Source organism: uncultured Dokdonia sp. (genome assembly GCF_947492535.1).
Lineage (GTDB): Bacteria > Bacteroidota > Bacteroidia > Flavobacteriales > Flavobacteriaceae > Dokdonia.
Window position 1 is genome coordinate 173,014 of record NZ_CANLNH010000007.1, and the last position, 57,671, is coordinate 230,684.

Here is a 57,671-nt window from a genome sequence, read left to right on the forward strand (position 1 = left end):
AGAACTCTGTTCACTTAATTGTAGATTGAAACCAATTTCGTCACATGGATCAGAAACTTGGCAAATTCTTAAATCTCGTAATGTAAACTCTACTACTGGAAAAGTAGGTGAAAAAGGATGAATCCATAAATTGTCAAAATTATCAGAAGCTGTAAATGTGTATGTGTATATACTTGTACTTGGCGGGGCAGTTCCGTTCCAGTTCTCATTAGCAATGACATCACTTGGAGATGGTAAAGCAGGTAATGCGGCTCCTCCATTTGGAACAAAAGTTCCTATAACATTCCCTTGAGTTGCTGCTACTCTAAAATAAGCATCAACATTTGCTGAGCCACCTCCTCTAACTACAGTTGTAGCTTCAAAGGAAATACAATACTCTTGCCCAGCTACAAAATTATAAGATTGGTAATTAATTCCTTCCCCTACACCACTTGCAGACCACATCCAAACACTACCTGTATTTACTGAAGGTGAACCGTGAGAAGTTTGCCAATCCGGATGTGCGTTGTTGTAATTTGTTTCAGGAGTAAAATTCATGTCTACATCGACACAATCTCCCTCACATTGTGAGTATCCAGACATGGATACTAGAAATGCGAATACTAAAAAAAAGATTGATTTTTTCATATGATAAGATATTTAGTTAGAATCCCTACTCTTTTAGTGTAGGCTTTTCGGGTATCGCCTTATACTTATAAGGGTCTCATAACAAGATTCATTACCCGAAAATTTCAAATAAAATCACATTAACATACAATATATCAATTAATTACGTGAATACCGTAATATATTAAGACTAGTAAACTTCAATAATAAATACTAGCGATTCACTTGATATATATACTGATTATTTAATGGTATATGACGTAGGAGAAGATCTAAAACAACGCTTAAAATCTATTATCGTCAACTCTAGTTTTTAAGAAAAATATTGTAATAAAAAAAGGCTACTCAAATTGAGTAGCCGTTCTTGTATTATGTTTGTTCGAACACAATCGAGAATTAATACGATATTTATTTTATGAAAGTTTATGAATCTTTCAATTATGTAATCTGAAACTACAGATACTGATGCAATACAGGAACATTCACGCCTCCATGGCTATCTGCATATACCGCCGTTCCATTTTTAATAACAATCATTTGCGGACTCTGATGAATCACTTGAAAACGTGCAGCAACTTCATTAGATACATCACGATATGCTTTTAAATCTAGGTAATAAATATCCATTTGATTTGCATCTATATCATAGGTAGACTCTATCTGTCTTAATACCATTCGGCTGATGCCACAGGTTGTAGAATGCTTATATATAGCAACAGGTTTTGTTTTAGAATCTTTTTCGATTTTATTAAGTTGACTTATATCTCTAAGATGTTGCCAAGGAATTTCTGGTTTTGGTTCTTGAGGTTCTTTAGAGCCAAATAGTCCATTAAATATGCCCATATCTGAATTTTTATACAAAAATAGTCGTTTATGGTTTAGTAAGCTTTCGCGAAAGCAAAAAAAACCACTATCCCATTAAAATATAACATCAAACTACTTTATACATCAATACATTAACACGTCAAAAAGTCACTAAAAACAAGGTGTAACACGCCATTTTGTCGCCCTAATCATCTTGGAATAACTATTGACTAGTATCAATCAAAAAACAACTATATCTAACATTAAGAAGCTATGAACTTCAATAATTTCACAATAAAATCACAAGAAGTCATACAGAAAGCACAACAAATTGTGCAAGAGCTGGGACATCAACAAATTGAGAACGAACATATTTTTAAGGCTATCCTAGAAGTAGATGAAAATGTAACACCTTTTTTATTACAAAAACTAGATGTAAACATTCCGTTACTTAAACAGATTTTAGAAAGTACACTTGCTAGTTTTTCTAAAGTATCTGGTGGAGATATGATACTTTCTAGAGAAGCGGGAAAAGCCATAAACGACACTGCAATTATTGCAAAAAACATGAATGATGAATATGTATCTATAGAACATATCATTCTTGCCATTTTCAAAACAAAAAGTAAAATAGCACAAATTCTAAAGGACCAAGGCGTTACTGAAAAGGCATTAACTGCTGCTATAGAAGAACTTCGCAAAGGAGATCGAGTAACTTCTCAAAATGCAGAAGAGACCTATAATGCACTTAATAAGTATGCGAAAAATTTAAATCAGCTTGCTAGAGATGGAAAGCTAGATCCAGTTATAGGACGAGATGAAGAAATACGTCGTATTCTTCAAATCTTATCGAGACGTACTAAAAACAACCCTATCCTTGTAGGAGAACCTGGCACTGGAAAAACAGCTATTGCAGAAGGATTAGCACACCGTATTATAGATGGTGATATCCCTGAAAACTTAACAAATAAGCAAATATTTGCTTTAGACATGGGAGCACTCATTGCTGGTGCAAAGTTTAAAGGAGAATTTGAAGAACGCCTTAAGGCTGTGATTAAAGAAGTAACCACAAGTGATGGAGATATTGTTCTTTTTATAGATGAGATTCACACACTAGTAGGTGCAGGAGGTGGTCAAGGCGCTATGGATGCTGCCAACATTTTAAAACCTGCTTTAGCGCGTGGAGAATTACGTGCTATAGGAGCTACAACATTAGATGAGTATCAAAAGTATTTTGAAAAGGATAAAGCACTTGAACGCCGTTTTCAAAAAGTATTGGTAGATGAACCCGATACAGAAAGTGCCATTTCTATCTTAAGAGGTATTAAAGATAAATATGAGACGCATCACAAAGTACGTATAAAAGATGATGCCATCATCGCTGCAGTAGAGTTATCACAACGCTATATAACGAGTCGTTTCCTTCCAGATAAAGCGATTGATCTTATGGATGAAGCGGCTGCAAAACTACGAATGGAAATCAATTCTAAACCAGAAGAATTGGATGTTTTAGATCGTAAGGTCATGCAACTAGAGATTGAAGTCGAAGCCATTAAACGTGAAAAAGATGAAGTTAAATTAAAAAGCTTATATCTAGAATTAGCTGAATTGAAAGAAGCTCGAAATTCGATAAGTGCGAAGTGGCTCTCTGAGAAAGAAGCTGTAGAAAAGGTACAAACAACAAAACAAGAAATAGAAAACTATAAACTAGAAGCAGAAAAAGCTGAAAGAGATGGTGATTATGGTTTGGTGGCAGAATTGCGCTATGGTAAAATTAAAGATTCACAAGAACGCTTAGAGACATTACAAAAAGAATTAGTCGCACACGAAGAAACAGCACTTATTAAAGAAGAAGTGACAAGTGAAGATATTGCAGAAGTAGTCGCAAAATGGACAGGAATTCCTGTGACAAAAATGTTGCAAAGCGAGCGTGAAAAGCTACTTCATTTAGAGCAAGAGTTACATAAACGTGTGGTAGGTCAAGAAGAGGCTATTATAGCAGTAAGTGATGCGGTAAGACGTAGTCGTGCTGGATTACAGGATCAACGCAAACCTATTGGCTCCTTTTTATTCCTAGGGACGACTGGGGTTGGGAAAACAGAACTTGCAAAAGCATTAGCTGATTATCTTTTTGATGACGAAAATGCAATGACACGTATAGATATGAGTGAGTATCAAGAAAGTCATAGTGTGAGCAGGCTTGTTGGAGCGCCTCCAGGATATGTGGGATATGATGAAGGAGGGCAGCTTACAGAGGCTGTAAGACGTAGACCTTACTCCGTCATATTATTAGACGAAATAGAAAAAGCACATCCCGACACTTTCAATGTACTCTTACAAGTATTGGATGAAGGTAGGTTAACAGATAACAAAGGACGTACTGCCGACTTTAGAAATGCTATTGTTATTATGACTTCAAATATGGGAAGCCATATTATTAAAGAACGTTTTGAAGCAATTCAAGATATGGATAGTGCAATAGAGGCTGCACGTGTAGACGTTCTTGGTTTATTGAAACAGTCTATACGACCTGAATTTTTAAATCGTATTGATGATATCGTCATGTTTACACCGCTTACCAAGAAAAATATTCGTGATATTGTAAAATTACAATTACGAAGTGTCAAAAAAATGCTTAATCAACAAGGCATTACTTTAGATTCAACACGACAAGCTATTGACTTCTTAGCTGAAAAAGGATTTCAGCCTGAGTATGGTGCTAGACCTGTAAAGAGAACTATACAAAGAGAAGTACTAAATCAATTATCAAAAGAAATATTGAGCGGTAAAATCTCTACAAATAGTATTATTCTTTTAGACGCATTTGACGATATACTTGTCTTTAGAAATCAAGATGAATTAACAGGCGAAGAAGAATAATTGCCTCAGTAACTAAATAAAAAAAGCACCATATCGGTGCTTTTTTTATTTAGTTTAAGTAGCTTAGACCCATAATCTGATGGGTAAATATGTTTAAAAAAATTGATACAGTATTAGCTGCTTTTGGGAATATAAAAGCGATGGAACGTCTTCATGTGGATGATTTCACAGAAAACATCATAACAACTATAACTGGAACTAAAATTGCAGCATCTCAATATGGACAAGTGATTATAGAAATTGAAGAACTCAATGGATATACCTTCTTAGAAGTTACTATTTTAAGTAATACTAATATTAAAACAATGAGAGGGGCAAAACTAGTGCTTATAGGTAATAACAATCCCTACACATTAACATCTGACACACAGGAAATTGAATCTGATTTTTCTAACGTATCAAATAGATACATGACAAAAATTAGTTTTAACATCAATTCACAAGAAATTACAAGAATCAATAAAAAAGATTTTGAATACGTACATTTAGAATATAAAAAGAAGGTTCTTCCTTTTAAAAAAGTGTTATAATAAAGAGAACTATGAAAAAAACAATCCTGACATTCACTTATATTTTTACATTATTTATCATAATTAGCTGTAAAAAAGAAAACACAGCAACTATTTCAGAAGTAAAAAGTACAGAAGATGTACAGACACATCTTGTTAAAGTTCCTGAAAATTGGATTACAGAACGAACAGCTAACGCAAAAAAAAGATTAGAATCTTCAGCAGCAGGAAGAGTAGTATGGAATGCTATGGAAGCTCATGGAGGACTTGCAAATTGGTATGCTAAAGGACCTATTGCTTTTCATTTTGATTACAAACCATTAGACGGAAGTACGCGACGCAATACCTACCAAACGGTAGATATGTGGAGTAATACGGCAAGACATCAACATTACGATGATCGCTCTCAAGAATTTGGATGGGATGGCTCTCAAGCTTGGGCAAAAACAACAGATAGTACTGCCTTTGCCTATAATCTTCGTTTTTGGGCATTAACACCTTATTACTTTCTAGCACAACCTTTCGTACTTGATGGAGAAGGTGTGATTCTGGAACAATTAGAAGACAAAGAATTTAAAGATAAAATGTATGATGTAATTAAAGTGAGTTTTGCAGAAGGTACTGGTGATGCTCCCGATGATTACTATGTCTTATATTTTGGAAAAGAAGATCATAACCTTGGAGTCATTCGTTATATCGTATCATATCCTGGTTATTTTGAAAAAGGGAAACACTTACCTGAAAAATTTATGGAATTACAAGGTACTACAAAAGTAGATGGAATTACACTAAGTACAGGATATCACACACACTGGTTATTGGAAGGCGAAATTCCTGGTGAACATATCACAACGATTACTGTAGATAACATATCTTTCCAACCAGAAACAAAAAAAGAATATCTCGAAGTGCCCGAAGGAGCAACAATTCTCAAAGGATTAAAATAATATTTTATTTTAAATACGCTTATGCTTTACATTCAATTTGAAATTAAAAATCCTGAAAAGTATTACGCTTTTAAGAAAGTGTATAAAGTACTTTTTGAAATTAAACCTAAAGGAGAAAGTAGACCTCTAGATTTTTGGGAGGAGATCATACCGACATATGTCAAAAAATTTCTAGATGGATTTTATAAAAAAGAAAATGCGCTATCAGACCTAGTGAAAGAAGACTTCACTTCTTTTGTAAATTACTTAGAATTTGGATTGGATGCAGATTTTATAGATTTAAGAATTCTTAATCCAACAACAGGTCATGTAGATTTTGCCCCATTAGGTTTTCCATATGGAGGTATGGACAAACTTCTCGTATTTCTGAAATCTTTTGATTGTATACCTAAAGAAATATATAATGGGTTTTCGGTCTGTAAACTCACTTGGACCGATAAGTACACTTATGAATCAATAGATTTACCTGACAAGACAGAAGCTTACCTCAACTAATTTGAGTTTCTATAAGATGTACATTAGCGTATCAAAATGACCTCTTACCCATAGTTATGTAACGAAGTATAGGTTTTGTACTCTAATAAGGTATAACACCTATACATTGAAGTACATATTACACATAACATACAGTTTATTTTATGCTAAGATTCCTACATTTATCTTACAGAAATGGATACTATCCCAACGTATAGAATGGTTAATCGTCGTTGCAAAAAAAGGACATTATAAAAACCGAATACAGATTGCTGAGCAAATACCCTCGTTACACATTAATGGGCAACATAAACTCATTACTATATTACTAGATGATCCTGTAGTAGCGATCTCTCAAAAAATAATCAACGTTTCTAAATCACTCAAATTATTAGACGATCTCAAAAAACGTATTATAGAAAAAGAAATATATTGGCAGGCTTTAGAAAAAGAGCAAGAAGATAATAGAAAGGCATATTCTAAAATCTATAAAGACATGCCACATTATAAACGTAAGTTTTCTAACGGAGAAAGTTATCAGCAAATGAAGCAAGCTGCTAAAAAATCAATGAATATCGGAAAGTGGATATAATTCAATAAAAATCTAGAATTAAATAATTGAATCACACCAAAAACTGAAACAAATCTGGTTTATCATTAAGGTAATCACCAAAGAATTTACGTGCATGCATACGATCTACCAGTGGTTCTAAATCTTTTACATGTTTTAATTGAATCCCTACGACAGCAGGTCCTTGTTCCCTACTCGTTCGTTTAGAATATTCAAAATGTGTAATATCATCATCTGGTCCTAAGACCTCAGCAACAAACTCTTTTAAAGCACCGGCACGCTGTGGAAAACGAACAATAAAATAATGCTTCAACCCTCTATGAAGTAAGGCTCGTTCTTTAATTTCTGCCGTACGGGTAATATCATTATTACTCCCGCTTACCACACAAGCAATATGCTTTCCTTTGATTTCATCTGCAAATTGGTCAAGCACTGCTAATGTCAATGCGCCTGCAGGTTCTACCACAATAGCATCACGATTATATAAATCTAAAATTGTTTGACATACTTCGCCTTCTGGTACCGTTACCACCCTATCTAAAAACTGTTTGCATATCTTGAAATTTCGCTCCCCTACGCGTTGTACTGCAGCTCCATCTACAAACTTGTCTATATCAGATAAGGTGGTATTTTTATCATATTCTATAGATTTTTTCATAGCTGGCGCTCCTTCAGGTTCGACGCCTATAACTTTTGTATCGGGAGACAACAAATGAAATACGGTACTTAAACCAGCAGAGAGTCCGCCGCCGCCTATAGGAACAAACACATAATCTAAGGGTGTTGTAGATTGTTCTATAATTTCTAGACCTACGGTGGCTTGTCCTTCGATGATCTTTTCGTCATCAAAAGGATGTACAAAGGTTTTTCCCTCTTCTAAACAACAGGTGTTCGCTTTCGCGAAAGCGTCATCAAATGTATCCCCTTCTAAAACGACTTTGATCCAATCCCCTCCAAATAACTTGACTTGTTCTACCTTTTGAGAAGGGGTAGGCATCGGCATATAAATGGTACCATGTATCTCCAATTTTGCACAAGCAAACGCTACGCCTTGTGCATGATTGCCTGCACTAGCACATACAATTCCTTTCGATTTTGCTTCTTGAGACAGCGAACTCATCTTGTTGTACGCACCTCTAATTTTATAAGATCGTACTTGCTGTAAGTCTTCTCGCTTTAAAAACACAGAAGCATCGTATTTTTTAGAATACGTAAAACTCTGCATCAATGGTGTTTGAGTTACGACTTCTCTTATAGCCCCTGAAGCTTTTTTTACCGCGTCTAACGTAGGGTAATATGTGGTTTCTATTTTCATTAACATCTGTGAGTTTCCCCTCTAGAAAGAGGGGATTAAGGGATGTGTTTTAATGTTCTTTTATAAAATATGCTAGTAACACCTCCCTCAATCCCTCCTTTCTAGGAGGGAAGTCTTCATTTTTATTCTCGCACTTCGGCTACGCTCAGCATAAACTCCAGTGGGAATCTCATTCTTATTAACTTTATCATTCTAAAATAGAGTATTGTTCTATTTTAGAGCACTACGCTATTTTTATTTTAATTCAACACAGCTTCTGGTGTTTCTTCTGTTTTTACTTTTTTCATGGCGGTCATGGCTTTACGTAATCGAGCACCCACTAGTTCTACTGGGTGATTACGGATTGCATCATTTACAGCAATGAGTTCTTGATTATCTACGCTATTTGTTTTCGCGAAAGCGGTACCCACCACATCTACATCAATAGTTGTCATAAAGTCTTCTAATAATGGCTTGCATGCGTGATCAAATAAGTAACATCCATACTCAGCCGTATCAGAAATAATACGATTCATTTCAAAAAGCTTTTTACGCGCAATGGTATTGGCAATAAGCGGTGTCTCATGTAACGACTCATAATACGCCGAATCTTCTATAATTCCAGCAGCTGTCATCGTTTCAAAAGCAAGCTCTACTCCTGCTTTTACAAAAGCGACTAATAACGTACCTTGATCAAAATAGGTTTGTTCTGAAATATGATCCCCTGTAATTTCTTGTTTTTCAAAAGCAGTTTCACCAGTAGCGGCACGCCATGTCAATAGATTTTTATCATCTGCTGCCCAATCTTCCATCATGGTTTTAGAAAAGTGTCCAGAGATAATATCATCCATATGTTTTTCAAAAAGCGGACGCATGATCGTTTTTAACTCAGATGCTAGTTGAAATGCTTTGATCTTAGCTGGATTACTCAAACGATCCATCATGGTTGTGATACCGCCATGTTTTAAGGCTTCAGTAATAGTCTCCCATCCGTACTGTATCAATTTTGCTGCATAGGAAGGCTCAATTCCTTTTTCAACCATTTTATCAAAACACAAAATAGATCCTGTTTGTAACACGCCACAAAGGATGGTTTGCTCTCCCATAAGATCACTTTTCACCTCAGCGACAAACGAAGATTCTAACACGCCTGCTCTGTGTCCTCCTGTGGCAACAGCATAAGCTTTTGCTTGTTCTAATCCTTTTCTTTGCGGATCATTATTTGGATGTACTGCTATTAAAGTAGGAACTCCAAAACCACGTAGATACTCTTCTCTCACTTCAGATCCTGGGCATTTTGGCGCGACCATGATCACGGTCAAATCTTCACGTACTTTCATTCCTTCTTCTACGATATTAAATCCGTGAGAATATGAAAGTGTAGCTCCTTGTTTCATAAAAGGCATTACTGCCGTTACAACAGCCGTGTGTTGTTTATCTGGCGTTAAATTCAATACCACATCTGCATCTGGTATCAATTCTTCATAGGTACCTACCGTAAAATCATGTTTGGTAGCATTTTGATATGAAGCACGTTTTTGGTCTATCGCACTTTGACGTAATGCATACGAAATATCAAGTCCGCTGTCTCGCATATTTAGCCCTTGGTTTAATCCTTGAGCACCACAACCTACAATGACAATCTTTTTACCTTCTAAGGCTTTTGTGCCCTTAGAAAACTCATCGGCTGTCATAAAACGGCACTTTCCTAATTGTGCTAATTGATCTCTTAATGATAATGTGTTGAAATAATTTTCCATGTGTTTATGATCTTATTTTTCCATCTCCGTGAAGACGGAGATCTAATCCCTCTCTGTCCTTCGGACATCTCTCCCAAAGGGAGAGAATTAATAATCTTTTTTACTTTATATTTTCTATTTACGCTTTCGTACTTCGACAAGTTCAGTATAAAATTCAGCTTAGCTGAAAGCGTATTCTTCTTCTTTAGTTAATGAACCTAAAAGTTGAGAAATAGGCATTTCTGATTTTGTAACTGCAATACGTCCTGATCTGACAAATTGCATAATTCCAAAAGGTTTTAACTCTCTATGCAGCAATTCAATTTCTGCGCGCATTCCTGATTTTTCCAGTACAAAAAACTGTTTATTTACTGTGACGATTCGGGCATGGCTTTCTTTAATAATATTTTGAATCTGACGTTCTTCAAAAAGCAAATCTGATTTGATTTTAAACAAAGCACTTTCTGTAAAGATGGTTTCTTCATCCGTATGATAATAGGCTTTAATGACTTCGATCTGGCGCTCAATTTGCCCTATGATTTTTTTGATTTGTGCTTCTGTTACTTGTACTACCAATGTCCATCTGAACACATCATCTATCTCACTTTCTGAAGCAGAAAGGCTTTCTACATTGATATGACGACGTTGAAAAATAGCCGAAATACGGTTTAATAACCCTATATTATTTTCGGTATAAATACTTACGGTGTATGTCTTTTTCTCCATAATTTTCTTTTCATTCCCGTGAAGACGGGAATCTTTTTAAATTTTCACTACTATATCTTTTTTAAAAGTAGAGTCACACTCTATTTATAATTCCCCTTTCGGGGGTTAGGGGACTTTTATTCCAGTCGTATATCAGATACTGATGCTCCCGAAGGAATCATCGGAAATACATTATCTTCTTTTTCTACACACACTTCTAGGAAGTATGAATCTGGACACGCGATCATTTCTTTAATAGCTCCAGCTAGTTCTTCTCTTTTAGTTACTTTTTGTGCTTGAATATGATATCCTTTTGCGATAGCTACAAAATCAGGATTGATCATTTCTGTAGAAGCATATCGTTTATCAAAAAACAATTGTTGCCACTGGCGCACCATTCCTAGAAACTCATTATTTAGAACTACAATCTTTACAGGTACTTTGGATTGGAAAATAGTCCCCAGTTCTTGAATTGTCATTTGATACCCACCATCTCCTATAATAGCGACTACTTCGCGCTCTGGTTTTCCCATTTTTGCTCCAATCGCTGCAGGAAGCGCAAATCCCATAGTTCCGAGTCCGCCAGAAGTAATATTGCTTTTTGTTGTATTGAATTTAGCATAACGACAGGCAATCATTTGATGTTGTCCTACGTCTGAAACAATAATTGCATCTCCTTTTGTCTCTTTATTAATCCCGTCAAGTACCTCCCCCATGGTAAGTCCTCCTTTTGTTGGAGTAAGATCATGTTGAATAATCTTATCATACTCTATCTTATAAAGATCTTTAAATCGTTGGTGCCATTCTGTATGTGCATTTGGCGTTACTTTAGAAAGTATCTTAGAAAGACTTTCTTTACAATCTCCTAGTACTGCTACATCTGCGTATACATTTTTATTTACTTCGGCTGGGTCTATTTCAAAATGGATGACCTTAGCTTGTGTTGCATAGGTATCTAACGATCCTGTAACACGATCATCAAAACGCATTCCTATAGCAATTAACAAATCACATTCATTGGTCAATATATTAGGTGCATAATTCCCATGCATTCCCACCATTCCGACATTAAGTGGATGGTCTGTTTCTAATGCTGATACCCCTAGAATAGTCCATGCAGCTGGAATGCCTGTTTTTTCTACAAAGGTTTTAAATGTTTCTTCTGCTTCTCCTAGAATAACCCCTTGTCCCCATACAATCATAGGTTTCTTAGCAGCATTTATAAGTACTGCTGCTGCATCGAGTGCTTCTTCTTGTACTTCTGGTGTAGGTGTATAACTACGTATATGTGTACATGGTTGATACTCATAATCTAATTCACCAAACTGTGCATCTTTTGTAATATCGATAAGTACGGGTCCTGGACGACCACTTCGCGCAATATAGAAAGCTTTAGCAAGTACCTCAGGAATTTCAGATGCTTTTGTTACTTGATAATTCCACTTGGTAACGGGTGTTGAAATACCAATAATATCAGTTTCTTGGAAAGCATCACTTCCTAACAAATGAGAAGCTACTTGGCCAGTAATACAAACCATAGGTGTACTGTCTATCTGTGCATCTGCTATTCCTGTAATTAGATTGGTAGCACCTGGTCCAGATGTTGCGACTGCGACTCCTACTTTACCTGTAGCTCTCGCATATCCCTGTGCTGCATGTGTTGCGCCTTGTTCATGTCTTGTCAATACATGTTGTAGTTTATCTTGAAACTTATAGAGTTCGTCATACATAGGCATAATAGCGCCTCCTGGATACCCATATATAAGATTGACCCCTTCTGCCAGTAAGCAATGAATAATAGCTTCGCTTCCTGTGATGGTTTGCTTTTTAGTGGTTGTCTGCGTTATTGTTTTTGTTTCCATAATTGTCCCTCACCCCAGCATCTCCCTCTTGAAGAGAAGCTTATGGGAATTTTTATTTAAAATTCATCTGTTACACAGCCTTCTGATGCTGATGCAACTGTTTTTGCGTATTTATATAAAGTGCCTCGTTGTACCTTCAATGGAGGTTGTTTCCAAGCCGCTTTTCTAGTTGTTAATTCTTCTTCGCTAATGTCTACTGAAATCGTGTTGGCTTCGGCATCAATCGTAATGATATCTCCATCCTTTACAAGAGCAATAGTCCCTCCTTCTTGTGCTTCTGGTGTGATATGCCCTACCACAAAGCCATGAGTTCCTCCAGAAAAACGACCATCCGTAATCAATGCAACTTCTTTTCCTAATCCAGCGCCCATAATAGCAGCGGTAGGTTTAAGCATTTCTGGCATACCTGGCCCTCCTTTTGGTCCTTCATAGCGTATGACGACGACATCTCCTGCGACGACTTTCCCTTGTCTGATACCGTCATTGGCTTCAAATTCTGAATTAAATACACGTGCGCTTCCGCGAAAGCGTACTCCTTCCTTCCCCGTAATTTTAGCAACAGATCCTTCTGTAGCAAGATTCCCATATAGAATGCGAATATGTCCTGTACTCTTTATAGGATTTTCTACAGGATGAATCACATCTTGATGTGCTTTCAAATGGTCTACATCAGCAAGGTTTTCTGCTAATGTTTTTCCTGTAACGGTAAGACAATCCCCATGCAGCATTCCTTGTGCTAGCATATATTTAAGTACCGCTGGAACACCTCCTACCTTATGTAAATCTTCCATTAGGTATTTTCCACTTGGTTTTAAATCTGCCAAAAAAGGTGTCGTATCACTTATTTTTTGGATATCATCTAATGTAAAAGGGATTTGAGCAGCTTTTGCAATCGCTAAGAAATGCAAAACAGCATTTGTAGACCCACCTAACACGGTCACTAGCCGAATTGCATTCTCAAGCGATTTAATCGTTACAATATCTGACGGTTTAATATCTTGTTCTATAAGATGTCTTAATGCATTTCCTACTCTGGCACATTCGGCTGTTTTATGTGAGCTGATAGCTGGATTTGATGATGTGTATGGTAAGCTCATCCCTAATGCTTCTATAGCAGATGCCATTGTATTTGCAGTATACATACCCCCACAAGCGCCAGCGCCAGGGCATGCCTTTTTTACAACCGTCTTAAATTCTTTTTCTGTAATAGTCCCTGCCACTTTTTCTCCCCAAGCTTCAAAAGCAGAAACCACATCTAGTTTTTTATCTTCATGACATCCAGGAGCAATGGTTCCTCCATATACTAATATAGATGGGCGATCTAATCGTAATTGTGCCATTAATGCACCAGGCATATTCTTGTCACATCCTACTACAGTTACCAGCGCATCATAACTCATCGCTTGTACTACCGTTTCTATAGAGTCTGCAATTAAATCTCGACTTGGTAATGAAAAACGCATTCCAGGTGTTCCCATAGAAATGCCATCACTAACACCAATAGTGTTATAGATCAATCCAACTAAATCTGCCTGTTGAACGCCTTCTTTAATATCTTTGGCTAGTGCATTAAGGTGCATATTACATGGATTTCCTTCGTACCCTGTACTTGCAATTCCTACAAAGGGTTTTTGAAAATCATCTTCTGTTAATCCTATGGCATGTAACATTGCTTGTGCAGCAGGTTGCGTTGGATCTTGTGTAACGGCTTTACTATATGGATTGAGTTCTTTCAATGTATTCCTATTTTAATGTTAAAACTAGTTGCTATCTATTATTTAAAAATTCTAATTTACTTTCACTTACGTTATTCAAGTTTACTCAAAACCAATTAAAACTATGATTATCAAATATTTACATTGTTTTTAACTATGTAAATCACACCATAAAAAAAGCCTGTATCAATATGTCGATACAGGCTTTATATATGAGTATAGCAGTCCGTATCATTCCCGTAGAGGAATAATAATAATGACGCTATTAATTATCTGGTTTCTCATAAACTTGGGATAAATGTATAAAAAGTTTTTTGAAATAAACACGACATATTCAAAATGGCGCATGCTTTTTCCAGTCTCTTCATTAAAAATGTACTTATTTTTGTAAAAAATATATGTTGAATATCCCCCATCTTATTAATTCGCAACGTGCCTATTTTACTACTGGCAAGACAAAACCTATACAGCTACGTTTACAGGCTTTAAAACAATTATATAAAAGTGTAAAAAAACATGAAGAAAAAATTCATGAAGCTTTGTTTTCTGATTTTAAGAAACCTCTTTATGAAAGTATGTCTAGTGAAACTGGTATTGTAGTACGAGAATTACAACTTACCATTAAACAGCTTGAATTTTGGGCACGTCCTAAAAAAGTAAAAGGGTCTTTACTTAATTTTCCTGCTAGGGATTATATCTATTATGAACCTTATGGGACGACACTTATTATTGCGCCTTGGAATTATCCATATCAATTAGCATTAACGCCACTTATTGGCGCTATTGCGGCTGGAAACACAGTCGTCCTTAAACCTAGTGAGCTTACGCCTGCAACGAGTCATATATTAGATACTATTATTCAAGAAGTATTTCCTTCTGACCATGTTGCTGTCGTACAAGGTGCTATTCCTGAAACTACAGAATTACTTGCACAACGATGGGATTATATTTTTTTTACAGGGAGTGTTTTGGTAGGTAAAATTGTGGCGAAAGCCGCTGCTAAGCATTTAACACCTACAACACTTGAATTAGGAGGTAAAAATCCTTGTGTAATTGATGACTCTGTCAATGTTTCATTAGTTGCAAAACGTATTGTATGGGGAAAGTTTTTAAATGCAGGGCAAACGTGTATTGCTCCTGATTATATATTGATTGAATCTTCTATTAAAACTTCTTTTTTAGAAGCTTTAAAAAAGGAAATAAAAAGTGCTTATAGTACTGATGTAAAGACATCACCTGATTTTGCTCGAATTATTAATGAAAAGAATTTTGATAGGCTTGCTAAGATGCTCGAAGGAGTGTCTATTGTGATGGGAGGGCAAACAGATCGTGATGCATTGTTTATAGCACCTACTGTTATTGACAATCCTTCTTTGGATAGTTTTGTGATGGAGGATGAGATTTTCGGTCCTATTCTACCCGTAATACCATATCAAACAAAGGCAGATATTGAGCGCATCATTTCCCGTTATGAGAAGCCATTATCTGGGTATATTTTTTCGCGAAAGCGGTCTTTTTCAAATTGGTTTTTAACACGTTTTTCTTTTGGAGGTGGAGCTGTAAATGATACTGTGATCCAATTTGTTAATGAAGCTTTACCATTTGGTGGTGTAGGACATAGTGGTATAGGTGGGTATCATGGAAAGCATACCTTTCTTACATTTAGCCATGCAAAAGCCATTGTCAAAAAAGGAAACTGGCTAGATATCCCTATTAGATATGCCCCTTATAAAGGGAAAAACAACATATTAAGGTTTTTGTTACGTTGGTTATGATTGTACAATGAGATTATGTTTCATGACATAAATCACAGCGCCTACTCTAGAAGAAACACCTAATTTTCGAAACAACTCTGCGCGTCTATTTTCTATAGTCTTAGGACTTAAGTGCATTTTTGCTGCAATTTCTTTATAGCCTAAATCTGTGCCACATAGATAGTTTAAAAACTCTTGATCTGTTTCTTTTAGTTGAAACTTTCTGTGGTTACTCACTTCTGCTTCTTTTTCTTCTGAAATACCATTTAATGCTTTTTTATGAAGGTCTCTATCTACAATTTCATTGTATATAAATTCTCCTTTACTAGCTCTCACAATAGAAGCATTGAGTTGTGCTGGTTCTACATCTTTAAGGAGGTATCCTTTACACCCGAAGAAAATCATATTAGAAATGGTTTCTTCATCATCTTCCATGGTGATCGCAATGACATTGATATCTGGACAATTGTCTTTAATCCATGCCATAGTGCTCAACCCATTCATAATAGGCATACGTACATCTAATAAGACAACATCTGGTTGCTCATTATCACTTTTCAAATACTCTATAAACTCTCTTCCGTTTTTAGCTACAAAAACAACATAGGTATCTTCAAAACCTGAAACTAATGTTTTTAAAGCTTTCGCGAAAAGGATGTGATCATCAACGATGGCTACTTTGAGCGGTTTCATGCAGGGGTGGTTGGTAGGTTAATGTTATTTCTGTTCCATGTCCTTGTTTACTATGTGCTACGAGTTGTGCATGAATCATCTCTGCTCTACGTTGCATATTAATAAGCCCAGAACCTAATTTATTATTTTGAGTGTTATATCCTATGCCATCGTCTTTTATAAAAATATGAAGATGCTCCTCCTTATACGATATATCAATCACAAGGTGTTCTGCATCTGCATGTTTAATGACATTACTACAGCACTCTTGCACTATTCTAAATATAATAATTTTTTCTCGTTCTCCTACAAAAATAGGGTCACCGCTAACGGTAAGTGTAGAATTGGTATGTGAAAAACGATTGATGCGATCTATTTCTACTTGTATGGCATCTTGTAAATCCATGTTTGCAAGCACCTCACCATTAACGGTTTTAGAGAGTTGACGAACTTCTATCAGGCTTAAATCTACCGTTTCTAATGCTTCTGTAAATGTTTCTTTTTTATCTTCAGGAAGTAGCATGAGTCCTGATCGCAATTGCATTTTAGCCACCGAGAGGAGTTGACCCACATTGTCATGCAATTCCATACCTACGTTTTTAAGCGTGGCTTCTTGGATTTCATTTTCTACTTGTACAAGCGCACTTTCATATTCTTTTTGAGCCACTACTTTTTCGATAAGTAGTTTGTTTTTACGACGTTGGAAGGTGTAAAAGAAGAGAATAAATAGAAAAACAAGAACTACGACTACTATGATAAAGTAGACGACAAGGAGAACTTCGTGTTTTGAGATTTGTTGAACCAATAACATTTTACAATACCAAATATAAACATTCCGTATAGGAAGTAATTAGCATAGGTACTAATTATTCTATAATATTCAGTAAAAACAGTTTCGCTTAATTTAATAAACTCACTACTTATAAAGAGTGGTGTCATTGTTAAAAAAAAAAGAAGGGTGGATATAGATATAAAAAAAGGGAATGATGTACCAATAAATAAAACCTGATTAGAAGTAAGTAATTTATAGTAATAATATCCAATACTTATAGAAAAGAGAACTAAACCTAATAATTCTATAAATTTAGAGTAGCCCTCAATAAAAATACCAGTCCATAACATATAGAACATACTGAAAATTAAAAAAAATAATAAAGTTAACTTTACTTTTTTCATTAATTGAATGCTCCCAAATTGTTTAAAAAAAAATATTACAAAAAAAGAATATGTAAGAATACTGTATATATTATACAACCAATAGTTATGAGTTAAATCAGGGTTATTCATAAAAAAACCATACTCATCATAACCGTTATCACAAATGTATGTAGAGTAAAGTCCTGTATTTTCAACTAACACTACAAACCATAGGTATACAGTTAGATATAATAAATTCTTATGTAAGTTTTGATTTTTTTTGAATATTATAAGAGTAATTGTGGCAACCAAGGCTGCCACAATTTCTATAACTAATGGTAAATAATTACTAAAGTAATTTGTTATCATTCATTAATATTTATGGATTATAAATATTTGGTGGCCACCCTCCTTGATGTCTATTCCAAGCATCAATATCGTAATTATTATCGTCATCATCATCTCCTCCTCTACTAAGTGTTTTTTCTTTGGTAGGTGCTAAGAAAAAAGTAGTTTTATTCGATTTTGATGCATCATAAGCTCCAAAGTACAAACGTAGTCCTGGGTTTGTGATTCCTTGTTTTTTAGATTCTTCTTCTACGTAATCTAAATATTCTCGTAATTCTGAAATGTCGAGCTTAAATTCACACGTATCGTGTTCCCCCAAACTCTCTCTAAGCGTTTCTCCCCGTGTTTTACTCCAATGCGTAAATAATTTTTCAGCATCTTGGGGCGTGATGCATTTTTCTGGCTTTGCCATAATGTAAATAGTTTAAGTTAAGTTATGAAAGTAGGAAAATATAACTCGTTCTGCAAGAAGATTTATATAAAAACGGGTAAAAATACGTATTTCTATTACGGTCTTCCTGTATAATTTAGCCATAAAATTCTTACGAATTTATACTAAAATTCTTACGAAGATCAATAAACAAGCGATATTAAAAGATTTTAATTATGGGAAAAGCCTCACACTCAGAAAGATTACTTACACCTAGACCTATTGTTATGCCATCTACTCTTACATTTTGCAAACTTAACATCAGAAAACTATATGCCAAAGGAAAACGTCTAGGAATTGCAGAATGGAATCACGAAGCAGATTATGCAGACTATATCCATAACTTATGGGATGCTATCTCATCTCATCGTGAACTTAAAGAAGAAGCAACACGCACCGAAGAACTTCTAGGAAAAGGAGATGTTATCCAATTACTCAGTGACACCGTCATGGAACACACTTCTATACGGACCACTAAGTAAGAAAGAGATGTTATCATCTTGTTTTTTCTGAGCCAAAATAGAGATAGCATTTTCAGAAAGTTGTAATATACGTGGGTATCCGCCTGTAGTTTGACAATCTTTCATCAAGATCATCATGCGCCCAGAAGGTGTTAGTTGTATCGTTCCCGGTATAACTGGTCCAGTTGTAATAGATGGAATTGAATGTGTTATGGTTTCTTTTAATTGTACTGCCATTCGATTCCAAAGATTCGAAACTGTAAATGATGATGTTGCTATATAATTGCGAAATTCTATATCTAAAAGCTCATATTCAGGGCCTCTGTATACGTTGAGTGTATTTTCTTGTATATAGGAAGTGATTTGTGATTTATTTTCAATCTTCAGGCGAGCCCCTTTTAGGGTTCCATAGGTAGATATGCCTATAGAGATGTGCATTTCTTTTTCTACGGTTGCTATATCAGTAATAGGTATATACATACTTTTACTTTCTAATACATCTGGTAATTGTAATCCGCCAGCAATCGCAATATATCCTCGGCAGCCTTCTGTTATTTTATTGATTTCTAAGACATCACCTGCACGTGCTCTATAAATAACATTGTTTTTAATGATCTTTGAACCTAATCGAGCTACTGTAGTCCCGCCAGTAATCACAAAATGTCTTTCACAATGAAACTGAATAGAAGGTCCAACTAATGTATATTCTAGCACAGTAGCATCTAGGGAATTATTGACAAGTCTATTTGCGAGTTGCATGGCTTTTTTATCCATGGCGCCACTCTCAGGAATTCCTAAATGTGCATATCCAAAGCGTCCTTCGTCCTGAATGCTTGTGTAGAAACCTGTGCGCAGTATACAAATACTATCCTCCATAGACTTCTGTTATTGGAAATACACATTCTATCTCATTTTGCTCTTTTAAAAGTGTATGTTCTGTAGCATCAATAGCATAAAATCTAATATAATCACCTGCTACACATGGAGAAGGTTGTTGTTTAGAAACATCAAATAGTGTTATTGGACTATGACCAATCGTGTACCACCCTCCAGGACTATCTTGAGGATAAATCCCTGTTTGCTTCCCTCCTATGGCAACACTTCCTTTTTTAACTCTTTGCGATGGAACTGATTTCCGTTCTATATACAAACGTTCATCGAGTCCATCCAAATAAGGAAAACCTGGTAAAAATCCCATAAAATATACGGTATATAAAGGTTTCGTATGGAGTTCTATTAATTGACCTAATGTCAATGATATCGCTTTTAGATACGATTCCAAATCCTCGCCAAACGAAGATTCATAACAAACAGGAATACGGTGAATGTTGGCTTTTTGGTCACTAAGAGGGGTTGTGCTTTTAATAATTTCGCGAAAGCGGACTTCTAAAACCGCATCCGAAAGAAACGCTCCTCGCACTCGTTTCAATAAAATCTCTGTATATGTATGAATAATTTCTGCGTCAAATTCTTTTTGTAGGTTTTCCTTTACGGCTAGTAAAAACTGCAATAATTCTCTAGAAGGGGAAGATTGCCATTGCAAGCTCCATGCATTTTCTCCTAATTTAAAAATATGAACCTCTTGATACTGCATTAACACACCTGTATTTGATGATCTTTCAGACCTTGATGAATCATTTTTAGAATTTGAAATGCTGTAGGCGTATCCCCATGCACACATAACGTATCTATATGAAATGGCAGCACCATATCAGTAATTGTCGTGAGCTCTTGCGCAGTAATCATCGGAATGATATGAGCAAGCACATCACTCGCATCATGAATTACAGCATCTGGCAACGATCTACTCACTAATGTATAATCGCTATTGTATCTGCGATCTGCAAAACCTTCGATCTTGGTTTGCAATACGTCTTTTACTTCTTTTTGAATAACTGATTGATAGGGAACATATATAACCAACTGATCATCTATTTCTTTAACGACGTCTATAATCAGTCTTGCTATAGAAACATCTACAGAGGCAAGGTTATATAAGGCGCCGTGTACCTTTACGTGATGTAATTTTTGATGCTGCCTTTCGGCGAAATCTTTCACAGTCACAATCTGATCTGTGAGGCTCTTTCGGAGATCAGAAGGGGTTATATCAAGTATTTGTCTACCGAAATTTTCTTTGTCTGGATAGCCAGGATGTGCCCCTATTTTTACCTGATGTTGTATAGCAAGTTCTATGGTACTTTGAATAGTCATTGTATCACCTGCATGACCTCCGCAAGCAATATTACACGAACTCAATAAAGGAAGCAGTTGCGCTTCATTTCCTACACCTTCCCCAACATCACTATTCAAATCTATCTTGTACATTGAACTCATTTATATCAAACCAAATACCTTAAAAATACTTCGCATTCCTAATCCAAAGACGATAAACCAAATGATAATACTGAGTATGTTTTGCCATTTGGTATTTGTATACCTTCCTAAAAGTTGTTTTTTATTTGCCATCCAGATCAAATAGCCTGCAATGATTGGTAATAGAATTCCATTGGCAACTTGGGCAAATTTTATAATATCTATAGGGCTATAGCTAAGTGATGAAAAGAAGATTCCTAAAAGTAAGATACCACCCCAAACCAACCTAAATTTCGTAGACTTGATATTTTTATCCCATCCTAAACACCCTTGTACCACATAAGCTGCTGCTAGTGGTGCTGTAATCGCAGATGTTAATCCAGCTGCTGCAAGACCTACGCCCACAAAATAACGAGCATATTCTCCAAACAATGGCTCTAAACTCTTAGCGAGATCGGCGGCATTAGAAATATCTTGTCCTTGTATTGCAGCTGCGCATATAATGATCGCCATCGATACAAGACCTCCTAAAGTAACTGCGACAATCGTATCTTTTTTGGCAACAGGAAGATCATCTGTTCCTTTCCATTTTTCAGTCACTAAAGACGCATGTAAGAATAAGTTATAAGGCACTACGGTAGTTCCTACCAAGGCAATAATGGTAAGAATACTTTCGTCTGGAAACGAAGGAACAAAACTTCCTTTTATAACAGCAATAATATCTGGTTTTGTAGCAATGGCCGTAATTAAAAAGGCGATACTCATAAATAATACCAGCCCTACTAAAATGCGCTCTAATAGTTTATAACTCCCTATATAGAGAATGATAGCTGCGAGTATTCCTATCCCAATACTCCAACCATTAAACGTCAAAGATCCTACCTCAACAACACCCGAAGCACCCAATGCTTTGATACCTAATACACCTCCGCTTATATTTCCCGCTTCATAAGCTGCATTTCCTATCACAATCGCACTTAATATTAAAAGAATAGCGAGTATCCGTACTGTTGGGTTTTTAATTTGCGATCGTATCACTGTCGCAAGACCCGTATTAGTCACAAGCCCTATACGAGCAGCCATTTCTTGCAATACAATAGTTGCTATAATAGAAAGCACCATTGCCCATAATAAGGTAAACCCAAAAGAGGCACCTGTTATAGTACAGGTAGTGACTGTACCCGGCCCAATAAATGCTGCTGCAATAAGTACACCTGGACCAGAGATAGAATATTTTTTTTTCATAGATTGCCTCTATATTATGTTTTATATGTCAGTTGTTTCTGCTATTATCGTTTAAAGGTAGAACTCTTTTCAAAAGCATCTTCAAATTCAATTTCGGATTCAATTTGCTTTAATATATTTCTTGCCTGACTTAAAGGATGCTCTGGAAACTTAATATCATAGTGCGCTTCCTCAGATTTATTCATTAGGGTATTTGTATTAATTTCTAATCCATAAGGGTCTTTAAACCAATTTTTATATCCAGTATCTCCTATAGCTATTTTATTTTCCCTAAGTAATTTTTCGGCAATGATACTGTCTCTCATTCCTGTCATCCCAATTTCAGGCGCTTGAATTTTTATAACAAAACTGAATTTTTCAAAAGGTATTGTAAAGGAAGCTAGGTAGACAACGCCAGAAGGTTGCTGAGGGATTTTAAATATCGTTTTAATTGCTTTATACCCTTTTAAGTCAACGAAATCTACTTGAATCAACCCTCCTTTATGCGCTGCTAATTGGTCTCTATAAAAGGCTCTAAGACTATGAATATCATTCATAGTAGGCAAATCTGGTTTTTTATTGAAAAAGTTAATGGAAACTACAGTACCCTTATCTGGATGTATCCATTGCTGGATATTTTTATCATTTTTCCCTTGTGTCCATCCAAAATCAGGTATTGAAATTGAATGAATCGTTATTTTTTTTCTATTGAAGAGTTTTAACATCTAGTGATCGGTTATGATTACAGATAACTAATGTATAAAAAATAACACAGCAAAATTTTTATAATTGAGTATACGCTTTCGCGAAAGCGTATAAAACAGCATTCCCCTTTTCAAACATCAATTTTAAAAACTAATTATTGGATATTTTCCAATACTTCTTCTGCCTGCATGGTTTTCCAGAAAGGGCTCTCCGGCCATCTTTTCTCGAGTTTATAAAAATAACTACGTGAGGTTAGATAATATTCATATTGGGCTTTTACTTCCTTTTCATATTGGTTGAGTGCCTCTTTTGAACCTTGTAGATAATACGCTATAATTTCTGCTGCCCTAGCTCCTTGCATCGTTGCTTTTGTGATGCCTTGAGATGTAATAGGATCATAGGTCGCTGCAGTATCACCTATGGCTAACCAATCGTTACCTGTCATTGTATTTAAGCAAAAAGAAGCCGCATTAAAGCCGCGTACTTTATTTTCGACAGGTTCCATTTGAGCAAGTAAGTCCCATGTATTGGGAGCCTCTGCCAAGAGATGAATCCAACTTTTAAGATCGTGTAATCCTAACGCTTTTACAACGGCAGCCGTTGTATAAAAAGTAACTAGCAAGTATTCTCCTGGGATTCTAGCCGCATACCACCATCCGTACTCAACCGATTCTAAATGCGTGAGTTTAGAAACTTCTCGTTGTCCTTTATTTTTAAATCGAAGACCTACACACATCAAAGAAGTTCCTTGGATTTTGTATGATCCGCGATCTGCTGCAAAAACACCTCTACTTCCTGTAGCATCTACTACAAAATCTGCTTCTAATGTTTTTTTATCTTCTTGCCGTTTTTGATATTCTAGTTGATATCCAACATCCATTTTATGAGCCCCTAAATAGGTGGCCTCTGTTATAATTTTCGCTCCTTTTTTTAGACTTTCATCTACCAGAAACTGATTGAATTTTGATCGATCTAGATGCCAACCATGTCCGTGTGGACTTAGCATACTATCATTGTACCCTCGCAACGGACTTCCCCAATAGGAACAGCTCCCATAACAAGGCTCGTGTTCTTCTTTTAAGAAAGACTCGTAGATGCCTAATTGTTTTAAAAGAAGATTCATATCCGGTGGAATACTTTCTCCTATATGAAATTTACCACCTTTAGAATTATCTATGATCGTTACTTCCTGAATGCCTGCATTTAGTAATGAAATAGCGCAGGAACACCCTGCGGGTCCTGCGCCTATAATTACGATCTTATGTGTTCCTTTTTCTTTCAAAAATTAATCTTCTGGAGGGAATACATTATCTGACACTGTATTAGGCCAGAAAATCACTTTGTTACTCTCATCTTTTTCAAATAGACTTTCTACCTCAAGGTAGTAATCTTTATCAAAATCGTCTGGATATCCTTCAATGGCTGGTCCTTGAATTATCGTACCAATACGCATCCAATTCGTAAGAATATTTCTTCGGTCCTGATAACGTCCTACATTCATTGCTTTAGAATCAAATGATCCTGAAAACGGACATCCTGGTGAAGATAATTGCTCTTGAGCAGCAGTACCTTCGCCTCTAACAGAGTATCGCTGCTCTGGAAGTTCTCCTTTATTGGTATTTGCCATCAAATCTTCAAAAGTATATACAGCTACAGGACGTTGTGCAGGCCATGACCAAAACAACGTAGTATTAACAGTTCCTTTAAATACATTGCTATCAGTCACCGAGCCTCCTGGATTAGGATCTGGCGTATGTGTTGCACATGAGTTATAATCTGTATGCCAAGGTACTGCCATAAACTTACATAAATCGCCAGGTTCTACTAAGAATGGTCGTAACGGCGTGTATCCTACTCCTAAGAAAGGTTGGTCTTTTTGAGCTTTAGAATAATCGAATACCTCTGCATTGATTCTAAAAGGTCCTACCGCGGGATTTGTCCAATTCTTGTTATAGAGATTTACATCACGGACAATGAACGTTAAATCAATTCCCGGACTAAATCTCCCTCCTAAACAGTTCACTAAAATTGTTTTGTCTAATTGCTCTCCTGGGCCTGCCATCACTGTAGGTGCATCACTATGTATCCCACTATTCCATTTATCTAAGAAAAAATACTGTTGCTCTGAAAGCGTTAAAAAACTTTGCGCTGCATCTCCTAAAGATAATGGCATTAAAGGAGCACCAACTTCATTTTGAGATCCATCAGGATTTCTTATGAATTGCATCACGTCAATACTAGGCTTTTCTGAAGTTAAGTTACTCATGTTTTTATGAGCAGCAATTGCGTTACTTGGTAAATTGGTATTCCACATTTGCATGTGTGCTGCATTTAATGTCGGGAATACATCATCTTCAAAATACGGTTTATAGGAATCGTTATACTTTCCATTACTATATATTTCTGGTTGTAAATTGAAGTTTTCTAACCATGTATTATAGACATCATCCCATAAAGAAACAACATTCAATGTTTGTGGTGCATACGAAGGATCTGTAGAGACAATCCAAGCACTTCCGTCTATGGGCTGTTTACTACCATCATCAAACACTAAAACTGCAGTGACAGGACCATCTGAAGTATCATCGATCCAATTATCATTATCTACATCTTTACATAATGCTTGACTAGCATCAAATTCTCCTTCATTATTAAATGCACAGGCAAGTCCGTGACCTCCTAACACTAATAATCGACCATTAGGCTCGGTTAGGATTTCTCCTAAATATGTGATTGGATCACTTCCATTATCACCAGTTCCATCTGAAAACGGAAACTGAATAGGATATGAAGCTTGTGTCTCTATCGTTCCTGATGTTTGGTTATAATAACTCGCTTGTGTTTGCTTATCAAAAGGAATTGCGGTACTTCCCTTACTTGCCATAATAGCTCTTGGCCCTGCATCAATAACCAATTCTTTTAATCGTATTGGATCTGCTGGATCTTGAGCAGACTTATAATTTAGATTACGTAAAGGGGGTGTATTTCCCCCTTCATACAATGCAATCCCTTCATTTGCTTCTTCATCTATTTCCCAACAATTTGCTTTTTTATTAGCAAGATGTGTCGTCCAAATGATGTCAACTACTTTTTTTCCATCTACTTCAGATCCTATAACGACTTCCTTCCCTCCTGGAGTTGGGTAGGTAATTGAATCTCCTTCTGTTGTATATTGGTATATTTTAAAACGTGCGGCCTGTCTTTTTAGTTTCCCTTCTGCATCACGTATGTCTGCACTTGTAATAGGTGTAGATTCTGTACCTGGCTGTATAGGAAGTCCCCCTCTAATAACGGAACCTTCTATAGGTGAAGCTGCCATTGTTTCTGGACCTAGATAATATTCTTTACTGTTTCCTACTCTGGCAAACCCTATTGCTGGATGTATTCTTAAACTTGTTTTCATGATTGTCTTATTTCTAGGTGGTTATTAGTTGTTTTCAGGTTTTGTAGGCGGTGCTTCAGTTCCTTCTATATAATTCTTTAACAGCACATGACTTAGATTGATATTTTTACCACCTAACATTTCTAAAGTAGGAGGTACATCAGTCACTGCCTGTGTATTATGACAACTAAAACATTCATTTTCTGAAACTATTTTTTGTGTAAAGGTTTCTATGGTCGAGTTTGAGAGTTGTAAAGAACCTGTTAGTATAGAGTCTACCACATTAGGATTCCAATTAGGCTTTAATAAATCAGGGTTATTAAACCAAATAGCTCCTACTTCAAAGTAGTTTTTCCATATGGAGTTATTCTTAGTTAATTGTTCTTTTACACTCGCATTCAAATTCATGATATGCGTTTGATTTTTAGGAGTGCCCCCACCATTCTTATATTGTCTTGCAACCTGTGTAATAGGTGTAAGCGTTTGTTTACTTTGATCTGCAAATTTTAAAATACCCGCATTATCTGTATTTACATCTCTTGCGGTTGTATTAGCTGCATACAATAACCAGTCTTTTGGAGATACAGGGGTATTTAACCCTACATTTTCTGGGAAATCAGGTGCATTTCCATCAAACTCAAACGTGGCCCAAACAAACTCGTCATGTCCATCGGGAACAAACGCTATATGAAGTCCTACCAGAGCTACTTCTACATCAGTTTGAATTTGAGGATTGTCTTTATCAATTCTAGGCTGACCATCTACCATTGTTAGGAGTTCTATATCTGATTTTTGTGTATAGAGCTTTGAAGTGTCTTCTCCTTCTTGCACAATTTTCCAAGAGGTTTTAAGTGATAAAGAACCTGGAGGAAATCCCGTATTAGGGTCAAATGCAGCCATAGTTTCTCTATCATACAACTTATTCTTTAATACAAAGTTTTGGAATACACTATCAATAATGATACTACTGTATACAGCTCTTCCATTTTGATCTACAAGCATTCCTTTAGAAAGGGCTTGTTCTACCACATCAAGAACATGGTAAGTATCGTTCTTATACTCAGGAGTGATGGCTTTATTGGTAAACATGGTTTCAAAACGAAGTTGTCCATTTACTTCTTCTGTTAACCACAGAAAGTATTGCCATGACAATAAGTGAAAATCACAATTCGTAGAATTTTTATTAATAGAACTTGGATCTGGCGTTGGTACGTTTCCAGAGAACCAACTTTCAGGTACTTCTTTACATCCTATATTGGGCTTAGGAAAGCTTGTCGCTATAGTCACTGCATTCTTTTCTACGTTAGCACCTTCAACGGAGGTTTCATAGTCAGATTTTGTTGTTTTTTTACAAGCTATCAGACAAATTGTCAATAATAGCAAACAACATAAATGTTTGAATAATTTCATGATTTTCAGATTTAACAGATATTTGGTTAATGAGGTTGAGACACCTCTAATGATTTGTAATCCAAATGTAAAAGAATAGTTAAAAGAAAATACCCGTATAAATACGGGTTTACTGAAAATTAAACACTTAGACCTTAGAAACTAAGAAACATGAACATTCTTTAAAACATAAAAAGAGGAAATGCACCACAATTTCCTCTTTTCTAATACCCCCATTATCTCTATTTTTTTAATAGAAATATGTGTACTAATGTATCCATGTATAAAAATAAGATTAGACATGTAAGTAACTATCGCCTCAAATGTAAAGGAGATGTATAAAACATAAAATAACCACTATAAAAGCGTTATTCTTATTTTCATATTCATCGCTATATATTGTATAACCGCGCTATAACGATTGAAAAAAAATTAAGAAGTAAAATCTAAAAATTTATTAGACACCCATTGTTCATCCAAACTGATCTGTGACCAATTATCTTTTTCTTCATAGGCGAAGACTTCTTGATTTTTAATTACAGACCCTACCACATGAAATCGCGTAGAAGGTCCGCTACGAACGTTTAACACATTGGCATTTACGGTAGCCCTTTTTACATCTTTCACATAATTACCATAGACCCACTCCTGATTGTTTTCTGAGATTCTGTACCAATTATTTTTCTCCTCATAAATACGAACAATAGCACCTAGTGTTGTTTCTCCTATTTTAGTGAATGATGATTTGGCACCACTTCGTATATTTAAAACATCGGCAGTTACATATCCATAGCCTTGTGCAGAAGAAATTATCCCTGTAATGACCTCATTACCTATGGCACTTTTTATAAGTGGTAAGAAGTGCTGTTCACACGCTGTCACTGTATTTCCTCCAAAGAAATTAGTTCCGGGACAACTTTTTGTAGACCCAGTTCCATTAGTACGTGCTGTTGTATTTAGATCAAACCAATGATGATATACAATTCTATCTGTAGATACTGGAACATTAAACCGTTTACATAATGCTGCCGTTACTCTGATAATACTCTCTTGTTGTTTTGACGTCATCTCATCTTTTCCTTTGTCAAAAAAGCCTACACTTTCTATACAAACAGCATGTTTATTATTTCCAAGTATACAAGCGGGAGATCTTTCTAGACTTCTACCTGTCATAATTTTTCCATCTGGAAAAATTGTGAGGTGTTGTCCTATATCACTCCATCCATTATTATTTACGTGGTGATTTTTCATACCGCGTTGTAAGTCAAAATGATTGTCACCTTTAAAGTGTATATAGCTTGGCGAAAATGTATGATGCTCTTGAATAAATAAGACCGTACGTGCAATCTTTTGTTGTTGTATCCATCGTTCAAATTCAGAAACAGTAAGTGAGGTAAATCCAAATTTTGTTTTCATTGTTGTGCTATTTTGAATGGTATTCTCTTTAAAGATACTTTAAAATACTCATTGTCAACAACTACAGAGTGTTTTCTTACAGTAGTTTCAGTGGATTGATGTGAGGTTTATATTGGATATGGGAATTTATATCTTTATTAAAGGTAACTACAACTATATATTGTATTTTTTCTTTTAGTGAATAATACAGTATAAACCTATTCATCTCAATAATATACTTTTCCGTCCCTATTACGTTTGGGACAAAATCATATTTCCATATAAAATTTATATTTTTTGTTTAAAACCAGCACATTTAATTGGGACGAACTATTGTAGAATTTTTTTACTTCTAGTTTTACAGAGTATTTAATCCAAATAAATATTCTTTTTAATTCATCATTAGAAAGATATAAGTTATGATTAAAAATAAATTTCCAATCGCGAAAAGAAATTTTAGACAAACACTTGAATGTCTATAAATGATCAAGAAATTTATAATTAATAAAAACAATTATTTATGTTAAAAGATATTTTAAACTTAAAAAATGCTCAAAAATTAAGCACTGCAGAACAAAAAAACACTCAAGGAGGTATAGGACTTTGCACTCCTTTTATTCCATGTTCTGAAGGAACAAGTTGGAACTTTCACGTATGTGAATGTGAAGTTATTAACTTACCATAAGTGAAATCACAGAATTCTCCTAAATGGCTTAAATCATTTAGGAGAATTTATTTAAGATCCAAAAAATATTAGGTGATATTTTAAACTAAAAAGTGTTGATCACTCTTACAGAAGTACCTAAAAACAATACTTAGTAACCTAAAAATCCTACACCATTTTCTATCCAGTTTGTATTTGCTACATTAGATGCAGAAACTCTTGAAGTTACTCATGATAGATATATACACATTCATTATTCGGTTCTACATTCCTAAAATGACAAGGATACTCATTCTTGTTGCATCCACAATAAGTATTTGTTGCTCCCCTAAAACTCCATATCAGGATCATATTGTTACTGTGTATCAAACATCACATGCAGGAGATAATCTCAAACGTATCTCAGATACTACTACAAACACTGCTTTATCTGAAGGAAAAAAGGTTGCTTTACAATTATTACCTGATCAGGAATTTCAAACATACTACGGATTTGGTGCTTCGTTTACCGAATCTTCAGCGTGGAATTTGGCGACGATTCCTGAAGATACCCGTAAAGAAGTACTTACCAACATCTTTAGTCCTACAGAAGGTGCTGGATTTTCACTGACCAGAACACATATTAATAGTAGCGATTACTCAAACGGTCATTATACGTATGTTGAAGATGGAGATGAAAACCTTTCTACGTTCAGTATATATGAAGATATGAAAGGGTTTTCTGGTGATGAGAATAATCAAGTTCGCGGTATTGAGTTGGTCACACCTACCTATGATATGATTCCAATGATCTTAGAAGCTTCCAACATTCCTGATGCCGACTTCAAAATTATTGCATCTCCATGGAGTCCTCCTTCTTGGATGAAATCTGGAGAAACTGCTACAATGACAAATGGTTCATTACAGCCTAAATATTATGGACTTTGGGCAAAATATCTATCAAAGTATGTAAGTGCGTATAAAGAGCAAGGAATACCTATCTGGGGAATCACTCCACAAAACGAACCACTACATGCGCATGATGCACGTTGGGATAGCAATGGTTTTACACCTGAACAAGGACGTGACTTTTTACGTGATCATCTAGGTCCTGAACTCGTTAAAGACGGACATATAAAGCTTAACGATTTAGACGCTGGATTGCGTGTATTAATTTATGATCATAATAAATCGACCATGAATGATTATGTAACTGTAACCTATGAAGATCCAGAAGCTTCTAAATATGCATGGGGAACTGCTTTTCATTGGTATGCCAGTTCTGAACTGGATAAAAATAATTGGCATGCAGCCACATTGGATACGCTACGTACAAAATGGCCCAATAAAGGAATGATCCATACAGAATCCAGTATAGATATTGATGCCAATGATCCAATCAATCAGTATTGGAGAGAGAGTACCGATTATGCTGGTACGTTTGTCCCATTTGACACCTATGCCTATGATATCATTACAGATATAAATCATGGCGCTCAAGGCTATGTAGAATGGTGTATGATCTTGAGTCATCTTGGCCAACCCAATCCGTATGATAATTTTAATAGCGCGCCTGTGCTCATTAATCCTGTGACCGATGAAGTGATCTATACCCCTCTTTATTATTTATTGAGTCACTTTAGTAAGTTTATCCGCCCTAATGCTATCAGAATTGGATTGGAAGGAAGTGAAGTAAACGACCTTATCTATACTGCTGCAAAAAATATAGATGGTTCTATTGCTGTTGTTGTTTTTAATAAAAATCACGAAGTATATGAACTAACACTAGGACTTGAAACTAGTCGTTACAATATAAAAATTGGCCCAAGAACCTTACAAACCATTCACATACAGAATAACGAAGTCATCGAATAGAAATTCTGTTATTAAAGTATTGCTGCTACGTACGCTTTCGCGAAAGCGTATATAGAACCTTTATAATTTAGAATGACTTGTCAATATAACTATAAACTATTTTTAAGTTTACAAAACTACCTAGAAACAAATACTTTATCGGTATTATTGATCACTTTATCGATATTGCTAATTAACATTGATGATTTATTTCTCTTTTAAATCGCATAAATTAACTTATCTTTAACTTGCGCTAATTAATGCAGAAATAGATTCATTGTGTTCCCTACACTACAAAATGACTACGACATTCATTTTAGAAAGAAACAAAAAGAATCTAATGTGTATAATCAATGCCCAACAATATACTATGAAGCTACATATACCACCATCTGACTTGACACATTACATTTTGAAAAGACATTTAAAACATTTAGATAATATATAATAGTTTATACTGACACCCTACGTTCAACCCCCCTTTTTTATATATTAAACTCCTATGTTTTCTATTCATTGTTACGCTTGTAAATCTACACTCTTTACCCGCTACATAAGAAGTTTGTTATTACTATGTACGTTATTAGTTGTAACGACAACCTTTGCACAAACAAGAGCAACTATCACGGGTACTATTTCTGATCAATTTGGAGGACTTCCTGGAGCGACAGTGAGTATTGAAGGTACTACCCTAGTTACTACTACAGATGTAAATGGGATGTATGAATTTTCAGTGGATGAGGGTACGTATATCATCAATGCAAGTTTTGTGATGTACATAACAGACTCCAAAGAGGCTTCTGTTAAGGTAGGTGAAACTGTGCAACTTGATTTTTTATTACAAACTGGTTTTTCTATAGATCAACCCATAAGTATTGGTACACGAGGACAACCCATCTCTGGTTTAAACACCTCCTCTCCTGTTGATATTATTACGCCTCAAATGCTAGAAAATGCAGCTGGATTAGAATTAAGCACGGTATTACATTATTTGGTACCTTCTTTTCATTCTACACATCAAACCATTGCAGATGGTACAGATCATATAGACCCTGCTACCTTACGTGGTTTAGGTCCTGATCAGGTATTGGTACTTATTAACGGAAAGCGTAGACATAGTAGTTCGCTACTAAATGTTAACGGTACCGTAGGTAGAGGGAGTGTAGGCATTGATTTTAATGCTATCCCACTTGCTACTATTGAGCGTATTGAAATCTTACGAGAAGGAGCAACATCACAATATGGATCTGATGCAATTGCTGGTGTAATTAATATTATTCTAAAGAAACAAACCGAAGTTATTGATATTGACAATAGACTTCTTATTAACAGTGAAGGCGATGGTTTTGAGAATTATTCTTCTGGAAATTTCGGCTTAAAACTAGGAGCAAATGGTTTTGTAAATGTAACTGCAGAATATAGAAATAGAAATGCAACGAATAGAGCTGGTAATTATACCGGTAATGTATACAGTGATGATCCTATTGAAGATGCCTTGTTGATTGAAGAGAATGATTTCTTTAACCAAACAGGATATGATGACAGACAGGTTATGGAGATTGGAAATGCAGAAACGCAAAACCTGGCACTTTATTTTAATGGCGAATTTAAAATGTCTCCTAATGCTACTATTTATTTACATGGAGGCAGGAATTATAGAGAAGGAAAAGCAAAAGGGTTTTATCGATTTCCAAAAGATGAAGATCGAGTTGTGTTATCACTTTTTCCAAATGGTTTTTCGCCAGAAATATTAACCGATATTCAAGATGATGCCGTAGTTGTAGGTATTAAAGGGGTTAAAAATGGCTTTAATATTGATTTTAGTCACACTATTGGAAACAACAGAATAGATTATACTATTAATAATTCAAACAATGCATCTTTAGGGATTGCATCACCTCGCACCTTTTATTCTGGAGGTTTTTCGTATCATCAAAACACCACCAATTTAGATATCTCAAAACCACTTGATTATTTTAAAGGAGTGAATCTCGCTTTTGGTGCTGAATTACGTGTTGAGAATTATCAAATTATTGCTGGAGAAGAAGCATCCTTTATAGATGGTGGTGCTACTTTTATTGATGCTAACGGAGAAGAAAGACCTCGTATTCCCGGAGCGCAAGTATTTCCTGGGATACAACCTGAAAATGAGTTAAATCGATTTAGAAGTAACTCTTCAGGGTATATTGATGTAGATGCCAATTTAACCGACCGTTTTTTAGTTCGCTTGGGAGGTCGCTATGAATCTTCAAATGATTTTGGTAGTCAAGCTGTATACAAAATTGCCAGTAGGTATAGTATACATGATAATCTTAGTTTTAGAGCTGCCTATTCTAAAGGGTTTAGAGCTCCTTCTTTACATCAAGTATATTTTCAAAATATTAGCACACAATTCATTAATAATAATATTGTACAGGTAGGTACATTTAATAATGAAAGTGCCGTAGCAAGAGAAGCTTTTGGAATTGATCGACTCAGTGCTGAAACTTCAAGACACTTTAGTGCGGGGCTAAATGGGAAATTAGGAACAAAAATTACATTTGGACTGGATTTCTATCTTATTAATATCAAAGACCGAATTGTACTTTCAGGAAGATTTTCTGAAGGATATGAAGATATTCTGGCTCCATTTAATGTAGGCGCTGCACAATTCTTAACAAATGCGATTGACTCCAGAACCGCTGGAGCCGATTTTTCTACATTTTATAAAGACCAACTAGGCAATGGAGTGCTTAATGTTTCTTTAGCAGGGAATTTTACAAAAACAGAAGTGGTTGGGCCTATCAAGGTGTCATCATCTCTTACTGGACAAGAAGAGGTCTTATTTAATAGAGAAGAGATTGCTCGTGTAGAAAAAGCACAACCTAATTTTAAAATCAATTCCAGTGTCTCTTATGAATGGGATAAATATAAAGTACAACTAGGGAATACCTATTTTGGAGAGGTTACTTTTTTACATCCTGATGATGGTGATCCAGCTAATTGGGTACTTAATGAGTTTACTGGTCTTATTGAATCTAGAGATCAAGTATTCTCACCAAAAATTGTGACAGACGCATCGATAAGTTATCAAGCCAATACCAATATTATTTTTACTATTGGCGGTAATAATATTCTCAATGTATTTCCTGATAGACATACTCATGAGGCAAATACCAGTGACGGAAGTTTTGTATATAGTAGACGTGTACAGCAGTTTGGTATAAGCGGTTCTAATTTCTTTGCTAAATTATTATTACGTTTGTAATGAGAAACAAAAAGAGAATAAAAAGTATCATAAAAATATTTTTTGTAGTACTCCTCTGCCTACAAAATGCAAGCAACGTATACGCTCAAGATACAGATAACAAGCAAGTAGAACGCTTACAACGTGCTATTTTCATCTATAATATTGCACACCAAGTAGCCTGGCCAAACGCCACTGACTTTAATGACGTAACTATTGGTGTTTTAGGTCCCGATAGAACCACTATAGACCTACAAGCAATGGCTCAAAAGCGAAATATTAGAGGGAAATCTGTTAACGTTATCACCTATTCTAAAGTAAAAGATATAGGAAGTATTCAAATACTCTATGTAAATAATCGCTTTCATTATGACATCGCATATATACTACAATCTATAAAAGGGAAAAACATTCTCTTAATTACTGAAGACTATAGTTATAATGCTTCTATGATTAATATGGTATCTGTCGGTAATTCCTTTGAATATGAGATTAATGAATCTCTACTTGCTATAGAAAACTTTACCATAGCGCCTTCCTTATCTCAAAATGCTGTAAGTACCGCACAGAAATGGAAAGCCTTATTTAAAGACACGCAATCATTGCTTGAAAAGGAAAAAACGATTGTTTCCAATAAAGACAAAGAATTATTAGAAAAAGACACCTTGCTGAAAAGCCAACAAGACATCTTAAATTCGCAAAAAGATGCTATTAGTCAACAAGAAAAAAGTTTACAAACTAAAGAACAAGCGTTTGAAAAGCAATTAGATTCTATAGATGTCTTATGGTCTATCAACCAATTACAGGAACAAAAATATGAAGATAAAGTAGCTATAGAAAAGGCACTAGAAAAACAAATCACAGAGCAGATCGCTTTCTCAAAAAGTACACAGGATCAAATTGTAAAAAGCCAAAGACAGCTTAAACAACAAGATTCTATTTTAGCGTTAAAAAACGATCAAATTACAGCAGCAGAAACCACTATAGACTCCCAACAATCTATTATTACGAGTAAAACGAAAATTAACATGCTGTTGGGCTTACTTGTTGGACTACTTCTATTAGGAGGGAGTTACTTTTTCATTAACTATCGTAAAAAGCAAGCGCTTAATGCGACCCTTGCTGCTAAGAATAAAGAGATTAATAAACAGTCCAAAGCGCTCTCGTTAAAGAATACCGAACTAGAACAATTTGCATACATTGCGAGTCACGATCTTAAGGAACCGCTTAATACCATTTCTAGTTTGATCATGCTTATTAAGGATGATGCTGAAGATACCCTCGATCCTACTATACTACAAAATCTGGAATTTATGGATGATTCCAGTACGCGTATGCGCTCCTTGATAGAAACCTTATTGCAGCATTCTAAATTAGGTGCTATGACCAATGTAGAGCTCGTTGATTGCAATGCGCTTTTAGAAGACCTCCAAAAAGATTTAGCCACGGTTATCAAAAAGAACCAGGTAGTATTCCATATTGATCGATTACCTGCTGTAAATGCATCCAAAGTAGAACTACGCTTGGTATTTCAAAACCTACTTGCCAACGCGATGAAATTCAGGAAAGCAGACACCTCCCCTATTATTAAGATCACATATTCAAGAGACGCAGATGAGGCATTTCCTGATCAGTACTATCATACTTTTTATGTAACCGATAATGGAATTGGCATTCCAGAAATTCACCAAGAGAAGATCTTTACTATTTTTCAGCGTTTACACCCAGATGAAGCTTATGAAGGTACAGGAATTGGATTAGCGCATACCAAAAAAATTGTACAAGCCCATGGTGGTAGTATTTCTGTAGAAAGCGAACCAGGTGTAGGAAGTACATTTTCGTTTACGTTGCCTGTATAAGGTTTTTTTGATATACGCTTTCGCGAAAGCTGATAATGAATAATTTCCTATTTAAAAGATGTAAATTCCAAATCTCAAATCTTCAAATTACAAAAGTTCTGAGTTCTTGATTATTTAAATTGAGGATCATTTATTACTTATTTCTATTCTCTAATATTTCATACCTATTTCGCTTTCGCGAAAGCTAACTTAGTATATTTACTATTATCAGTCTCCAAGTTGGACCCAGTTTATATTGGTGTCCATTCCATAGTTATCCCCTCCGCTAGCGCCAATTTGTAATTGGTGCTCATCTAAATAATCAAACGCGAATACCTATCGACACTTAGATACTATTTTGTTCCTAACATCATAAAATCACTCCCTGTTCTCATTCTAGTTACCCCAACCATCCATCCCTATCTAAACTACGATACTGTATGGCTTCGCTGATATGAGTTCCAGTGACGGTTTCACTTCCCGCGAGATCAGCAATTGTACGAGATACTTTTAAAATACGATCATAAGCCCTGGCAGAAAGATTCAATCGTTCCATGGCAGTTTTTAATAAGGTTTTTGAGGCCTCATCAAGCGCGCAATACGTTCGGATTTGCTTGACATTCATCTGAGCGTTATAGTTGGTAGCCTCGCTTTCGCGAAAGCGGACTACTTGCAATTCCCTAGCTTTTGTTACCCGCTTCCGAATCTCGACGCTGGACTCGGCTTTTTGTTCACTACTTAACTTTTCAAAAGGAACGGGTGTGACTTCGATATGAATATCAATACGATCTAATAACGGACCACTCACCTTCCCTAAATAGCGTTGCATTTCGGCAGGACTACTTGTCACAGGTGCATCAGGATCATTAAAATACCCTCCCGGACTTGGATTCATACTAGCCACCAACATAAAGCTACTGGGATACGTCACGGTAAAACGCGCACGAGAAATCGTGACTTCCCGATCTTCCAACGGTTGACGCATGACTTCAAGGACTTCCCGCTTGAATTCAGGGAGTTCATCCAGAAATAACACTCCATTATGAGACAATGAGATTTCGCCAGGTTGCGGATAGCTTCCACCTCCTACTAATGCAACATTTGATATCGTATGATGTGGCGAACGAAATGGTCGTTCGCTCATCAATCCTTGATTATTTTTGACACGACCAGCTACACTATGAATCTTTGTGGTTTCAAGGGCCTCTCTCAAACTCATCGGCGGAAGTATCGAGGGCAATCGTTTAGAGATCATTGTCTTCCCTGAACCTGGAGGTCCTATCAAAATAATATTATGTCCTCCAGCTGCGGCAATCTCCATACAGCGTTTTATAGATTCTTGTCCTTTGACATCTGCAAAGTCAAATTCTGGATGTTCCAAACTTTTATAAAACTCGGCTCGGGTATCGATGACTGTTTGTTCTAATGGAATGTCTTTATCAAAAAAGGCTATGACTTCACTTATATTTTCGACACCATATACAGAAAGTCCATCTACAATAGCTGCTTCTTTGGCATTTTGTTTGGGAAGAATAAAACCTTTAAACCCTTCTTCTCTTGCTGTAATGGCAATAGGTAAGGCACCTTTTATGGGTTGTAACCCGCCATCTAGAGAGAGTTCGCCCATGATAATGTATTCTTCTACGCGATCTCCTTTAATCTGTTGTGTAGCGACTAATATGCCAGTGGCAAGTGTAAGATCATAGGCAGAGCCTTCCTTTCGCATATCGGCAGGAGACATATTAATAATGATCTTTTTTCCAGGGATTTTATAGCCATTATTCTGAAGCGCTGCTGCGATTCTATAATTACTTTCTTTAATGGCATTATCGGGTAGTCCTACAAGGTGATACCCTATACCTTTATCTACATTGACTTCAACGGTAATGGTCGTGGCATCTACACCAAACACTGCGCTACCAAAAACTTTGGTTAACATATACTTCTAGTTAGTGTAAGATAGAAATATGCGCAGCTCTATACCTCACTTGTTATAAGGGTATAAATATAAACGCTTTTTAGAGTTTTACAAATCAATATTTTAGGAATTTCTATTTTATAAAAAAACCTATGAAGCGAACTTCATAGGTTTCCTAATTAATCTTCACTTTGTATAAAACTATTTTACAAGGATCTTCCCAACTTCAATTTCAGATCCGTAAACTACTTTATAAAAATAAAGACCAGAAGTAGTAAGACGATAGTCTATTACTACTGTACCTGCATCAAAATCCTTTGATTTATATTCTTTGACTATACGCCCATAACTGTCATAGATAGCGACCGTAACTGTATTTCGTTGTGATAACGGAATTGCAATAACTCCCTGTCCATCTGAAGGATTTGGATAGGTAGTAACTGTACTTTTATAGTTTGTGACAAGCGTTTTCTTTACATCAGAAGGAATGTCTTTTGAAAAACTACTTTGTGTAGGGCAATCAAACGGACAAGTATCATTCCAATTTCCATTACGAACAGCACCACCAGAAGTAAAATTAAACCAACCTTCGCGGTCTCTAAACAGATCTACAGATTGACTTCCATTATTCCCATTATTAAATACAAGACCAATTTCAGAACTATTTACGCCAGAGGGTAACGTAATATCATAAAAGTACCAATTTGCAGTATCAGGAAGTGCTGTCATTTGTTGTCCAGGCCAATTGGGTGTGCCCGATAAAACACCATTTTGAGACGTATTAAATGTATATGCAAAAATCGTGTTCCAATCATTGGGTTGATGTGCATAAATACGATAGGTATTTGTAGAAGTACCTGGACAATCTGAAGGACATACATCTGACCAAGTACCATTTCGTACAGCTCCGCCAGACGTAAATTCAAACCAACCATCTTTATCTCTAAAAAGATCTACAGACTGACTTCCATTATTCCCATTGTTAAAAACAATGCCTATTTGATTGGCACTTACGCCTGATGGTACATTGATTTCATATTCATACCATACCGTACTTCCAGAAACAGGCGTCATGGTTTGTCCAGGCCATCCACTAGTACCAGACAGTACACTATTCGTAGCTGTATTATATACATAGATATCGAGTTCGTTCCAATCTAATGGTTTCTTAACACGTACTGTAAATGACGTAGGCGGTGTTATAATATCTCCATCAAATGCTTCTCCAATTAACACAAGCCCAAACGGACTATTGAAATCTGCCGTATTATTAGTAACTGTCGCTGTATTTCCTGAAAAATAATCTGTGAGTACAGTTCCATCTGGCCATAAATTAAATAGGTTTAGTGCATCTTGAAAATCGCCATCATTTCCTGTATATACCAAACTTTTATCAGACAATACACCGTTATCAAATTCTCTTTTAAACGTATAAGGCGTATCTTGAAGTTTGGTATGCACACCTGCTCCTACCGAAACATGTTCTCTTCTAAAACGTCCAATTTTTTGATGATGTACTAAGGTAAGTGACTGTAAAGAATTTGGATTAGCAAGATCTCCAAAGTTCATAAATGATCGTAAGGTCGCATCACCTGTCGCACCACCTCCTGGTGTTAGTGTACGTGCAGTCTCATCTCCATAATAAATTTGAGCCGTAGAGGGTGATAATAAGAGTTTTGTACCTGCTTCAAAGGTTCTTGTCCTATTAATATCAAATACCTCCGCAGTATCGTGATTTGCTAAGAAATTCATTACAGAAGCGCCTCCTAATTGATTTTGCAATAGATTATTATAACTAGAAAATATACTTTCTAATCCTTGATTTGCTACAAAACGGAAATCAAAATTAATCAAGTTTTCGTATCCATTATTGTAATAATCTACATTAAAACCATCGCCATTAAAAACACGTTGCATTCCTAAAGCAAAATAATTAAATACTTCTCCTGTCATCCAGAAAGGCTGATCATCTACCTTCTTCTGAGGATTTGCCCCTTTCCAATCTTGTAATGCAATGAGACCTTCCGTTTTTAATTCGGTCCATACAGACTCTTCTACATGTTTTACGGTATCTACTCGAAAACCATCAACTCCATAATCTCTCACATAATCGGTTAACCATTTTATGATATAAAAACGAGGCGCTCTCGGATAGCCTGTTCTATTAAAAAAGACATCTAGCTCTGCTAATTCCTGATCTTTTCTCCCTTCATTCTCCCATTTATCTAATAGCCATTGAGGAAGATTTACGGGGGTATTACTTTCTGTTAGAATATCTGGTAGATTAGCAACTAACTCACATGGTATCGTTCCTTGAGGCCCATTGAAATTACAATCTGGATCTCTACGGACCCAATCGCTTGGCCAAGATTCATCGTCAGGATTATCGGGTCCTACATGATTTAACACAACATCCATGACAATACGGATTCCATGATCATGTGCTGTATCTACCAATGTTTGGAACGTAGCTTCTGTTCCTAAGTTACGATCTATGGCTGTCCAATCTTTTGCCCAATAGCCATGAAAGGCATAATTTTTTCCAGGACCTTCATCGGTAGCGCCATGTATATTTTCATAGGGAGGAGTTAGCCATATGGCACTTACTCCTAAATCGTCAAAATAGCCTTCATTAATTTTATTAATAAGTCCCTGTAAGTCACCGCCTAAGTAACTTCGTAGAGGAGCGCCATCTTGTTGTCTTCCATATGAAAAATCATTGGAGGGGTCACCGTTTTCAAAACGGTCTGTAAGAACAAAATACACCGTTGCATTTTCCCATACAAAAGGAATATCTCTGCTTTGCCCTAAACTAGTGACATAACTTACTAATACGAATAGAAATGTTAATACTTTACTTGTTTTCATAATTCTGGGGGATTAATTGGTTATACTTATGAATTTCTCTATCAAACTAAATAGATTCTAAACAACTAAAAATGTGATAGATAAGTGAATTTAAAAGTAAAATAAAGTTTTAGTTTATACTATTAGTAATGGAATTAATCTTCTATTCTACCCATTTTTTAACATACTGATATTCAATATACTTACAGCCATTTTCTCACGAAAACGTTATCGTAAAAATTATCAAATTCGCAATATTCTTTACCATTCAATTATCTATGGTTTCAGAATAAAAAAAATGCAGAAATATATCTTACACATTGTAAAGAAAAATTACAATTATGGATACACTTTCTAACAACAAAATGGGCTCAAAAACAAGACAAAAAGCACTGTCATTTTTTAGGAATCTACCGTTAAAGCTCATTTTTGAAAAATCGACGAAAAGAATACAATTAACGACAAAATACAATGCACTCTTAAATATTTGTTAACAAAAAGGAAAACACCCCCATTTTTTTAGAGAAATAAGGATGAAAAAAATTAAAAAAGGGGTATATCCCTCTTTCCTATCGCATAACTATACTATACTTTTAAGGTATAAAATAAACGAAGGTTTGTTTAGATTTAACAAATGGGGGAAGTGTCGTTTCTATTTGAGTGTTTAAAGACAATTTTAACGCACAATACCATTTAATTTAGGGGTGAAAGGCATCCCGCAACTAGCGGGATGTTTTTCAAAAAATTAAAAATCTAAACTCTACATAATATAGATTGTATGTTTACCACCGACATACAAGTACAACATAGGGGGTGAAAGGCATCTCGCAGGCTTTGCGGGGTGTTTTTCCGTTTTTAGACACATTATTAACTAAAAAAGCGCACTTTATAAAGTGCGCTTTTTTCATAATAATGAATTCTATTATCGTAGGATATTAAACGAAATTCTAGAGGTATGAAACACCGTATGGGTCTCTTTTGTAAAATCTGATTTCTTAGCTTCAAATATATTATCTACATAAGTTTGTGGATTCAAGTCAATAAGAGGAAACCACGTACTCTGCACTTGAATCTGTATTTTATGCCCTTTTTTGAAGGTATGTAATATGTCTTGTAATTTGATAAATACTTCTTCTTTTTTATCGGGCACAAAGGCTTCTGGACGCTCCATACTTCTTCTAAAACGACCTCTCATGACTTCGCTTCGAACCATCTGATGATATCCAGCCATTTGCACACCTTCTTCTGTTTCTTCTGTATTAGGAACATCATCTGGATATACATCAATGATTTTCACAATCCAATCGGCAGAGGTACCTGTAGTAGCTACTTCAAGTTTTGCCATGATCTCTCCAGCAAGTGTTACCTCATCATCCAACACTGGTGTTTCATACACTAATACATCATCTCTTTTTGCAGCAAAACGTTGATCATCACTCATATATTTACGAGGAGTAAATACCATTTTCTTCCCTTCTGCATACGGGACTGGATTTGAAGGATCACTTACAAAAGTTTCTGCGCCATTCTTTGTAGAAGGGCTTCCTGATAATCTATTATTGTCATCTAAATAAAAGGTAGCGCCCATCGTTGCCTTAGGTGGCCATACATCAAATGATTTCCATTCTTTTGTTCCTGTATCAAAGATATGTGCCTCTGGTAATTTGGTCTCATTCCCTCCCATTCCTTTAAGGAAATGATTAAAGAATTTTGTTTCTAATTCTTTTTGGAAATAATCAGAAATATCATCGCCAAAATAAACATTCCCAACCGCTTGTCTCTTTTTAGTTCGTGCCCAATCTCCATGACTCCATGGTCCAAAAACAACTGTATTATAGTTATTACTACGTTTTTCTATATTCTTATAGGTTTCCCAAGGGCCATATAGATCTTCAGCATCAAACATTCCCCCTACAGTCATTACTGCAGGTTTGATATCTTGTAAGTGTTGTATAAGTCCGCGTGATTTCCAGAATTCATCATAATTAGGATGCTCTTTTAACTGTGTCCAAAATTCATTGGTCTCATCATAATACGCATCAAGGTTTGATAAAGGTCCTGTCTTTAAAAAGAAATCAAACTGATCATCACTATCTAATTTTGGGAACTGATACCATGCCTCAGTTGTTGGCCCTTCTTTTTGATATCCAAATAAAGCTGTAGCTCTCCAGTAACTTAATAAATAAGCGCCATTATGGTGGAAATCATCAAAAAAGAAATCGCCAATACATGCTTGTGGCGAACTTGCTTTTAATGCTGGGTGTTCACTTAATAATGAATAGGTTGCATAAAATCCTGGATACGATATTCCCCAAGTTCCTACATTTCCATTGTTATTCTCTACGTTCTTCACCAGCCAATCTATCGTATCGTAGGTATCACTCGCCTCGTCCACTTGATTACCTGTCTTATTCGGAATATAAGCACGCATATTATCATACTTTCCTTCGCTCATCCATCGTCCACGTACATCTTGATATACAACAATATACCCTTCTTCCATCATGTACTTATTAGGGCCTATTTTAGAACGAAACTGCCCTTCACCATAAGGTTTACTACTATACGGAGTACGTTGCATAATGATAGGATACGATTTTGAAGTATCCTTAGGCGAATAAATAGTCGTGTGTAATTTAATTCCGTCGCGCATTACAATATCAACTTCTTGTTTATTGTAGTGTGCTTTTACATCATAAGTTTCTTGAGTGTACGCTTTCGCGAAAGCAAAAACAAATAGCAATACGAATAGTTTCTTCATCATATAATTAATTATTATTAAATCGTGTTATTCCATCTTTTAGCCATGCTTCATACTCAGCAATGTTTGGAGTATATGCGACAGGTTTATTTAAACTAGAGCCATCATGATCAACAAGTACATAATAGGGCTGTGCATTAGTACCGTACGTAGTTTGCTGAAATTCTAGCCATTTCTGTCCATACGTCTGTATTCTGTTTCCTGTAATATCAGACACATACTGCTCTGCTTTAGGAAGCTTTTTAGAATCATCTGCATATAAAGATATTAAAACAATATCCTGATTAAGAATATTAAGAATTGTAGGGTCTACCCATACACGTTCTTCCATCTTTCTACAATTTTGACAGGTCACTCCTGTAAAATCAATCATGGCTGTTTTATTTACCTTTTTTGCATACGCCAAACCTGTCTCATAGTCTTTAAAACTTATAATTTTATGGGGTCCATACGACGCGCCTTCTGGTAAAAGACTTCCCTCAGAAGTTGATACCGTACTATTTGTATATCCTACACCAAAAGGAGATTCACTATGTGAATGTTGTGGTGGTGGGAATCCACTTATTAATTGTAAAGGTGCTCCCCAAAGTCCAGGTATCAAATATATTGTAAATGCTAATGTTGTAAGGCCTAATAATAATCTTCCAACAGAAATATGTTTTAAGTCTGAATCATGGGGTAATTTTAGTTTCCCAAAAAGATATAAGGCAAGTGCTCCAAAAATGGCAATCCAAATAGCAATAAATACTTCTCTACTTAAGAAATGCCATTCTAATACCAAATCTACATTTGATAAAAACTTAAAGGCAAATGCGAGTTCTAAAAACCCTAAGAATACTTTTACCGAATTAAGCCATCCTCCTGATTTTGGTAATGAATTTAACCATCCTGGAAATATCGCAAACAGTGTAAAAGGTAATGCTATAGCGAGTGAAAATCCTAACATGCTTATGATAGGTGCGATTCCTCCTTTGGTCGCTGCGTCTACAAGTGCTGTCCCTGCAATAGGAAATGTACAAGAAAAAGAGACAATAGCGAGTGCCAATGCCATGAAGAAGATACCTATATACCCTCCTCTATTTGCTTGATTATCTACTTTATTTACTAATGAATTTGGCAACATAATTTCAAAAGCGCCTAAAAAGGAAATAGCGAATACTAGAATGATGACAAAAAACACAAAATTAAATATAGGTCCTGTAGATAACTCATACATAAAGTTAGATCCAAAAAGTATGGAAATTACAGTTCCAAGAACCGTATAAATAACGATAATAGAAATACCGTATATAATGGCATTTTTAATCCCTGATGCTCTATCCTTACTTTGTTTTGTAAAAAAGCTAACCGTCATAGGAATCATAGGAAATACACAAGGTGTCAATAAAACGGCAAAGCCAGATATGAAAGCAATCAAGAAAATACTCCACAACCCTTTATTATCTTCTGAATCTTCTTCATCAGATGCATCTACTTCTGATTTATCTGTTTTTATAGTATCCTGATACGCTTCAAAAGCCTTATAATTAGAAAATACCTTTGCTCCTTTTTGTTGAAGATCGTGTATGATATAAAACGTTTGCTGAATACATACTTCTTTACATACTTGGTATGAAATTACGGATGCAACTTCATTACTTTTTGTAGTTACTTTTTGAGATAATCTTGGGGTATTCCCTACATATTTAATGACATCTTCTTCAAAAATATCATCATAAGATGTTTTTGTTTCGCTCTCTATTGCTTTACCTATAAGCGTTAATCCATTCCCTTCTTCTTCAAATTCTAATTTAAGAGGTAGTCCTGCAGGCGTACTTTGCGCATATATATACCAACCATTTTCAACAATAGCATCAAAATTCAATAGATATGTTTCATCCGAAGTTTTTTCTACACTTCCGGACCATTTTACAGGGTCATATTTTTGACCTCCTCCAAAATTAGAAGTATTTGAAATACTAATATCGTCTTTAGCTGCTGCTCCATATGCTTCAAAAGCTTTATAATTAGTAAACGTAACTGCTTTTTGTTTTTCTAAATCATGAACAACATAAAACTCTTGATTAATACAAACTCCATTCTCAATACAACTCTGATGTTTGACTATAGACTTGATCATAGATGTAGATGCATCTGTGCGTTTTATTTTTTGAGAGAGACGTGCTGTATCTTTCCAAAATACTTCATCTACTTCAAAAATATCGCTGTACTCTCGAATGGTAGGGCTTTCTTCTGCTTTTCCGTCTAATACATAAGTCGCATTGCTTTCTGGTAAAAATTCAAAATGCAAAGGAATAGGTCCATCTTCAGGAGTAAACTGACTATATACATGCCACTTCTTTTGAATTTTGGCATCATAATGCAATATATATTCTGTGTCTGAAACTTTTTCTACTTCTCCAGACCATTGAACAGGATCATATTTTTTACCGCCTCCAAATTCTTGTCCGCCTCCGAAACCTTGGGCAATCGCGAGTGTTGTTGTAAGAATAAATACTCCGAGGAGTGTAAGCGTTTTACGCATCATATTGAATATGTTATTTTAAGTCTTTTTCTTGTATGCTCTTGCATGCTATATCTCCTATCTGCACGGCGTCCTAAAACCCAAACAATTCCTTGTTGATCACATAACAACCAACTATTTTCTTTGGCTACCAAAGATAGCTTTTCATCTTTAAAAAATTTACTCAATTTCTTTTTCCCTTGCATCCCTGAAGGATAAAAGAAATCACCTTCTTCCCAACGACGTACTGTCAGTGGAAATTGTATACGCTCTGCATCTACATATATCTCAGTATCTATATCTGTTGCAACGGTATCTACACTAGTAAAAGATAGCTTCCCATAAGCTCCTTGATGCTGAGGTGTATTTTCAGAAATCAGATAAGAAGTCGTTTTATTTTGCTCTTCTTTACTATAAGTATATAATTGTAATGTCGTTCTATCTTTTAATAAACGATGTGTATTCGAAAATAGTTGCTTCCCAGATTGCGCATCTAGTAAGTGATAGACATCATCCCATGCTGTGAATCCGCAATCTTTATACAATACATAAAGTACTGCTTTAGGATCTGGATGTTCTTGTAACCTTGAAATATCTACACATATGGCTCTTGGTCCAACGAAACTATCTAACGGATAAAAATAGCGTTGTTTTAGTTCTTGCGTATATGTTTCTAGTAATCTAGCAGACTGTTGTACGTGCATTATTGTTTTTTCGACACTATGCAGTATATCTGGACGTATTTTTTCTAATTCAGGAACTACGTGATGGCGTATTGCATTGCGTACATAGGCATCAGATGCATTGCTACTGTCTTCCCTCCACGTCATTTTATTCTCTTGTGCATACTCATAAATACGCTTTCGCGAAAACGGCAACAGCGGCCGTAGCACATTTCCAGAAATAGCAGGAATACCAGTTAGCCCTTCAAGACCAGTTCCGCGGGATACGTTAATTAGAAACGTTTCTAAATTATCATTGCTATGATGTGCTGTCACTATATACTCGTATCCTTCAGTGGTGATTAGTTTGTTAAACCAAGCATACCTCAAATCACGCGCAGCCATTTGTGTGGAAACAGTATGTTTTTTCGCGTAAGCGGATGTATCAAAACTTTTTTCGTAATATGGAAGTGTATACTTCTCGGCAAGTTCTTTTACAAAATGTGCATCTGCATCACTTTCTTCGCCACGTAGTTTAAAATTACAGTGTGCCATTCCAATCGTTAATCCAGACGAAACACAAAGATGTACCAACGCAGTACTATCCAGTCCTCCACTTACAGTAACTAGCAATTTTGTAGTCGCTGTTAGAAAGGGAAATTGTTGTTTTAGATGTGATTGAAACGCATCAAGAAGCATATTTTTATATCTTAAACTCTTCCTTTAAGGGCATTAAACACCCATGCAATCGCAAAAAAGCCAATACCTACTGCGGCAAAGCCCCAACCAGCAACCTCGTTATAACGAAAAGCACCAAGACCTATAAGTAGTAGTCCAACTAAAATCATAATAAAAGTAGCCCAAGCGAGCACCGTATTTTTATTCATTCCCATAGATTCATTTTAAGTTGTTAAGCAATTATAAGAATAATTGTTTTAACAAGGAATTTAATACCTATTCGTATCTAAATTCACATGAAAAGAAAATAATAACAAGTATAAGTACAAATATCGGCTAAATTTCATAAACGTGAGGAAGAGAAACTATACGATTTTCGTAAATTCGAACAATATTTAGCAACTCCTACTTTTTAAGAAAAATAAAAGGGGATTTCTAACCTAGAATTTTTTAAAATATCATACTAAAAAAGCGTATTTCAATACTATGGATATAAAGTTTAATAAAAACGAAGATCATAATAAACTCTTACTTTCTGATTTAAAAAGAAAACTTACAAAAGTAAAACTGGGTGGCGGTGAAAAACGTATTGAAAAACATCATTCAAAAGGAAAACTTACAGCTAGAGAACGAATAGATTATCTGGTGGATGATCCGAAAAAGTGTATTGAAATTGGTGCTTTTGCTGGAGAAGGCATGTATGAAGAGCATGGAGGTTGTCCTAGTGGTGGTGTGGTTATAAAAATAGGCTATGTCTCTGGTAAACAATGTATCATTGTAGCTAATGATGCTACTGTAAAAGCAGGTGCTTGGTTTCCTATTACAGGAAAGAAGAACTTACGCGCACAAGAAATTTCTATAGAAAACAGATTGCCTATTATTTATCTTGTAGATAGTGCAGGCGTATATCTACCAATGCAAGATGAAATTTTTCCAGATAAAGAACACTTCGGACGTATTTTTAGAAATAACGCTGTGATGAGCAGTATGGGAATTACACAAATTTCTGCAGTAATGGGAAGTTGTGTTGCCGGTGGTGCGTATCTACCTATTATGAGTGATGAAGCATTAATTGTAGATAAAACAGGAAGTATCTTTCTCGCAGGAAGTTATTTAGTAAAAGCTGCCATAGGTGAAACGATAGACAATGAAACGCTAGGAGGTGCTACTACGCATTGCGAAATAAGTGGCGTGACAGATTACAAAGCAAAAGATGATAAAGATGCTTTAGACACCATTAAGAAATTAATGGATAAAATAGGTGACTATACAAAGGCTGGATATAATCGTGCAGCAGCTGCCTTACCAAAAGAAAATCCTGAAGAATTGTTTGGGATTCTTCCAGCATCCAGAGCTGATCAATATGATATGCGAGAAATCATCAAACGTATTGTAGATCATTCTGAATTTGATGAATATAAAAAAGGATATGGGCAAAGTATTCTTACAGGCTATGCACGTATAGATGGCTGGGCTGTGGGTATTGTTGCCAATCAGCGTAAGTTAGTGAAGACTAAAAAAGGTGAAATGCAGTTTGGTGGTGTGATCTATTCTGATAGTGCAGATAAAGCGACTCGCTTTATAGCTAATTGTAACCAAAAGAAAATCCCATTAGTATTTTTACAGGATGTAACCGGATTTATGGTAGGTAGTAAGAGTGAACATGGCGGTATTATAAAAGATGGTGCCAAAATGGTAAATGCTGTATCTAATAGTGTTGTTCCTAAGTTTACAATTGTTATCGGAAACTCGTACGGAGCAGGTAATTATGCTATGTGCGGAAAAGCCTATGACCCAAGACTTATTGCAGCTTGGCCAAGTGCAGAACTTGCTGTGATGAGCGGTAATTCTGCTGCTAAAGTATTACTACAGATAGAAACTGCTTCGCTTAAAAAGCAAGGAAAAGAAATTACACCTGAAGTAGAAAAAGAATTATACGATAGAATTAAAGCACGTTATGATGAGCAAATCTCTCCGTATTATGCTGCTTCACGTATTTGGACAGATGGTGTCATAGACCCTAGAGATACTCGTAAATGGATTTCTATGGGAATCGAAGCCGCAGATCATGCACCTATAGAGAAGCCTTTCAACTTAGGAGTTATTCAAGTTTAAAGTTCAAATTAACTCGACAACATAAAAAAAGCCGTCTAATTAAAAATTAATTAGGCGGCTTCTATAATTAAAAAGTAGTAGATTAATATATAAAGTGGTATTTTATGATCTTTCAAATTGTTGACCATCCAGCGTAAGAATATTTCCCGAAATTGACCAAGTACTTGAAAATGCTGGAGGGGGATCGTTTTGCTCTCCAGCACAACTACTCACTTCTGTTGGTGTAATGGTTATACTATTTCCTGAAATTGTATAATTAAAATCTGTAATGATCCCTCCATTCATACAGACATCGTTACAATCTGCTTGAAAAACAGATCCCGAAGAACTTGAAGTGAAATTAAAGAAGTTTCCATCTCCATTAGCATTGGTACACTCTGTAGGTAGTTGATTCCATCGACCTAAAATTTCATCTCCTGCTGTATTAGAACTTGATCCAGATACTGTTGCAAAACTATTTATCGTATCCCAGCTTACAGTATCACCATCGTTTACTGTACCGTTTGTAAGAACTCTAGTAAGTTCAAGATCAATAAAACTAGAAAGCTCAAGTGCTGTTCCTCCTCGGTCTAAAACAACTTCTACACTTCTTGTTTCTCCTCTCTCTAAATCAAATAAGTTTGCTGTTTCTTCTGCACCTATATCATTGCCATCACTATCGCGAATTATAGGAAACGAAACATCTTCATGCACAGAGTTCCATGTAAATATCAAGTCGATTGTTATTGGACCTGAATCGTCATCTGAACAAGAATTAAACAAATTTGCACATAAAAACAGCACAAAAAATAAACCGATTTTTTTCATCATAATTAATTTTAAGATTTAAAGGCGTAAAAATCGCAGTTGTAAAGAATACTTAAAATACCCATTACTAGGCATTTTTTATACTTTAGAATTTATGACCTATGTTGTAGCATCTTTACCGTTAGAAAAAGTATCATTACCCCAATAAAGTTTAAGGTATTTTACAATACTCCTTATAATATTTCGCGAAAGCGGACATAGATATACTAAAACAGAAGATTACATGTTTTAATTTAGAAAAGGTTTGTATACATTAGCAATCTATGAGTAAAAGAAGATTCGCAACTTATTTTTTAGTACTATTTTCTACTGTTTTTTGTTTTTCGCAAACAGATATTCCTACCGATTATTTTAAAAACCCATTAGATATTCCGCTAGTAATGGCGGGGACTTTTGGCGAGTTACGTAGTAATCATTTTCATAGCGGACTGGATATTAAAACCCAACGTAAGGAAGGATTAAAAGTATATGCATCGGCAGAAGGTTTTGTAAGCCGAATTAAAATTTCTCATTACGGATACGGAAAAGCATTATACATACAGCATCCAAATGGATATACTACCGTATATGCTCATCTCAAAAAATTTAGTCCAGAAATAGAAGCCTATATAAAAGAAAAGCAGTACAAGAAAGAACGTTATGAGATCGAAGTATTTCCTACGTCTGGCACCTTAGCTGTTATACAAGGTGATCTTATTGCGTATAGTGGAAATACAGGCGGTAGTGGCGGACCTCATCTTCATTATGAAATACGAGATGCCAATGCCAGACCGATGAATCCCTTTTTATTTGGAATAAACGTAGCAGATCATAAACCACCAAAAATCACAAAAGCTTTTGCATATCCGCTAGATGAAAACTCTTATATCAATAGTGCTCAAAAACCTGTAGAGCTTAGAGTGACTATGCAAAAAGACAGTACGTATATCACCGAAAAAATAAAAGCGCAAGGCACTATAGGGTTTGGAATAAGTACCATAGATCAACAAGATGGTGCCAATAATAAAAATGGTATCTATCAAATACAAACCACTGTAAATGGAGAGGAAAACTTCTTACTCACGATGGATAAGTTTTCTTTTGCAGAGACGCGTTATCTCAATAGAATGATTGATTATGGACACTATATTAAAAAGAGAAATAGAGTTCAAAAATTATTTATTGAAAAAAATAATCCGCTTAGTATATATAAAAACCAGGTCGATAATGGGGTTCTAACAATTAGTGATAGCCTCTCCTACCAATATGGTATAAACATAAAGGATTATGCTGGCAATAGTACAAAAATTAATATCCCAATTGTTGGTAACATCGATACCTTAGCAATTTCTAATACTGCTACTATTACAGACAATTATGCGTACTCTGATCAACCATTTTCTTTTTCTGAAGGCAAGTTTTCTGTATATATTCCAAAAGGAGCTTTATATGATGATGAGTTTTTGAATTTAGCATCAAGTTCTGATACATTACATTTTCATCATCAGGAAACACCATTACATAAAAATGCAGTCATTAGTTATGACCTTTCTGCCTATAGTGGAGAAGATAGAGAAAAGCTATATTTAGGGAGAGTCAATCGTAAAGGAAATGATATTTACTATACGAGTACTCGAATTAAAGATAATGCGCTGACGACGGCAACGAGAACTTTTGGAAAATATACCATAGGAATGGATAAAACACCTCCAGTCATTACTCCTAAAAATGTAGCAAAAGGGAGATGGATGTCTAAATATCGTTATCTTAAATTTAAGATAGAAGATGCAAAAAGTGGAATTAAAAATTACCGAGCTACTGTAAATGGTAAGTTTATTCTGATGGAATATGATTATAAAACAAATACCTTAGTACACGATTTTAATGATAATATCGTTACTGATACAGAAAACAACTTAAAACTAATCGTCACCGATAATGTAGGAAATAGTGCTACATTTGAGACAACATTTTTTAGAAAAAAATAATCTCTTGAAAAAAAGATACTTCCTACCTGTACTCGCTTTCCTTTTTTGTTTGACTGCGTATAGTCAAACGGCAACGATAAGAGGAATTTTATTAGATGAAAATCAAACGCCTATTCCTGGTGCCAATATCACATTTGGAAATGATGGTGGAATCACTAACGATAATGGATTTTTTCAAATTGAAATTCCCGCAGATCAAGATATCACTGTTATATTTTCATATGTAGGTTTTAAAAATATCACACAGACATTTAACTTAGCTCCTAATGCAGATATTGAGTTTCACCCTGTTTTTAAAGCAGATGTAGAACAATTAGGGGAAACGGTTATTACATCCAATAGGAGAAGAGAACGAGAACAAGGCGTTGTTACTATATCGCCAGAAGCTATTCGTAAATTTGGAGGAGCAACACCTGGTGTCGAAAACTTATTAAAGTCACTTCCTAGTGCTAGTGGGACGAATGAACTAAGTACCAATTATAATGTACGTGGAGGAAATTTTGATGATAACTTGGTTTATGTAAATGAGATTGAAGTATATCGTCCCTTCTTAATCCGTTCTGGACAACAAGAAGGATTTAGTTTTGTAAATAGTGATCTGACGCAAAGTGTGGCTTTTAGTGCGGGAGGTTTTCAAGCCAAGTACGGAGACAAACTCGCTTCGGTTCTTGATATATCCTATAGAAGACCTACTGGGTTTGGTGCAAGTGTTAATGCAAGTCTTTTAGGAGCTACAGCTTCTGTAGAAGGCGTTTCTAAAGATGGTAGGCTTACTGCCATTACTGGATTAAGATATCGTAATAATGGATTATTAGTTTCGTCAAGACAAACAGAAAGCAATATCAATCCTATTTTTGCAGATGCGCAAACATTTATAACCTATAAGTTTTCAAAGAAGTTTCAATTAGACTTTTTAGGAAATATTGCCATTAATGATTATGACTTTGAACCATTAAACCGTCAAACAAATTTCGGAACACTTGCAGATCCCATCTCATTATTAATCCTATTTGATGGACAAGAAGAAGATAAATACGAAACCTATTTTGGAGCGTTAAAAGCAACGCAATTGGTCAATGAAAACCTAACCTTAAAATTGATTGGATCTATCTATCATAGTCAAGAACAAGAGTTTTTTGACATTCTGGCGCAATATCGTTTAGGTGTTCCTGATAATAATATTGGAAGTGAAGATTTAGGAGAAGTAGAATTTACACAAGCAGCAGGAGGTCAATTTAGAAGTGCTCGTAACTTACTAGATGCCCTATTTGTGAATGTAGAACATAAAGGAGAATATGTAAAAGGAGAAGATCAAATAGATTGGGGAATTAAATATACACATGAAGATATTCGTGATCAATTACAAGAGTATGAGATTATAGATTCCGCTGGATTTTCTATACGTCCGCTTATTCCTGATTTTGCAAATGATCAGCCTTTTACTCCATTTGATGCTCCCATAGAACCTTTTACTAGTATACGTGCACGAAATAATGTGCAAATAGATCGCGTATCTGGATATGCACAATACACAAAACGTACCGATTGGGGCGACAATGAAGTATCTTTCAATGTTGGAGTGAGAGCACACCAATGGACGGTAAGTGGAGAAGACATAGAAAACTCATCACAAGCTGTTTTTAGTCCAAGAGCACAGTTTAGTATTAAACCTGATTGGGATCAGGATATGGTTTTTAGACTTTCTGGAGGTGTGTACCAACAACCACCATTATACAGAGAATTACGTAACGCTATTGGTGAAGTTGTTCCTGATGTAAAAGCACAAAAATCCATTCATGCAGTCGTTGGCCATGATTGGAGTTTCAATATGTGGGGTGGTAAGTTTAAACTTGTAAATGAAGCTTTCTATAAAGATCTTACCGATGTAAATACGTTTACATTAGAAAATGTACGTTTACGTTATCGTGCAAATAATAATGCGACAGCGCGTATCTATGGTTTTGAATCTAGACTTAATGGAGAGTTTGTTCCTGGAACAGATAGTTGGATAAGTGTCGGGATACTTCGTGCTGAAGAAAACCAAGACAATAGAGGTTTTATTGCAAGGCCAACTGACCAACGTTTTAAAGCTGCTTTTCTTTTTCAAGATTATATTCCAACCGTTCCTAGCGCACGATTATATCTTAATATGGTGTATCAATCTGGATTACCTGGAGGAACGCCTAGTAATGTAGATCCTTATCTTTTTGAAGATTTACCAAGATTACGTGATTTCTTTAGAGCTGATTTAGGTATTTCGTATGTCTTTACCGATGAGAAAAAGAGAAAGGAAAAGAATTTCTCTAAAGGGCACTGGTTATACCCATTCAAAGAACTTACCGCTGGTTTTGAGATCTATAATATATTTGACAGACTCAATTCTATCACCAATACCTTTGTACGTGATGCCAATTCTGGACAACAGTTTGCCATTCCAAATTTCTTAACACCTCGAGTTTTTAATGTGAGAGTTTCTATGAAATTATAAGGGGTTTCAAAACAAACTTATAGCAATTTCTTACTCATTGCAAAGAAATCAAAATGCTCCTTACCTATCGTAAAGTCGTGATTTCCTATAACGTCAAATCCATTCTTTTTATAAAATTGGATCGCTCTTTCATTACTATTCAATACCGATAACCAGATATGCTCATATCCTAATGCTCTTGCTTTTAGAAGTAATTGATTTTGTAGTTCGCGTCCAATTTTTAAGGATATAAATTCTTTTAACACATAAATTTTCTGGAGTTGACAAACCGATGTTGCATCTATAAATGAACTTCTAGAATCTAATTTCAATTTAGCATACCCTACAGGTTTCGCTTCCGCGAAAGCGACCCAAAAGACATTTGTAGATTTATGGAAACTTGCTGCTATTTTAGATGCAGAAAAAGTAGTTTCTAAATAATCCTGAAGATCTTTAGGATCTTTAAAAAGATGACCAAACGTTTCTGTAAATGTAATTTTACCTAAATGAGAAATATGAGTAGCATCACTTTTGGTAGCGATACGTATTTGCAGTGTACTCATAGATACTTATAATTTTTCGCGAACCTGCCTGCCGACAGATAGGGGCACATCAAAATAAATAGTTAACAAAAATATCCTAGCTAGGCTAGGATATTTTCGCTTTCAATATATTCTTTTAAGACGTCAACTACATAGTCAACTTCTTCTTTTGTATTATAAATAGAGAATGAAAAGCGTAAACTAGGTTTCTTAAAATCTTCATCACTTAAGATTTCTTTAAGCACATGCGACCCTCCTATGCTTCCACTTTGACAGGCACTCCCTTTAGAACAAGCAATCCCTTTCATATCCAGCTGAAAGAGCAATAACACTGCTTTTTCTTCGGCAATAGGAAGGCATACATTAAGGAGTGTATAAGTGCTTTTTTGTGAGTCACTACAATTTCCATTTAACTTAACGTTAGGAATCTCTTTTTTTAGCCTTTCAGCGAAATACGATTTAATCCCTTTTACATACGCACTTTCTTCTTTCAAGTTCTTATATGACATATTAAGCGCTTCTTCTAGCCCTACAATATTATGTACTGCTTCGGTGCCAGCGCGTAAGCCACGCTCTTGAGACCCTCCAAAAATAAGAGGTTTTAAACCACTGTTTTTACGTACAAATGCAAAACCAACGCCTTTGGGTCCATGAAATTTATGAGCAGCTGCCGCTATAAAATCTACAGGAATATCTTGCAGATCTAGTTCGTAATGCCCAACACTCTGTACCATATCTGAATGTACAAGTGCTCCATGGGCTTTACATAATGTAGCAATTGCCTTAATGTCGATCATATTACCGATCTCATTATTTACATGCATTAAGCTCACCAATGTTTTAGCATCACTTGCTTTTAATAATTCTTCTAAATGCTTTTCATCGGGTGTTCCACATTCTTTTAGATTTACAAATTGTAAGTCTATTTTATGACACGTAGAAACCTCTTCGGCGGCATGAAGAACAGCATGATGCTCAATACGTGATGTAATAATACGTGTAACACCAAGATCTCGTACGGCACTATTAATTACTAAATTGTCTGCTTCTGTTCCTCCTGAGGTAAATACAATTTCCCCTGCAGATGCATTAAAAAGTTCGGCAATACGCTTACGTGCAGTTTCTATTTGACCTTTAGCCGTACGACCAAAAGCATGAGTAGAAGAAGGATTACCTGGCACGTCTCGCATAACTTCTGTCATGCGATCTACTACTTCCTTACGCATCTGGGTAGTAGCAGCGTTATCAAAATAAATAGAATTCATCAAACGTTGTAGTTTTGTTAAAAAACAAATGTAAAGGAAATAAAATAATTTTTGTCATTACTTTGCTGCTTCCTTTCTACTATTTTTGTCAAAAATTCATTTGAATGAAAAAGTTTTTATCTGCGATTATAGCAATTTCTTGTTTTGCCTCTTGTGATGATGGCGATGTCATCGTGACTTCCTTTGATTTTGAAGAACAGACCTTAGAGCGTTGTACTGATTTTGAATCGCAATTAGTATTCTTTAAAATTAATCCAGATAA

43 protein-coding genes (2 of these 43 only partly in view) are annotated in these 57,671 nt (G+C 35.6%); 15 read left to right on the forward strand and 28 right to left on the reverse strand.

Features of this window, described 5'->3' with window-relative positions; genetic code table 11:
- A protein-coding gene (locus Q1A60_RS11545) for a T9SS type A sorting domain-containing protein (protein ID WP_299765727.1) crosses the window boundary here: on the reverse strand, positions 1-627 show its 5' portion. The gene continues 576 nt to the left of window position 1, outside the view; only the first 627 of its 1,203 coding nucleotides appear in the window; the start codon lies at positions 625-627; its stop codon lies beyond the left edge, outside the window.
- A gap of 432 nt (positions 628-1,059) precedes the next feature.
- Positions 1,060-1,449: a bacillithiol system redox-active protein YtxJ gene (gene ytxJ / locus Q1A60_RS11550; RefSeq protein ID WP_299765729.1), complete on the reverse strand. Its 390-nt coding sequence runs from the start codon at positions 1,447-1,449 to the stop codon at positions 1,060-1,062.
- A gap of 234 nt (positions 1,450-1,683) precedes the next feature.
- Here ytxJ and clpB point away from each other — a divergent pair, with 234 nt between their 5' ends.
- From clpB to Q1A60_RS11575, 5 genes are all read left to right on the forward strand, one after another.
- Positions 1,684-4,290, forward strand: a complete 2,607-nt coding sequence (gene clpB, locus Q1A60_RS11555; RefSeq protein ID WP_299765731.1) for an ATP-dependent chaperone ClpB — start codon at positions 1,684-1,686, stop codon at positions 4,288-4,290.
- A gap of 89 nt (positions 4,291-4,379) precedes the next feature.
- On the forward strand, positions 4,380-4,820 hold the full coding sequence (locus tag Q1A60_RS11560; protein ID WP_299765733.1) for a hypothetical protein: 441 nt from the start codon (positions 4,380-4,382) through the stop codon (positions 4,818-4,820).
- A gap of 11 nt (positions 4,821-4,831) precedes the next feature.
- The gene (locus tag Q1A60_RS11565) at positions 4,832-5,746 is read left to right on the forward strand and encodes a DUF6503 family protein (RefSeq protein WP_299765735.1); all 915 of its coding nucleotides are present in this window, start codon (positions 4,832-4,834) and stop codon (positions 5,744-5,746) included.
- A 21-nt stretch (positions 5,747-5,767) separates the two neighbouring features.
- Entirely contained in the window at positions 5,768-6,241 is a 474-nt protein-coding gene (locus Q1A60_RS11570; RefSeq protein ID WP_299765737.1) for a hypothetical protein, read from the forward strand.
- Between the two features lie 106 nt (positions 6,242-6,347).
- On the forward strand, positions 6,348-6,812 hold the full coding sequence (locus tag Q1A60_RS11575; RefSeq protein ID WP_299765739.1) for a hypothetical protein: 465 nt from the start codon (positions 6,348-6,350) through the stop codon (positions 6,810-6,812).
- A 31-nt stretch (positions 6,813-6,843) separates the two neighbouring features.
- Here the strand turns inward: Q1A60_RS11575 and ilvA are convergent, their stop codons facing one another.
- The 5 genes from ilvA to ilvD all read right to left on the reverse strand — a co-directional run bounded on the left by ilvA (position 6,844) and on the right by ilvD (position 14,127).
- A complete protein-coding gene (gene ilvA / locus Q1A60_RS11580) occupies positions 6,844-8,106 on the reverse strand; it encodes a threonine ammonia-lyase IlvA (protein ID WP_299765741.1) in 1,263 nt (420 codons plus the stop codon).
- Between the two features lie 239 nt (positions 8,107-8,345).
- Positions 8,346-9,845: a ketol-acid reductoisomerase gene (gene ilvC / locus Q1A60_RS11585; RefSeq protein ID WP_299765743.1), complete on the reverse strand. Its 1,500-nt coding sequence runs from the start codon at positions 9,843-9,845 to the stop codon at positions 8,346-8,348.
- Between the two features lie 159 nt (positions 9,846-10,004).
- A complete protein-coding gene (gene ilvN / locus Q1A60_RS11590) occupies positions 10,005-10,550 on the reverse strand; it encodes an acetolactate synthase small subunit (RefSeq protein ID WP_299765746.1) in 546 nt (181 codons plus the stop codon).
- 116 nt (positions 10,551-10,666) lie between these two features.
- Positions 10,667-12,391 carry a biosynthetic-type acetolactate synthase large subunit gene (gene ilvB, locus Q1A60_RS11595; RefSeq protein WP_299765748.1) on the reverse strand — a complete coding sequence of 575 codons (1,725 nt, stop codon included), beginning with the start codon at positions 12,389-12,391 and terminating at the stop codon, positions 10,667-10,669.
- Positions 12,392-12,447: 56 nt separating this feature from the next.
- A complete protein-coding gene (gene ilvD / locus Q1A60_RS11600) occupies positions 12,448-14,127 on the reverse strand; it encodes a dihydroxy-acid dehydratase (protein WP_299765750.1) in 1,680 nt (559 codons plus the stop codon).
- A gap of 377 nt (positions 14,128-14,504) precedes the next feature.
- Here ilvD and Q1A60_RS11605 point away from each other — a divergent pair, with 377 nt between their 5' ends.
- Positions 14,505-15,881 (forward strand): aldehyde dehydrogenase, encoded by a 1,377-nt coding sequence (locus tag Q1A60_RS11605; RefSeq protein ID WP_299765752.1) that lies wholly within the window; start codon positions 14,505-14,507, stop codon positions 15,879-15,881.
- On the opposite strand, the gene Q1A60_RS11610 is transcribed toward Q1A60_RS11605, so the two are convergent.
- From Q1A60_RS11610 to Q1A60_RS11620, 3 genes are all read right to left on the reverse strand, one after another.
- Positions 15,876-16,553, reverse strand: coding sequence for a response regulator transcription factor (locus Q1A60_RS11610; protein ID WP_299765754.1), 678 nt, complete (start codon positions 16,551-16,553; stop codon positions 15,876-15,878). The genes Q1A60_RS11605 and Q1A60_RS11610 overlap by 6 nt on opposite strands.
- Positions 16,525-17,337 carry an ATP-binding protein gene (locus Q1A60_RS11615; RefSeq protein ID WP_299765756.1) on the reverse strand — a complete coding sequence of 271 codons (813 nt, stop codon included), beginning with the start codon at positions 17,335-17,337 and terminating at the stop codon, positions 16,525-16,527. The genes Q1A60_RS11610 and Q1A60_RS11615 overlap by 29 nt, the downstream gene beginning before the upstream one ends.
- A 711-nt stretch (positions 17,338-18,048) precedes the next feature.
- A complete protein-coding gene (locus tag Q1A60_RS11620; RefSeq protein WP_299765758.1) occupies positions 18,049-18,429 on the reverse strand; it encodes a hypothetical protein in 381 nt (126 codons plus the stop codon).
- Positions 18,430-18,623: 194 nt separating this feature from the next.
- Between Q1A60_RS11620 and Q1A60_RS11625 the strand changes: the two genes are divergently transcribed.
- Entirely contained in the window at positions 18,624-18,929 is a 306-nt protein-coding gene (locus tag Q1A60_RS11625) for a hypothetical protein (RefSeq protein WP_299765760.1), read from the forward strand.
- Here the strand turns inward: Q1A60_RS11625 and Q1A60_RS11630 are convergent.
- The 9 genes from Q1A60_RS11630 to Q1A60_RS11670 form a co-directional block, all read right to left on the reverse strand.
- Positions 18,879-19,784 (reverse strand): biotin-dependent carboxyltransferase family protein, encoded by a 906-nt coding sequence (locus tag Q1A60_RS11630; protein ID WP_299765762.1) that lies wholly within the window; start codon positions 19,782-19,784, stop codon positions 18,879-18,881. The two genes, Q1A60_RS11625 and Q1A60_RS11630, sit on opposite strands and share 51 nt — an antisense overlap.
- On the reverse strand, positions 19,774-20,502 hold the full coding sequence (locus Q1A60_RS11635; RefSeq protein WP_299765764.1) for an allophanate hydrolase subunit 1: 729 nt from the start codon (positions 20,500-20,502) through the stop codon (positions 19,774-19,776). Before Q1A60_RS11635 ends, Q1A60_RS11630 begins: the two co-directional genes overlap by 11 nt.
- Positions 20,502-21,233, reverse strand: coding sequence for a 5-oxoprolinase subunit PxpA (gene pxpA / locus Q1A60_RS11640; RefSeq protein WP_299765767.1), 732 nt, complete (start codon positions 21,231-21,233; stop codon positions 20,502-20,504). The genes Q1A60_RS11635 and pxpA overlap by 1 nt, the downstream gene beginning before the upstream one ends.
- A 9-nt stretch (positions 21,234-21,242) precedes the next feature.
- The gene (locus Q1A60_RS11645) at positions 21,243-22,466 is read right to left on the reverse strand and encodes an Nramp family divalent metal transporter (protein ID WP_299765769.1); all 1,224 of its coding nucleotides are present in this window, start codon (positions 22,464-22,466) and stop codon (positions 21,243-21,245) included.
- Between the two features lie 44 nt (positions 22,467-22,510).
- Complete coding sequence (locus tag Q1A60_RS11650) at positions 22,511-23,170, reverse strand: hypothetical protein (protein ID WP_299765771.1); 660 nt, start codon at positions 23,168-23,170, stop codon at positions 22,511-22,513.
- Between the two features lie 134 nt (positions 23,171-23,304).
- The gene (locus Q1A60_RS11655; protein ID WP_299765773.1) at positions 23,305-24,432 is read right to left on the reverse strand and encodes a tryptophan 7-halogenase; all 1,128 of its coding nucleotides are present in this window, start codon (positions 24,430-24,432) and stop codon (positions 23,305-23,307) included.
- Between the two features lie 3 nt (positions 24,433-24,435).
- Positions 24,436-26,553 (reverse strand): LodA/GoxA family CTQ-dependent oxidase, encoded by a 2,118-nt coding sequence (locus tag Q1A60_RS11660; RefSeq protein ID WP_299765775.1) that lies wholly within the window; start codon positions 26,551-26,553, stop codon positions 24,436-24,438.
- A 24-nt stretch (positions 26,554-26,577) separates the two neighbouring features.
- On the reverse strand, positions 26,578-27,942 hold the full coding sequence (locus Q1A60_RS11665; protein ID WP_299765777.1) for a hypothetical protein: 1,365 nt from the start codon (positions 27,940-27,942) through the stop codon (positions 26,578-26,580).
- A 411-nt stretch (positions 27,943-28,353) separates the two neighbouring features.
- Positions 28,354-29,337: an SH3 domain-containing protein gene (locus Q1A60_RS11670; protein ID WP_299765779.1), complete on the reverse strand. Its 984-nt coding sequence runs from the start codon at positions 29,335-29,337 to the stop codon at positions 28,354-28,356.
- Positions 29,338-29,836: 499 nt separating this feature from the next.
- On the opposite strand from Q1A60_RS11670, the gene Q1A60_RS11675 reads away from it, so the two are divergent.
- The 4 genes from Q1A60_RS11675 to Q1A60_RS11690 all read left to right on the forward strand — a co-directional run bounded on the left by Q1A60_RS11675 (position 29,837) and on the right by Q1A60_RS11690 (position 36,898).
- Positions 29,837-30,001, forward strand: coding sequence for a hypothetical protein (locus Q1A60_RS11675; RefSeq protein ID WP_299765781.1), 165 nt, complete (start codon positions 29,837-29,839; stop codon positions 29,999-30,001).
- 210 nt (positions 30,002-30,211) lie between these two features.
- On the forward strand, positions 30,212-31,834 hold the full coding sequence (locus Q1A60_RS11680) for a glycoside hydrolase family 30 protein (RefSeq protein WP_300007741.1): 1,623 nt from the start codon (positions 30,212-30,214) through the stop codon (positions 31,832-31,834).
- A gap of 541 nt (positions 31,835-32,375) precedes the next feature.
- Positions 32,376-35,060, forward strand: coding sequence for a TonB-dependent receptor (locus Q1A60_RS11685; RefSeq protein WP_299765785.1), 2,685 nt, complete (start codon positions 32,376-32,378; stop codon positions 35,058-35,060).
- On the forward strand, positions 35,060-36,898 hold the full coding sequence (locus Q1A60_RS11690) for a YfiR/HmsC family protein (protein WP_299765788.1): 1,839 nt from the start codon (positions 35,060-35,062) through the stop codon (positions 36,896-36,898). The genes Q1A60_RS11685 and Q1A60_RS11690 overlap by 1 nt, the downstream gene beginning before the upstream one ends.
- A gap of 379 nt (positions 36,899-37,277) precedes the next feature.
- Here Q1A60_RS11690 and Q1A60_RS11695 read toward each other — a convergent pair whose 3' ends face one another.
- The 6 genes from Q1A60_RS11695 to Q1A60_RS11720 all read right to left on the reverse strand — a co-directional run bounded on the left by Q1A60_RS11695 (position 37,278) and on the right by Q1A60_RS11720 (position 48,455).
- Positions 37,278-38,816: a YifB family Mg chelatase-like AAA ATPase gene (locus Q1A60_RS11695; RefSeq protein ID WP_299765790.1), complete on the reverse strand. Its 1,539-nt coding sequence runs from the start codon at positions 38,814-38,816 to the stop codon at positions 37,278-37,280.
- A gap of 180 nt (positions 38,817-38,996) precedes the next feature.
- The gene (locus Q1A60_RS11700) at positions 38,997-41,663 is read right to left on the reverse strand and encodes an alpha-amylase family glycosyl hydrolase (RefSeq protein ID WP_299765792.1); all 2,667 of its coding nucleotides are present in this window, start codon (positions 41,661-41,663) and stop codon (positions 38,997-38,999) included.
- A 901-nt stretch (positions 41,664-42,564) separates the two neighbouring features.
- Positions 42,565-44,403, reverse strand: coding sequence for a CocE/NonD family hydrolase (locus tag Q1A60_RS11705; RefSeq protein ID WP_299765855.1), 1,839 nt, complete (start codon positions 44,401-44,403; stop codon positions 42,565-42,567).
- Positions 44,404-44,410: 7 nt separating this feature from the next.
- Positions 44,411-46,930, reverse strand: a complete 2,520-nt coding sequence (locus Q1A60_RS11710; protein ID WP_299765794.1) for a thioredoxin family protein — start codon at positions 46,928-46,930, stop codon at positions 44,411-44,413.
- Positions 46,927-48,267 (reverse strand): tRNA lysidine(34) synthetase TilS, encoded by a 1,341-nt coding sequence (gene tilS / locus Q1A60_RS11715; RefSeq protein ID WP_299765796.1) that lies wholly within the window; start codon positions 48,265-48,267, stop codon positions 46,927-46,929. The genes Q1A60_RS11710 and tilS overlap by 4 nt, the downstream gene beginning before the upstream one ends.
- An 11-nt stretch (positions 48,268-48,278) precedes the next feature.
- Positions 48,279-48,455 carry a CAL67264 family membrane protein gene (locus tag Q1A60_RS11720; RefSeq protein ID WP_299765857.1) on the reverse strand — a complete coding sequence of 59 codons (177 nt, stop codon included), beginning with the start codon at positions 48,453-48,455 and terminating at the stop codon, positions 48,279-48,281.
- 277 nt (positions 48,456-48,732) lie between these two features.
- Here Q1A60_RS11720 and Q1A60_RS11725 point away from each other — a divergent pair, with 277 nt between their 5' ends.
- A complete protein-coding gene (locus tag Q1A60_RS11725) occupies positions 48,733-50,361 on the forward strand; it encodes a carboxyl transferase domain-containing protein (protein WP_299765798.1) in 1,629 nt (542 codons plus the stop codon).
- A 102-nt stretch (positions 50,362-50,463) separates the two neighbouring features.
- Here Q1A60_RS11725 and Q1A60_RS11730 read toward each other — a convergent pair whose 3' ends face one another.
- Positions 50,464-51,171, reverse strand: a complete 708-nt coding sequence (locus tag Q1A60_RS11730) for a hypothetical protein (RefSeq protein ID WP_299765800.1) — start codon at positions 51,169-51,171, stop codon at positions 50,464-50,466.
- A gap of 260 nt (positions 51,172-51,431) precedes the next feature.
- On the opposite strand from Q1A60_RS11730, the gene Q1A60_RS11735 reads away from it, so the two are divergent.
- Together Q1A60_RS11735 and Q1A60_RS11740 are read left to right on the forward strand one after the other, a co-directional pair.
- On the forward strand, positions 51,432-53,135 hold the full coding sequence (locus Q1A60_RS11735; protein WP_299765802.1) for a M23 family metallopeptidase: 1,704 nt from the start codon (positions 51,432-51,434) through the stop codon (positions 53,133-53,135).
- Between the two features lie 4 nt (positions 53,136-53,139).
- Positions 53,140-55,623: a TonB-dependent receptor gene (locus Q1A60_RS11740; protein WP_299765804.1), complete on the forward strand. Its 2,484-nt coding sequence runs from the start codon at positions 53,140-53,142 to the stop codon at positions 55,621-55,623.
- A 17-nt stretch (positions 55,624-55,640) separates the two neighbouring features.
- Here Q1A60_RS11740 and Q1A60_RS11745 read toward each other — a convergent pair whose 3' ends face one another.
- Positions 55,641-56,165, reverse strand: a complete 525-nt coding sequence (locus tag Q1A60_RS11745) for a GNAT family N-acetyltransferase (RefSeq protein WP_299765806.1) — start codon at positions 56,163-56,165, stop codon at positions 55,641-55,643.
- A gap of 80 nt (positions 56,166-56,245) precedes the next feature.
- Positions 56,246-57,409: a cysteine desulfurase family protein gene (locus Q1A60_RS11750; protein ID WP_299765808.1), complete on the reverse strand. Its 1,164-nt coding sequence runs from the start codon at positions 57,407-57,409 to the stop codon at positions 56,246-56,248.
- A gap of 104 nt (positions 57,410-57,513) precedes the next feature.
- Here Q1A60_RS11750 and Q1A60_RS11755 point away from each other — a divergent pair, with 104 nt between their 5' ends.
- Positions 57,514-57,671: the 5' portion of a hypothetical protein gene (locus Q1A60_RS11755; protein ID WP_299765809.1), read on the forward strand. 778 nt of this gene lie beyond the right edge of the window; only the first 158 of its 936 coding nucleotides appear in the window; it begins with the start codon at positions 57,514-57,516; its stop codon lies beyond the right edge, outside the window.

Excerpts from the sequence above, each read along its gene's own strand:
- ilvN (WP_299765746.1), bottom strand. The coding sequence starts at position 10,550 with ATGGAGAAAAAGACATACACCGTAAGTATTTATACCGAAAATAATATA.
- Q1A60_RS11690 (WP_299765788.1), top strand. The coding sequence starts at position 35,060 with ATGAGAAACAAAAAGAGAATAAAAAGTATCATAAAAATATTTTTTGTA.
- Q1A60_RS11675 (WP_299765781.1), top strand. The coding sequence starts at position 29,837 with ATGTTAAAAGATATTTTAAACTTAAAAAATGCTCAAAAATTAAGCACT.
- Q1A60_RS11605 (WP_299765752.1), top strand. The coding sequence starts at position 14,505 with ATGTTGAATATCCCCCATCTTATTAATTCGCAACGTGCCTATTTTACT.
- pxpA (WP_299765767.1), bottom strand. The coding sequence starts at position 21,233 with ATGTACAAGATAGATTTGAATAGTGATGTTGGGGAAGGTGTAGGAAAT.
- Q1A60_RS11710 (WP_299765794.1), bottom strand. The coding sequence starts at position 46,930 with ATGATGCGTAAAACGCTTACACTCCTCGGAGTATTTATTCTTACAACA.
- Q1A60_RS11660 (WP_299765775.1), bottom strand. The coding sequence starts at position 26,553 with ATGAAAACAAGTTTAAGAATACATCCAGCAATAGGGTTTGCCAGAGTA.
- ilvC (WP_299765743.1), bottom strand. The coding sequence starts at position 9,845 with ATGGAAAATTATTTCAACACATTATCATTAAGAGATCAATTAGCACAA.
- Q1A60_RS11610 (WP_299765754.1), bottom strand. The coding sequence starts at position 16,553 with ATGAAACCGCTCAAAGTAGCCATCGTTGATGATCACATCCTTTTCGCG.
- Q1A60_RS11680 (WP_300007741.1), top strand. The coding sequence starts at position 30,212 with ATGATAGATATATACACATTCATTATTCGGTTCTACATTCCTAAAATG.
- Q1A60_RS11650 (WP_299765771.1), bottom strand. The coding sequence starts at position 23,170 with ATGTTAAAACTCTTCAATAGAAAAAAAATAACGATTCATTCAATTTCA.
- Q1A60_RS11720 (WP_299765857.1), bottom strand. The coding sequence starts at position 48,455 with ATGAATAAAAATACGGTGCTCGCTTGGGCTACTTTTATTATGATTTTA.
- Q1A60_RS11560 (WP_299765733.1), top strand. The coding sequence starts at position 4,380 with ATGTTTAAAAAAATTGATACAGTATTAGCTGCTTTTGGGAATATAAAA.
- Q1A60_RS11745 (WP_299765806.1), bottom strand. The coding sequence starts at position 56,165 with ATGAGTACACTGCAAATACGTATCGCTACCAAAAGTGATGCTACTCAT.
- Q1A60_RS11735 (WP_299765802.1), top strand. The coding sequence starts at position 51,432 with ATGAGTAAAAGAAGATTCGCAACTTATTTTTTAGTACTATTTTCTACT.
- Q1A60_RS11750 (WP_299765808.1), bottom strand. The coding sequence starts at position 57,409 with ATGAATTCTATTTATTTTGATAACGCTGCTACTACCCAGATGCGTAAG.
- ytxJ (WP_299765729.1), bottom strand. The coding sequence starts at position 1,449 with ATGGGCATATTTAATGGACTATTTGGCTCTAAAGAACCTCAAGAACCA.
- Q1A60_RS11730 (WP_299765800.1), bottom strand. The coding sequence starts at position 51,171 with ATGATGAAAAAAATCGGTTTATTTTTTGTGCTGTTTTTATGTGCAAAT.
- Q1A60_RS11635 (WP_299765764.1), bottom strand. The coding sequence starts at position 20,502 with ATGCAGTATCAAGAGGTTCATATTTTTAAATTAGGAGAAAATGCATGG.
- Q1A60_RS11630 (WP_299765762.1), bottom strand. The coding sequence starts at position 19,784 with ATGGAGGATAGTATTTGTATACTGCGCACAGGTTTCTACACAAGCATT.
- Q1A60_RS11695 (WP_299765790.1), bottom strand. The coding sequence starts at position 38,816 with ATGTTAACCAAAGTTTTTGGTAGCGCAGTGTTTGGTGTAGATGCCACG.
- Q1A60_RS11625 (WP_299765760.1), top strand. The coding sequence starts at position 18,624 with ATGGGAAAAGCCTCACACTCAGAAAGATTACTTACACCTAGACCTATT.
- Q1A60_RS11620 (WP_299765758.1), bottom strand. The coding sequence starts at position 18,429 with ATGGCAAAGCCAGAAAAATGCATCACGCCCCAAGATGCTGAAAAATTA.
- clpB (WP_299765731.1), top strand. The coding sequence starts at position 1,684 with ATGAACTTCAATAATTTCACAATAAAATCACAAGAAGTCATACAGAAA.
- Q1A60_RS11670 (WP_299765779.1), bottom strand. The coding sequence starts at position 29,337 with ATGAAAACAAAATTTGGATTTACCTCACTTACTGTTTCTGAATTTGAA.
- Q1A60_RS11570 (WP_299765737.1), top strand. The coding sequence starts at position 5,768 with ATGCTTTACATTCAATTTGAAATTAAAAATCCTGAAAAGTATTACGCT.
- Q1A60_RS11700 (WP_299765792.1), bottom strand. The coding sequence starts at position 41,663 with ATGAAAACAAGTAAAGTATTAACATTTCTATTCGTATTAGTAAGTTAT.
- Q1A60_RS11565 (WP_299765735.1), top strand. The coding sequence starts at position 4,832 with ATGAAAAAAACAATCCTGACATTCACTTATATTTTTACATTATTTATC.
- ilvB (WP_299765748.1), bottom strand. The coding sequence starts at position 12,391 with ATGGAAACAAAAACAATAACGCAGACAACCACTAAAAAGCAAACCATC.
- Q1A60_RS11665 (WP_299765777.1), bottom strand. The coding sequence starts at position 27,942 with ATGAAATTATTCAAACATTTATGTTGTTTGCTATTATTGACAATTTGT.
- Q1A60_RS11705 (WP_299765855.1), bottom strand. The coding sequence starts at position 44,403 with ATGAAGAAACTATTCGTATTGCTATTTGTTTTTGCTTTCGCGAAAGCG.
- tilS (WP_299765796.1), bottom strand. The coding sequence starts at position 48,267 with ATGCTTCTTGATGCGTTTCAATCACATCTAAAACAACAATTTCCCTTT.
- Q1A60_RS11725 (WP_299765798.1), top strand. The coding sequence starts at position 48,733 with ATGGATATAAAGTTTAATAAAAACGAAGATCATAATAAACTCTTACTT.
- ilvA (WP_299765741.1), bottom strand. The coding sequence starts at position 8,106 with ATGAAAATAGAAACCACATATTACCCTACGTTAGACGCGGTAAAAAAA.
- Q1A60_RS11645 (WP_299765769.1), bottom strand. The coding sequence starts at position 22,466 with ATGAAAAAAAAATATTCTATCTCTGGTCCAGGTGTACTTATTGCAGCA.